This window comes from Chenggangzhangella methanolivorans, from assembly GCF_042648545.1.
Lineage (GTDB): Bacteria > Pseudomonadota > Alphaproteobacteria > Rhizobiales > Methylopilaceae > Methylopila > Methylopila methanolivorans.
Map to the genome: position 1 here is coordinate 194,322 of NZ_JBHRXS010000016.1, position 54,067 is coordinate 248,388.

59 protein-coding genes and 1 other RNA gene (1 of these 60 running past the window's edge) are annotated in these 54,067 nt (G+C 69.1%); 31 read left to right on the top strand and 29 right to left on the bottom strand.

What is annotated here, in order from left to right:
• Positions 1-444: 444 nt before the first annotated feature.
• The 4 genes from ACFOWB_RS22900 (at position 445) to ACFOWB_RS22915 (ending at position 2,208) form a co-directional block, all read left to right on the top strand.
• Positions 445-1,011, top strand: coding sequence for a GbsR/MarR family transcriptional regulator (locus ACFOWB_RS22900; RefSeq protein WP_378149588.1), 567 nt, complete (start codon positions 445-447; stop codon positions 1,009-1,011).
• Positions 1,008-1,406: a hypothetical protein gene (locus tag ACFOWB_RS22905; protein WP_261404639.1), complete on the top strand. Its 399-nt coding sequence runs from the start codon at positions 1,008-1,010 to the stop codon at positions 1,404-1,406. Before ACFOWB_RS22900 ends, ACFOWB_RS22905 begins: the two co-directional genes overlap by 4 nt.
• 163 nt (positions 1,407-1,569) lie before the next feature.
• Positions 1,570-1,899: a TM2 domain-containing protein gene (locus tag ACFOWB_RS22910; protein ID WP_261405682.1), complete on the top strand. Its 330-nt coding sequence runs from the start codon at positions 1,570-1,572 to the stop codon at positions 1,897-1,899.
• A 42-nt stretch (positions 1,900-1,941) separates the two neighbouring features.
• A complete protein-coding gene (locus ACFOWB_RS22915; protein ID WP_261404640.1) occupies positions 1,942-2,208 on the top strand; it encodes a hypothetical protein in 267 nt (88 codons plus the stop codon).
• 175 nt (positions 2,209-2,383) lie between these two features.
• Here the strand turns inward: ACFOWB_RS22915 and ACFOWB_RS22920 are convergent, their stop codons facing one another.
• On the bottom strand, positions 2,384-3,127 hold the full coding sequence (locus ACFOWB_RS22920; RefSeq protein ID WP_378149591.1) for a YebC/PmpR family DNA-binding transcriptional regulator: 744 nt from the start codon (positions 3,125-3,127) through the stop codon (positions 2,384-2,386).
• Positions 3,128-3,569: 442 nt separating this feature from the next.
• Here ACFOWB_RS22920 and ACFOWB_RS22925 point away from each other — a divergent pair, with 442 nt between their 5' ends.
• Positions 3,570-5,867: an FdhF/YdeP family oxidoreductase gene (locus ACFOWB_RS22925; RefSeq protein ID WP_261404641.1), complete on the top strand. Its 2,298-nt coding sequence runs from the start codon at positions 3,570-3,572 to the stop codon at positions 5,865-5,867.
• The gene (locus ACFOWB_RS22930) at positions 5,864-6,154 is read left to right on the top strand and encodes a hypothetical protein (RefSeq protein ID WP_261404642.1); all 291 of its coding nucleotides are present in this window, start codon (positions 5,864-5,866) and stop codon (positions 6,152-6,154) included. The genes ACFOWB_RS22925 and ACFOWB_RS22930 overlap by 4 nt, the downstream gene beginning before the upstream one ends.
• A gap of 8 nt (positions 6,155-6,162) precedes the next feature.
• On the opposite strand, the gene ACFOWB_RS22935 is transcribed toward ACFOWB_RS22930, so the two are convergent.
• The 8 genes from ACFOWB_RS22935 to ACFOWB_RS22970 all read right to left on the bottom strand — a co-directional run bounded on the left by ACFOWB_RS22935 (position 6,163) and on the right by ACFOWB_RS22970 (position 10,141).
• Positions 6,163-6,429 (bottom strand): YARHG domain-containing protein, encoded by a 267-nt coding sequence (locus ACFOWB_RS22935; RefSeq protein WP_261404643.1) that lies wholly within the window; start codon positions 6,427-6,429, stop codon positions 6,163-6,165.
• A 62-nt stretch (positions 6,430-6,491) separates the two neighbouring features.
• Positions 6,492-7,316: a TIGR00282 family metallophosphoesterase gene (locus tag ACFOWB_RS22940; RefSeq protein ID WP_261404644.1), complete on the bottom strand. Its 825-nt coding sequence runs from the start codon at positions 7,314-7,316 to the stop codon at positions 6,492-6,494.
• A 107-nt stretch (positions 7,317-7,423) separates the two neighbouring features.
• Positions 7,424-7,549, bottom strand: coding sequence for an EncA/B family entericidin (locus ACFOWB_RS22945; protein ID WP_261404645.1), 126 nt, complete (start codon positions 7,547-7,549; stop codon positions 7,424-7,426).
• An 86-nt stretch (positions 7,550-7,635) separates the two neighbouring features.
• A complete protein-coding gene (locus tag ACFOWB_RS22950) occupies positions 7,636-8,232 on the bottom strand; it encodes a 5-formyltetrahydrofolate cyclo-ligase (protein WP_378149595.1) in 597 nt (198 codons plus the stop codon).
• A gap of 14 nt (positions 8,233-8,246) precedes the next feature.
• Positions 8,247-8,408, bottom strand: a non-coding RNA gene (ssrS, locus tag ACFOWB_RS22955) — 6S RNA.
• A gap of 77 nt (positions 8,409-8,485) precedes the next feature.
• Positions 8,486-9,253 (bottom strand): hypothetical protein, encoded by a 768-nt coding sequence (locus ACFOWB_RS22960; protein ID WP_378149597.1) that lies wholly within the window; start codon positions 9,251-9,253, stop codon positions 8,486-8,488.
• 227 nt (positions 9,254-9,480) lie between these two features.
• On the bottom strand, positions 9,481-9,852 hold the full coding sequence (zapA, locus tag ACFOWB_RS22965; RefSeq protein WP_261404647.1) for a cell division protein ZapA: 372 nt from the start codon (positions 9,850-9,852) through the stop codon (positions 9,481-9,483).
• A gap of 4 nt (positions 9,853-9,856) precedes the next feature.
• Entirely contained in the window at positions 9,857-10,141 is a 285-nt protein-coding gene (locus tag ACFOWB_RS22970) for a DUF4164 family protein (protein ID WP_261404648.1), read from the bottom strand.
• Between the two features lie 310 nt (positions 10,142-10,451).
• Here ACFOWB_RS22970 and tkt point away from each other — a divergent pair, with 310 nt between their 5' ends.
• The 13 genes from tkt to ACFOWB_RS23035 all read left to right on the top strand — a co-directional run bounded on the left by tkt (position 10,452) and on the right by ACFOWB_RS23035 (position 24,185).
• Positions 10,452-12,443 (top strand): transketolase, encoded by a 1,992-nt coding sequence (gene tkt, locus ACFOWB_RS22975; RefSeq protein WP_378149601.1) that lies wholly within the window; start codon positions 10,452-10,454, stop codon positions 12,441-12,443.
• Positions 12,444-12,679: 236 nt separating this feature from the next.
• The gene (gene gap, locus ACFOWB_RS22980) at positions 12,680-13,690 is read left to right on the top strand and encodes a type I glyceraldehyde-3-phosphate dehydrogenase (RefSeq protein WP_378149603.1); all 1,011 of its coding nucleotides are present in this window, start codon (positions 12,680-12,682) and stop codon (positions 13,688-13,690) included.
• Positions 13,691-13,832: 142 nt separating this feature from the next.
• Entirely contained in the window at positions 13,833-14,405 is a 573-nt protein-coding gene (locus tag ACFOWB_RS22985; protein ID WP_261404651.1) for a putative glycolipid-binding domain-containing protein, read from the top strand.
• Complete coding sequence (locus ACFOWB_RS22990) at positions 14,405-15,601, top strand: phosphoglycerate kinase (RefSeq protein WP_261404652.1); 1,197 nt, start codon at positions 14,405-14,407, stop codon at positions 15,599-15,601. The genes ACFOWB_RS22985 and ACFOWB_RS22990 overlap by 1 nt, the downstream gene beginning before the upstream one ends.
• Positions 15,602-15,831: 230 nt before the next feature.
• On the top strand, positions 15,832-16,419 hold the full coding sequence (locus ACFOWB_RS22995; RefSeq protein WP_261404653.1) for a hypothetical protein: 588 nt from the start codon (positions 15,832-15,834) through the stop codon (positions 16,417-16,419).
• 102 nt (positions 16,420-16,521) lie between these two features.
• Positions 16,522-17,490 carry a class I fructose-bisphosphate aldolase gene (locus ACFOWB_RS23000; RefSeq protein ID WP_378149607.1) on the top strand — a complete coding sequence of 323 codons (969 nt, stop codon included), beginning with the start codon at positions 16,522-16,524 and terminating at the stop codon, positions 17,488-17,490.
• A 296-nt stretch (positions 17,491-17,786) separates the two neighbouring features.
• Positions 17,787-18,419, top strand: coding sequence for a thiamine phosphate synthase (locus ACFOWB_RS23005; RefSeq protein ID WP_261404654.1), 633 nt, complete (start codon positions 17,787-17,789; stop codon positions 18,417-18,419).
• Entirely contained in the window at positions 18,416-19,585 is a 1,170-nt protein-coding gene (locus tag ACFOWB_RS23010; protein WP_378149609.1) for a tetratricopeptide repeat protein, read from the top strand. Before ACFOWB_RS23005 ends, ACFOWB_RS23010 begins: the two co-directional genes overlap by 4 nt.
• An 88-nt stretch (positions 19,586-19,673) precedes the next feature.
• On the top strand, positions 19,674-20,237 hold the full coding sequence (gene efp / locus ACFOWB_RS23015; protein ID WP_261404656.1) for an elongation factor P: 564 nt from the start codon (positions 19,674-19,676) through the stop codon (positions 20,235-20,237).
• A 173-nt stretch (positions 20,238-20,410) separates the two neighbouring features.
• On the top strand, positions 20,411-20,986 hold the full coding sequence (locus ACFOWB_RS23020; RefSeq protein WP_261404657.1) for an NADPH-dependent FMN reductase: 576 nt from the start codon (positions 20,411-20,413) through the stop codon (positions 20,984-20,986).
• Positions 20,987-21,156: 170 nt separating this feature from the next.
• Entirely contained in the window at positions 21,157-21,942 is a 786-nt protein-coding gene (locus ACFOWB_RS23025) for an inositol monophosphatase family protein (RefSeq protein WP_261404658.1), read from the top strand.
• Between the two features lie 139 nt (positions 21,943-22,081).
• Entirely contained in the window at positions 22,082-23,101 is a 1,020-nt protein-coding gene (locus ACFOWB_RS23030) for a flagellar motor protein MotA (RefSeq protein ID WP_378149613.1), read from the top strand.
• Between the two features lie 61 nt (positions 23,102-23,162).
• Positions 23,163-24,185, top strand: a complete 1,023-nt coding sequence (locus tag ACFOWB_RS23035; protein WP_261404659.1) for a peptidoglycan -binding protein — start codon at positions 23,163-23,165, stop codon at positions 24,183-24,185.
• Between the two features lie 10 nt (positions 24,186-24,195).
• On the opposite strand, the gene ACFOWB_RS23040 is transcribed toward ACFOWB_RS23035, so the two are convergent.
• The 4 genes from ACFOWB_RS23040 to ACFOWB_RS23055 are packed head-to-tail and all read right to left on the bottom strand — an operon-like array spanning position 24,196 to position 26,999.
• Positions 24,196-24,453: a type II toxin-antitoxin system RelE/ParE family toxin gene (locus ACFOWB_RS23040; RefSeq protein ID WP_378149615.1), complete on the bottom strand. Its 258-nt coding sequence runs from the start codon at positions 24,451-24,453 to the stop codon at positions 24,196-24,198.
• Positions 24,454-24,487: 34 nt separating this feature from the next.
• Positions 24,488-24,721, bottom strand: coding sequence for a CopG family ribbon-helix-helix protein (locus ACFOWB_RS23045; RefSeq protein WP_261404661.1), 234 nt, complete (start codon positions 24,719-24,721; stop codon positions 24,488-24,490).
• Between the two features lie 36 nt (positions 24,722-24,757).
• Entirely contained in the window at positions 24,758-25,177 is a 420-nt protein-coding gene (locus ACFOWB_RS23050; protein ID WP_261404662.1) for a GNAT family N-acetyltransferase, read from the bottom strand.
• A gap of 4 nt (positions 25,178-25,181) precedes the next feature.
• On the bottom strand, positions 25,182-26,999 hold the full coding sequence (locus ACFOWB_RS23055) for an ABC transporter transmembrane domain-containing protein (RefSeq protein ID WP_261404663.1): 1,818 nt from the start codon (positions 26,997-26,999) through the stop codon (positions 25,182-25,184).
• Positions 27,000-27,217: 218 nt separating this feature from the next.
• On the opposite strand from ACFOWB_RS23055, the gene rpmE reads away from it, so the two are divergent.
• Positions 27,218-27,451 (top strand): 50S ribosomal protein L31, encoded by a 234-nt coding sequence (gene rpmE / locus ACFOWB_RS23060; RefSeq protein WP_261404664.1) that lies wholly within the window; start codon positions 27,218-27,220, stop codon positions 27,449-27,451.
• 78 nt (positions 27,452-27,529) lie between these two features.
• Positions 27,530-27,907, top strand: a complete 378-nt coding sequence (locus ACFOWB_RS23065) for a hypothetical protein (RefSeq protein ID WP_378149619.1) — start codon at positions 27,530-27,532, stop codon at positions 27,905-27,907.
• Positions 27,908-28,022: 115 nt separating this feature from the next.
• Here ACFOWB_RS23065 and rcdA read toward each other — a convergent pair whose 3' ends face one another.
• Positions 28,023-28,550: a protease adaptor protein RcdA gene (gene rcdA / locus ACFOWB_RS23070; protein WP_261404666.1), complete on the bottom strand. Its 528-nt coding sequence runs from the start codon at positions 28,548-28,550 to the stop codon at positions 28,023-28,025.
• Positions 28,551-28,864: 314 nt separating this feature from the next.
• Complete coding sequence (locus ACFOWB_RS23075) at positions 28,865-29,065, bottom strand: DUF1192 domain-containing protein (protein ID WP_261404667.1); 201 nt, start codon at positions 29,063-29,065, stop codon at positions 28,865-28,867.
• Between the two features lie 223 nt (positions 29,066-29,288).
• On the opposite strand from ACFOWB_RS23075, the gene ACFOWB_RS23080 reads away from it, so the two are divergent.
• Positions 29,289-29,996, top strand: a complete 708-nt coding sequence (locus ACFOWB_RS23080; protein WP_378149622.1) for a DUF1013 domain-containing protein — start codon at positions 29,289-29,291, stop codon at positions 29,994-29,996.
• Positions 29,997-30,051: 55 nt separating this feature from the next.
• Here ACFOWB_RS23080 and ACFOWB_RS23085 read toward each other — a convergent pair whose 3' ends face one another.
• A complete protein-coding gene (locus ACFOWB_RS23085) occupies positions 30,052-31,944 on the bottom strand; it encodes a propionyl-CoA synthetase (protein ID WP_378149624.1) in 1,893 nt (630 codons plus the stop codon).
• Positions 31,945-32,854: 910 nt separating this feature from the next.
• Between ACFOWB_RS23085 and ACFOWB_RS23090 the strand changes: the two genes are divergently transcribed.
• The 4 genes from ACFOWB_RS23090 (at position 32,855) to ACFOWB_RS23105 (ending at position 36,879) form a co-directional block, all read left to right on the top strand.
• Complete coding sequence (locus ACFOWB_RS23090; RefSeq protein WP_378149626.1) at positions 32,855-33,718, top strand: DUF1206 domain-containing protein; 864 nt, start codon at positions 32,855-32,857, stop codon at positions 33,716-33,718.
• 57 nt (positions 33,719-33,775) lie between these two features.
• Positions 33,776-35,314, top strand: coding sequence for an L-piperidine-6-carboxylate dehydrogenase (amaB, locus tag ACFOWB_RS23095; RefSeq protein WP_378149628.1), 1,539 nt, complete (start codon positions 33,776-33,778; stop codon positions 35,312-35,314).
• A gap of 150 nt (positions 35,315-35,464) precedes the next feature.
• Entirely contained in the window at positions 35,465-36,493 is a 1,029-nt protein-coding gene (locus tag ACFOWB_RS23100) for a DNA/RNA non-specific endonuclease (protein WP_378149631.1), read from the top strand.
• Between the two features lie 14 nt (positions 36,494-36,507).
• The gene (locus ACFOWB_RS23105; RefSeq protein WP_261404669.1) at positions 36,508-36,879 is read left to right on the top strand and encodes a hypothetical protein; all 372 of its coding nucleotides are present in this window, start codon (positions 36,508-36,510) and stop codon (positions 36,877-36,879) included.
• A 6-nt stretch (positions 36,880-36,885) separates the two neighbouring features.
• Here the strand turns inward: ACFOWB_RS23105 and ACFOWB_RS23110 are convergent, their stop codons facing one another.
• The 3 genes from ACFOWB_RS23110 to hemH form a co-directional block, all read right to left on the bottom strand.
• A complete protein-coding gene (locus ACFOWB_RS23110) occupies positions 36,886-37,338 on the bottom strand; it encodes an NfeD family protein (protein ID WP_378149633.1) in 453 nt (150 codons plus the stop codon).
• A 37-nt stretch (positions 37,339-37,375) separates the two neighbouring features.
• On the bottom strand, positions 37,376-38,383 hold the full coding sequence (locus tag ACFOWB_RS23115) for an SPFH domain-containing protein (RefSeq protein WP_261404670.1): 1,008 nt from the start codon (positions 38,381-38,383) through the stop codon (positions 37,376-37,378).
• Between the two features lie 64 nt (positions 38,384-38,447).
• Positions 38,448-39,506, bottom strand: a complete 1,059-nt coding sequence (hemH, locus tag ACFOWB_RS23120; protein WP_378149635.1) for a ferrochelatase — start codon at positions 39,504-39,506, stop codon at positions 38,448-38,450.
• Between the two features lie 215 nt (positions 39,507-39,721).
• On the opposite strand from hemH, the gene ACFOWB_RS23125 reads away from it, so the two are divergent.
• Positions 39,722-39,940: a hypothetical protein gene (locus tag ACFOWB_RS23125; RefSeq protein WP_261404671.1), complete on the top strand. Its 219-nt coding sequence runs from the start codon at positions 39,722-39,724 to the stop codon at positions 39,938-39,940.
• 1 nt (position 39,941) lies between these two features.
• Here the strand turns inward: ACFOWB_RS23125 and ACFOWB_RS23130 are convergent, their stop codons facing one another.
• The 7 genes from ACFOWB_RS23130 to ACFOWB_RS23160 form a co-directional block, all read right to left on the bottom strand.
• The gene (locus tag ACFOWB_RS23130) at positions 39,942-40,286 is read right to left on the bottom strand and encodes an antibiotic biosynthesis monooxygenase family protein (RefSeq protein ID WP_261404672.1); all 345 of its coding nucleotides are present in this window, start codon (positions 40,284-40,286) and stop codon (positions 39,942-39,944) included.
• A gap of 86 nt (positions 40,287-40,372) precedes the next feature.
• Entirely contained in the window at positions 40,373-41,350 is a 978-nt protein-coding gene (locus ACFOWB_RS23135) for a nickel/cobalt transporter (protein ID WP_261404673.1), read from the bottom strand.
• 8 nt (positions 41,351-41,358) lie between these two features.
• The gene (locus ACFOWB_RS23140) at positions 41,359-42,030 is read right to left on the bottom strand and encodes a DUF1007 family protein (protein WP_261404674.1); all 672 of its coding nucleotides are present in this window, start codon (positions 42,028-42,030) and stop codon (positions 41,359-41,361) included.
• A 78-nt stretch (positions 42,031-42,108) separates the two neighbouring features.
• Positions 42,109-42,915, bottom strand: a complete 807-nt coding sequence (locus ACFOWB_RS23145; RefSeq protein ID WP_261404675.1) for an ABC transporter permease — start codon at positions 42,913-42,915, stop codon at positions 42,109-42,111.
• Between the two features lie 94 nt (positions 42,916-43,009).
• Positions 43,010-44,338: a hypothetical protein gene (locus tag ACFOWB_RS23150; RefSeq protein ID WP_261404676.1), complete on the bottom strand. Its 1,329-nt coding sequence runs from the start codon at positions 44,336-44,338 to the stop codon at positions 43,010-43,012.
• 70 nt (positions 44,339-44,408) lie between these two features.
• Positions 44,409-45,668, bottom strand: coding sequence for a hypothetical protein (locus ACFOWB_RS23155; protein ID WP_261404677.1), 1,260 nt, complete (start codon positions 45,666-45,668; stop codon positions 44,409-44,411).
• Positions 45,665-46,768, bottom strand: coding sequence for a mitochondrial fission ELM1 family protein (locus ACFOWB_RS23160; RefSeq protein ID WP_261404678.1), 1,104 nt, complete (start codon positions 46,766-46,768; stop codon positions 45,665-45,667). Before ACFOWB_RS23160 ends, ACFOWB_RS23155 begins: the two co-directional genes overlap by 4 nt.
• 237 nt (positions 46,769-47,005) lie before the next feature.
• Here ACFOWB_RS23160 and ACFOWB_RS23165 point away from each other — a divergent pair, with 237 nt between their 5' ends.
• From ACFOWB_RS23165 to spt, 4 genes are all read left to right on the top strand, one after another.
• The gene (locus tag ACFOWB_RS23165) at positions 47,006-48,808 is read left to right on the top strand and encodes an ABC transporter ATP-binding protein (RefSeq protein WP_378149640.1); all 1,803 of its coding nucleotides are present in this window, start codon (positions 47,006-47,008) and stop codon (positions 48,806-48,808) included.
• A complete protein-coding gene (locus ACFOWB_RS23170) occupies positions 48,805-50,484 on the top strand; it encodes a fatty acyl-AMP ligase (RefSeq protein ID WP_261404681.1) in 1,680 nt (559 codons plus the stop codon). The genes ACFOWB_RS23165 and ACFOWB_RS23170 overlap by 4 nt, the downstream gene beginning before the upstream one ends.
• A gap of 559 nt (positions 50,485-51,043) precedes the next feature.
• Positions 51,044-51,319 (top strand): acyl carrier protein, encoded by a 276-nt coding sequence (locus ACFOWB_RS23175; protein WP_261404682.1) that lies wholly within the window; start codon positions 51,044-51,046, stop codon positions 51,317-51,319.
• Entirely contained in the window at positions 51,319-52,623 is a 1,305-nt protein-coding gene (gene spt, locus ACFOWB_RS23180) for a serine palmitoyltransferase (RefSeq protein ID WP_261404683.1), read from the top strand. Before ACFOWB_RS23175 ends, spt begins: the two co-directional genes overlap by 1 nt.
• Here the strand turns inward: spt and ACFOWB_RS23185 are convergent.
• The 3 genes in view from ACFOWB_RS23185 to ACFOWB_RS23195 are tightly spaced (each overlapping or abutting the next) and all read right to left on the bottom strand, a layout consistent with a single transcriptional unit that may run on beyond the window.
• Positions 52,541-53,482 carry a hypothetical protein gene (locus tag ACFOWB_RS23185; protein WP_261404684.1) on the bottom strand — a complete coding sequence of 314 codons (942 nt, stop codon included), beginning with the start codon at positions 53,480-53,482 and terminating at the stop codon, positions 52,541-52,543. The two genes, spt and ACFOWB_RS23185, sit on opposite strands and share 83 nt — an antisense overlap.
• Positions 53,479-53,628, bottom strand: a complete 150-nt coding sequence (locus ACFOWB_RS23190) for a hypothetical protein (RefSeq protein WP_378149643.1) — start codon at positions 53,626-53,628, stop codon at positions 53,479-53,481. Before ACFOWB_RS23190 ends, ACFOWB_RS23185 begins: the two co-directional genes overlap by 4 nt.
• Positions 53,625-54,067, bottom strand: partial view of a diacylglycerol kinase family protein gene (locus ACFOWB_RS23195; protein ID WP_261404686.1) — the final stretch only. It continues 493 nt past the right edge of the window; only the last 443 of its 936 coding nucleotides appear in the window; its start codon lies off the right edge, out of view; the stop codon is at positions 53,625-53,627. Before ACFOWB_RS23195 ends, ACFOWB_RS23190 begins: the two co-directional genes overlap by 4 nt.

The window sequence follows — 54,067 nt, forward strand, 5'->3', positions numbered from 1 at the left end:
TGATGGCGGCAGATCGAGCGCCCTCTCTGCGTCCACGGAACGCCCCCGGGCGGGCGGCCTGCGCCCGAACCTCGGCCCGTCATCCCGGGCCTGACCCGGGATCCAGACGCGGCGGCGGCGCAGGGCTGGAGCCGACGAGATGGTTCTGGATCCCGGCTCTCCGGCCGGGATGACGGCGGCGGATGGCGCGCCCTCTCTGCGTCCGCGGAGCGCGCCGGGCGGGCGGCCTGCGCCCGAACCTCGACCCGTCATCCCGGGCTTGACCCGGGATCCAGACGCGGCGGCGGCGCAGGGCTGGGGCCGACGAGATGGTTCTGGATCCCGGCTCTTCGGCCGGGATGACGCCGACGGATCGAGCCTTTCGAGCTGCATCGTCTCCCCGCCCCTTGACACCGCCCGTCATTTCAGTAATTTCAGTGTTGACTGAAATAACGGAAATTACAGATGACGCCGCTGATGGAACGCTTCGTCCTGCATTGGGGAGAGATGGGCGCGCGCTGGGGCGTGAACCGCTCGGTCGCGCAGATCCACGGCTATCTGTTCATCGTCGGCCGCCCGGTGGACGCCGACGAGCTGACCAGGGAGCTCGCGATCTCGCGCTCCAACGTCTCGGGCAGCCTCAAGGAGCTCCAGCAGCTCGGTCTCGCCCGCCTCGTCCACCGGGTCGGCGACCGCAAGGATCACTTCGAGACGCTGGGCGACCCGTGGGAGATGGCGATGCAGGTCGCCGAAGCCCGCCGCCAGCGGGAGATCCAGCCGACGCTCGACGCGCTGAAGGCGCTCTCGGAAGAGGCGAGCGGCGACAAGGAGACGCCGGAGATCACGAGGCGGCGCATCGTGGAGCTCTCGGCCTTCGGGCAGGAGCTCGACGTCTGGTACCGCGAAATCAAGCGCCTCCCCATCGGCACCCTCAGGGGCCTGATGCGGATGGGCGCGAAGATCGCCCGGTTCATCCCGGGCGCCCGGGCCGATGACCGGCCCAAGCCCAAGACCGATGGAGAGCAGTCATGACCTTCGCGACCGTCAATTATCTCGCCTACATCGCCATCAGCGCGGCGCTGACGATCTGGGTCGCGCACACGCTCTCGACCCGCGGCCGAGTGTTCCTGGTCGAGTTCCTGCGCGGCAACGAGACGCTCGCGGACTCGATCAACCATCTGCTGGTGGTGGGCTTCTATCTCGTGAACCTCGGCTACGCGATGCTGGCCATGAGCTACGGCGAGAAGCCCGAGACGGTCGATGGCGTGCTGGAGGCGCTGTCGTTCAAGGTGGGTCTCGTGATGCTGGTGCTCGGCGCGACCCACTTCTTCAACATGTCGATGATCGCGCAGTTGGGTAAGAAGCTCGACCGCTTCTTCCAGATGCAGCGGGGCGAAGGGGGCGCTCAGGCCGCGCCCGCAAAGTAAGCGGCGTCAGCCGGGCCCGGAGCGCAGGCTTCGGGCCCGGCTTCCTTACCGCGGCGCGCGCGGACGTGATCGCGGCCGCCGCCTTGGCGCTTGCATCTCTCGAAGGTCAGCGGGCAAGCCGAACGCCAAAGCCGCAGGGCGAAGGAGGCGAACCTTGGCGAGAGTGCCCCGCGTCACAAGCCACGACGCCCTGTCCGAAGAAGCCGCGCCAACGGCGCGGCAAACGCCGCCTGCGCGCAAGACCATGTGGGTCGCCTATGCGCTGCAGATCATGGGCGGGGGCGGCTTTCTGGGGCTCCACCGCTTCTATCTCGGCTACAAGCAATCCGGCTACGCGCAACTCGCGCTCGGCGTGACGACGCTCTTCCTGCCGCTCATCATAGGCGGCAACGACTTTCAGTATCTGCTGATCCCGCTCGCGCTCATCTGGTATCTCGTCGACCTCTTCCTGATCCCGGGCATGGTGCGCAGGGCGAACGGCGCGGAAAGCTGAAGCCCACTGGCGCATCGGAAGGCGAGCCACGATCATCAGCCGATGATCGAGGCTCTCGTCCGTTTCGTCGCCGGCGTGCTGTGGGAGTTCATCCTCTACGGCACGGGACGCCTCGCCCTCGCAGCCCTCAGCTTCGGCCGCGCGTGGGCCGAGGCGATGCAAGGGGAACGGACCGAGTTTCCGTGGCATGGCTTTGGCCGCGACGCCTCCGGCTTGCTCGTGATGTCGCAGACCTGGACCGGGCTTATTGGCGGCTCCGTCTGGATGTCGGCCCTCTTCGCGCTGCTCGTAGCGCTCGGCCGCATCTAGACCTGGGACGACGACTCCCTTCGTCAGCGCCCCCTCCACGAGAACAAACCGGCGCCTCACGATTCGTTCTCCCGTGACCGAACGGGGAACGGCGGGGCGACGCCCAAGTCCTAAGAAAATCTGAACATTTTGGCCGAGCGACGGAACGCTCGGCCACGGCGCGCAGCCCGGCCCGTCAGCCGAGCTTGGCCATCACCTCTTCGGAGATCTCGTAGTTCCCGTGCACGTTCTGCACGTCGTCGTCCTCGTCGAGGCTGTCCAGCAGCTTCATCAGGCTCGTCGCCTTCTCCTCGTCGAGCGCGGTCGTGACGTTCGGGCGGAACACCGCCTTCACGCTTTCGGGCTCGCCGAGCGAGGCCTCGAGCGCCTTCGACACCTCGTTGAGATCTTCGAACGCGCAGGTGACGACGTGGCTCTCTTCCGAGGACTCGCAGTCTTCCGCCCCGGCCTCGATCGCGGCCTCCAGCACCTTGTCGGCTGAGCCGGCCTTCGCCGGATAGACGATCTCGCCGACGCGGTTGAACATGAAGCCGACCGAGCCGGTTTCGCCGAGCGCGCCGCCGGACTTGGTGAAGTAGGAGCGCACGGCCGACGCCGTGCGGTTGCGGTTGTCGGTCAGCGCCTCGACGATGATGGCGACGCCGCCCGGGCCATACCCCTCGTAGCGCACCTCTTCGTAGTTCTCGGTGTCGCCGCCAGCCGCCTTGTTGATGGCGCGCTGGATGTTGTCCTTAGGCATCGACTGGGCCTTGGCGGCGGCCACCGCGAGGCGCAGGCGCGGATTCATGTCGGGATCGGGCAAGCCGGCCTTCGCCGCCACCGTGATCTCGCGGCCGAGCTTTGAGAAGAGCTTGGCGCGGACCGCGTCCTGGCGGCCCTTGCGGTGCATGATGTTCTTGAACTGCGAATGCCCGGCCAAGGGAGTCTCCGGCGGTTCGCGGACGCTCCGGGGCGCCGGTCGGGCGCGCGCGGCGGGCGGCCGCAGATTTTCAGGATGCGGGCTTATAGAGGCGCGCGGGCCCGAAAGGAAGCCGGGCGCGCGGACGACGGCCGGGAAGCCTTCCCAACGCGCCATGCGCCCGGCGCGGATGTGCCATGCTGCTACGCAACACAGGCGATCTCTTTTTCGTCGTGAGCCGATCGCGGGCGACATCGCCCCGCAGCCCCAGCGCCAAGAGATTGATCAGATCTGACAATCGACTTGGGTTGTGACGAGTTCCAGCCAGCGGGATTGAAAGGCGTCGCCGATCAAACCATCGACCGTGCGGATAATAGAAAATTATTGTTGAGTTAGGTGGTTGCACTTAGCTTCCGACCGCACGAAGCCAGCGGTCGAGCCGCTTGATTGATAGACGTTTCAAATGACAGACGCTGCTCCCGCACTGAAGAAATCGAAGGCAGCCGGCGGTTGGGGAGCCCTTCGCAGTTGCGGTAAGCATCTGCTCGCGAGCGGCTCCGCGCTCGCTGGCGCGAAGGCCATGCTGAAGGCCAACCAGCCCGACGGTTTTGATTGTCCCGGCTGCGCCTGGGGCGACCCGGAGCACGGCTCGTCGTTCGAATTCTGCGAGAACGGCGTGAAGGCGGTCGCCTGGGAATCGACCGAGCGGCGTGCGACGCCGGCGTTCTTCGCCAGGCACACGGTGAGCGAGCTCCGCGGCTGGAGCGACTACGACCTCGAAAATGTCGGCCGCCTCACCCATCCCATGCGCTACGACGCCGCGACCGACCGCTACGTCGCGGTCGACTGGGCGGACGCCTTCGCCGAGATCGGCGCCGAACTGCGCAAGCTGAACTCCCCGAACGAGGCCGAGTTCTACACCTCGGGCCGCGCCTCCAACGAGGCCGCGTTCCTCTACCAGCTGTTCGCGCGAAGCTTCGGCACCAACAATTTCCCCGACTGCTCCAACATGTGCCACGAGGCGAGCGGCGTCGGACTGATCGCCTCCATCGGCATCGGCAAGGGCACGGTGCTGCTTGAGGACTTCCACCACGCCGACGCCATCTTCGTGATCGGGCAGAACCCGGCCACCAACCATCCCCGCATGCTCGGCGACCTGCGCAAGGCCTCGATGCGCGGCGCGCGCGTGGCGGTGCTGAACCCGATCCGCGAGCGCGGACTCGAGAAGTTCGCCGACCCGCAGGACAAGATCGAGATGCTGCGCGGCGGCGCGACCTCGATCGCGACCCACTACTTCCAGCCCAAGCTCGGCGGCGACATGGCGGCGATCCGCGGCGTCGCCAAGATCGTGTTCGCGCGCGACGACCTCGAAAAGGCCGCCGGCCGCCCGAGCCTGCTGGACGAAGAGTTCATCGCCCGGCACACGCACGGCATCGAAACCTGGCGCGCCGAGGTGATCGCCACTCCCTGGGGCCACATCGAGGATCAGTCGGGTCTCACCTACGACGAGATCGAGACGCTCGCCGACGTCTATCTCGGGGCCGAGCGCGTCATCGCCACCTGGGCGATGGGCGTGACCCAGCACAAGCATTCCGTCGCCACCGTCCGCGAGATCGCCAACCTCCTGTTCCTGCGCGGCCATGTGGGGCGCGAGGGCGCGGGCCTCTGCCCCGTGCGCGGCCACTCCAACGTGCAGGGCGACCGTACGGTCGGCATCAACGAGAACGCGCCAGGCTGGTTCCTGGACAATCTCGACAAGGAGTTCGGCATCGCCTCGCCGCGGACGCCGGGCCACAACGTGCTGCACGCGATCCACGCGATGGTGGAGGGTCGGTCCAAGGCCTTCATCGGGCTTGGCGGCAACTTCGCCCGCGCGACGCCCGACACGCCGGTCGTCGAGGCGGCGCTGCGCGCCTGCAGGCTCACCGTCCAGATCGCCACCAAGCCGAACCTCGGCCACATGGCGGTGGGCGAGGTCGCCTATCTGCTCCCCTGCCTCGGACGCACCGAGATCGAGCGCAATTCCAAGGGCAAGGTCCAGATCGTCACCGTCGAGGATTCGATGTCGATGGTCCACGGCTCGGGCGGCATCAACAAGCCCGCGTCGCCGCATCTCAAATCCGAGGTCGCGATCATCGCTGGCATGGCGGCCGAGGCCGTCGGCTCGCAGGTCATCGACTGGGCCGCGATGGCGGACGACAACGATCTCATCCGCGATCGCCTGTCGCGCGTCATTCCGGGCTTCGAGGACTACAACGTCCGCGTCCGCAAGCCGCGCGGCTTCTGGCTGCGCAACTCGGCGACCGAGCGCGAATGGCGGACGCCGTCCGGCCGGGCGGAGTTTTCCGCCGCGCCGCTCCCCGTCGAGGTGGAGCACCAGAGCGCCCGCAAGACCGAGGGCCAGTTCGTGCTGCAGACCTTCCGCAGCCACGACCAGTACAACACCACGGTCTATGGCCTCGACGACCGCTATCGCGGCGTCTACGGCGAGCGCCGTGTCGTGTTCATCAATCCGCAGGACATCGCCGCGATGGGCGCCGAGCCGAACGCGCGCGTCGACGTTCTGGGGTCCTCCGAAGACGGCCGCGCGCGTGTCGCCGAAGACTTCCGCATCGTGGCCTACGACATCCCCAGGGGCTGCGTAGCCGGCTACTATCCGGAGCTGAACGCCGTCGTGCCGTTCAACAAGGCCGGCGAGGGATCGGACACCCCGCTCTCGAAGTCGACGCTCGTGACCTTCCGCCAGCGGAGCGGCGCATGAGCGAGGCCGACGCTTTCCTCGCCCGCGTCGAGGCGATCGCCGAGAGCCAGAACCTTCAGCCGCTCGAGGCCGCTCTGGTGGTCTCCGTCGGCGAAGGCGTCGCGCGCGACACGATGAGTTTCGGGCGCGTCTTCGGCGTCGGCCATGCGCTGGCGCTGCGCGCCGCCGCAGCGCTCGAGGGCGGGCTGCTGCGCGCCACCTCGACCAGCGCGAAAAGCCGCCGCATGCGGCTGGAGCTCACCGAGGCCGGCGCCGCGCTGTTCGGCGGGACCGCGCAGGCGGCCTGAACCGCCGCTTAGCGCGGACAGGCGTTCTCGCGCTCCTGCCTCTGGATATCGGCGACGTCGGCGCGCTGGCGGGCCGACAGCGGCACGTCCGCAATGTCGTCATATTGGCAGCCGGCGTTCCCAAAAGCCTTGATCGCCTTGGCCGTCTTGAAGCAGTAGCCCGCGTCCTTGTAGATCGCGTTGCGCTCGCCCCAGAGCTCGTCGCAGGGGAACCGGGCAAAAGCCGGCGTCGCGAACAGGACGAAGCCGAAACAGGCGGCTGCGGCGATCTTCATGTCGTCTTCCCCCGAAAATGGTCGCCCGCAGGCTACGATGCGGCGCGCAGACGCGACAGCCCTTAGATTTCCCAGAACTCCGGGCGGGCCTCGCTGAGGCAGCCGCCGATCCGCACGGGCGCGACCCTGGTCGCGAGCCCGCGTCCGTCGAGCTCCACCGCGATGCCCGACAGCGTCCCCTCGCCCTCCGCCGGCTCGAAGCGCCCGGACGGAAGCTTGCGCAGGAAACGGTGCACCGGCTCGTCCTTTTTCATGCCCAGAACGCTGTCATAGTCGCCGCACATGCCGGCGTCCGACATGTAGGCGGTGCCGCCCGGAAGGATGCGGTGGTCCGAGGTCGGCGTGTGGGTGTGGGTGCCGACCACGAGGCTCGCGCGGCCGTCGGCGAAATGTCCGAACCCCTGTTTCTCGCTCGTCGCCTCGGCGTGGAAGTCGACGATCACGGCGTCCGCCCCCTCGCCGAGCGGACAGGCGGCGAGCTCGGCCTCGACGGCCCGGAACGGATCGTCGAGCGCCGGCGCCATGAACACCTGCCCCATGACGTTGACGACGAGCACGCGCGCCCCGTTCCTCGCCTCCACGAGCGCCGCGCCGCGGCCGGGCGTGCCCTTCGGGAAGTTCACCGGGCGGATCAAGCGCTCGGCGCGCTCGATGAAGACCAGCGCCTCGCGCTGGTCGAAGGAATGGTTGCCGAGCGTGACGGCGTCGCAGCCGGCGGCCAGAAGATCCTCGTAGATCGCCTCGGTGATGCCGAAGCCGCCGGCGGCGTTCTCGCCGTTGATCACCACAAGGTCGAGCGACCAGCGCTCGCGCAAGGCCGGCAGGCGCTCCGCCACCACGGCCCGGCCGGGACGCCCGACGACGTCGCCGAGGAAGAGAAGTCGCATGACGAGATCCTGAAACGAAAACGCGCCGCCGCCTTCAGGCGACGACGCGTTTCCTAAACGAGGCGCGCAGCCTCGTCATGATCTGATTGCGGCGAGGTCTTTTCGCCTCAGCGGCCGGTCGCGGCCCGCCCGGTCGCCGCGACGTCGTTGCGCACGCCGCGCACTGTGTTGGCGCAAGCCGAAAGCGCGACGGTCGTAAGGATGAGCGAGGAGACGATGAAGAGGCGGGTCATGGCGCAGTTTCCCGATTTCGACCGCGCGGGCGCGCGGCATGTGACGTCAGCGTGAAACAACGCTCGAACGCCGGCTTGGTTCGCGGTCAGCGTCCCAAAATACCGTTCTCGGTGAGCACGAAATCGATCCGCTGGTCATGTTCGGCCACAGGAACGTCTTCGACCTCTTGCGCTGCGAACGCGACGCCGATCGCGAGCGCCGCTCCCTTGGCCCTCAGTTTTTCGAGCGTCCGGTCATAGAAGCCGCCGCCATAGCCGATACGCCCGCCCTGCCGGTCGAAAGCGGAGAGCGGGGCGAACAGCAGGTCGGGCTCGACCTCGGCCGCGCTGTCCGGAGGCTCCTTCAGGCCGAACGGCCTGTCTTCGAGAACGTCGCCCGGCCGCCAGCGGCGGAAGACGAGCGGCTCGCCCTTGGCGACGATCACCGGAAGGCAGAGCGGCACGCCGGCGGCGCTCAGCTTCCTCGCCAGCGGCAGCATGTCGATCTCGCCCTTCACGGGGAAGAACAGCGAGACGCAGGCCGGTCGTTCGTCCGCGACGATCTCGCCGCCGAGCGCCGCGATCGCCCGTCCCGCGGCCGCCCGCTCGGCCTCGCCGATCGCGGCCCGCGCGGCGAGCGCGGCCTTGCGCACCACGGCCTTCCGGGCGGCGACGTCGTCAGGCTGTTGCGGGGCTTCAATCATGTCGGAAGGAAAAGCGCGGAGCCACGATGGCCGTTGGACGGTAAGATCCCGGGACACCTACAGAGTAGGTGGGCGCCGTAAATGGCCAAGACCACGGTCGAGGCCAGGGACAGCTCCCGTTCGGAATCGTAAGGGCCCGGGGATTCAAGTTGTCCTGACGCACCCCGCAGCACCGCCGGACAAAGATAGGCGAGCCGGATGCGCCGCGCTAGTGGCGACGTCGACCCTTGATGAGGTCAAGTCATCGGCCGCGTCAGTCGACGTCGCAGCCCTCGGCCATCTGGCGCCTCAGCGGCGCGCAATTCTTCGCAAGCTGCGCGATCGCCCGGCTCGCGCCCGCGAGGGGAACCTCTGTCGGGCTGTCGAGCCTTGCAAGATCGCCGGCGGTCTCGACGACCAGGGGACCGCCGGCGCCATCGAGCGCCAGGCGCGTGACGCCGTCATCGGATGACAGCGAGCGCATCGGCTCCTTCAGGAGCAGGAGCGTTCCGGACGACCTGATCCGTGCAATGTCAGAACCGCAGTAGTCGCTCTCGATTTCGAACAGGTCCCCGGCCGCCGGATAGGGACCGCCGCCGCCGACCGCAAAGGGCGCGTTCCAGATGGACACGAACCATCCGGGCCCTGCGCGCGAGGGCGACAGCCCTCGGGTGAAGCGCGTCGCGACCGCATAGCCGTGCGGCTCGCCATTCGCCCGCGGCGCCGGACAAGCGAGCCCGAAAGCCTCGCTCCCGACCTCGACATAGGCCGAGAGCCCGAGCCTCCGATGCTCCCCGTAGGTCCAACGGCCGGGCTCGGGCGCCTCCGAGCGACGCTCAGGCTTCGCGCGCTGCTTGCGCTCCGGCTTTCCGGAGCAGCGACGCTCGGCGCAGCGCATATAGGCGGGATCGTCAGCGCCCTTCGAGTCCGCGAGGCATCGCCAGATGCAGCGCTGGGCCTCCATCGGATAGTCCTCGGCCGCCGCCGGCCAGACCACCACCATCAGCCCAAACGCGATCATCGCCGCGAAACCCGCTTTCATCGCCGCCCCCTCAGCGCCTTCGCCTCCAACAAGGCCGAGGAGATGCTAAGGGGAGAGGCGTCGGCGAGAGATCACAAGGTTGTGCGAAAACGATGCGGCAACCGACATCACTCCCCACCAGAGAAAGCGCCACAACCGGAGCGAAACAGGTTTGTTGAGGGAGCGACGGCTCGGCGATCGGTCAAGCGGCGCGCACGGCTGGCTATAGGCTCGTCGGCCGTCCGATCTCAGTCCCGCCGTGCGCCCTCGCCGAGTTCGTTCGCCAGCCGCTCCAGCCGTTCGGCTGCGGCGGCGAGCTGCTCGGCGACGTCGGCGTGGCGCGCGTCGAACTGCTTGGCGACGTCGTCGCCCGCAAGCCTCAGGCTCGCGATCTCGGTCTCGAGCGCCTCGTGGCGGCGCTTCGCCTCGGAAAGCTCGTCCGCCATCATGATGGCGGTCATCACGGAAAGGCGGATGTCGCCCACCTCGCCGAACTGGCCGCGCAGCTGGCCGAAACGCTCGTCGACCATGCGGCCGAGCGAGAGCAGGTGCTCCTCCTCGCCCTCGCCGCAGGCCATCTTGTAGTCGCGCCCGCCGATCTGGACCGTCACCTGCGCCATCGCTTCAGGCTCCGGCTTCGGAGAGGACGCTCTCGACGGCCCCGATCGCCGCGTCGAGACGACGGCCGACCTCCTGCTCGAGCGTGCGATGCCTGGCTTCGGAGGCTTCGGCCTTGGCGGCCGACAGGTCGAGCAGATCGGCGAGGCGCTGACGGTCGTCGGCGAAGGCCTGCAGCTCCTCCTCGCGGGCGCGGGCGGCGTCGACCGTGTCGAGCGCGCGCGTCGCCGCGGCCTCCGCGGCCTCCAGCGCCGCGTTGAGCCGCCTCAGCGCCTGGTCGAGATCGCCCACTCTGTCCGATGTCCCCGTGGCCGGCGGCCGAAAACACTTACGGCCGCAACGTCTTGCCGCGCGACTTTAGGGGGCCGCGCCAAAAGCCGTCAATCGCCGGCTGCGCTCCGTCCACCGGCGAACGGCGCCGGCGCAGCCGGGGGAACGAAGTCTGACTTTCGCGCCTTGCACGGTTGATAGGGGCGTCGCGCGAGTTGACTCGCGGCGCCGCCGTCCTAAACGTCCCGCGCGACATCGACGGGGCGCACGCCCCACCCTACGACCTACCGGGCGCAGCCTCTTAGCGCCTCGAACCGATCGGACCAGCCCCATGAGCGACGCCGCGACCCAACGCCGGATGGCGAACGCGATCCGCTTCCTTTCGATGGACGCAGTCGAGAAGGCCAATTCCGGCCATCCCGGAATGCCCATGGGCATGGCGGACGTGGCGACCGTGCTCTTCACCAAGATCCTGAAATATGACGCGACCGACCCGTATTGGGTCGACCGCGACCGGTTCGTGCTCTCGGCCGGCCACGGCTCGATGCTGCTCTATTCGCTGCTCCACCTGACGGGCTCGAAGGAGATGACCATCGAGCAGCTCAAGAACTTCCGGCAGGTCGGCTCCAAGACCCCCGGGCACCCTGAGCGCGGCCACACCGAGAGCGTCGAGACCACCACGGGCCCGCTCGGCGCCGGCATCTCGAACGCCGTCGGCATGGCGCTCGCGGAACGCATCCTCGCGGCCGAATACCCGACCGTGTTCGGCCACCGCACCTTCGCCTTGTGTTCCGACGGCGACCTGATGGAGGGCATCTCCCAGGAGGCGATCGCGATCGCGGGGCACTACCGGCTGTCGAAGCTCGTCTTCCTCTATGACGACAACGGCATCTCGATCGACGGCCACACCTCGCTCTCGGACTCGGTCGACCAGGTCGCCCGCTTCAAGGCCTGCGGCTGGAACGCCGTCCATGTCGACGGCCACGACGCCGACGCCGTCGAGGCGGCGATCAAGGCGACGGAAGGCTCCGACAAGCCGACGCTGATCGCCTGCAAGACCGTCATCGGCTTCGGCGCGCCCAACAAGGGCGGCACCGAGAAGGTCCACGGCTCCGCGCTCGGCGCCGACGAGATCGCGGCGGCCCGCAAGCATCTCGGCTGGGACTACGAGCCCTTCGTGGTGCCCGACGACCTGAAGTCGCTCTGGCTCGAGGCCGGCAAGCGCGGCCAGGGCGCCCGCAAGGAGTGGGAGAAGCGCTTCGAGGCGCTCGAGACGGGCGTCCGCAACGATCTCGAACGCCGCCTCCACGGCGACCTGCCGGAGACCTTCGCCAAGGCGATGGCCGACTACAAGGCCAAGCTCTACGCCGAGCCGAAGGAGCTCGCGACCCGCAAGGCCGGCGAAGCCGCGCTCACCGTGGTGAAGGGCGAACTGCCGGAGCTCGTTTCGGGCTCGGCCGACCTCACCCCGTCCAACAACACGCTCACCAAGAACATGACGGTGATCTCGCCCGAAGGCGGCGGCGGCTCCTTCATGCATTGGGGCATCCGCGAGCACGGCATGGCGGGCGCGGTGAACGGCATGGCGATCCATGGCGGCATCCTGCCGGTCGGATCGACCTTCCTGGTGTTCTCCGACTACTGCCGCCCGTCGCTGCGGCTTGCGGCGCTGATGGGCATCCGCGTCGTGCAGGTCTTCACTCATGACTCGATCGGCGTCGGCGAGGACGGCCCGACCCACCAGCCGGTCGAGCATGTCGCGGCGCTGCGCGCGATCCCGAACCTCAACGTCTTCCGCCCCTGCGACGGCATCGAGACGGCGGAGGCCTGGGAAGTGGCGGTCGCCTCGAAGACGCGGCCGAGCATCTTCGCGCTCACCCGCCAGAACCTGCCGCAGCTCCGCCTGAAAGACGCCGGAGAGAACCTCACGGCCAAGGGCGCGTATGAGCTGCAGGCCGCCGAGGGCGCGCCGATGGTCAGCCTGTTCGCCTCGGGCTCGGAAGTCAGCCTCGCGGCCGAGGCCAAGATCGCGCTCGACGCCGCCGGCGTCCCGACCCGCGTGGTGTCGGTGCCTTGCATGGACCTCTTCAACGACCAGAGCGGCGCCTATCGCGCGGAAGTGATCGGCACGGCGCCGGTCAAGATCGCGATCGAGGCGGCGATCCGGATGGGCTGGGACTCGATCGTCGGCTCGGACGGCGGCTTCGTCGGAATGTCGAGCTTCGGCGAAAGCGGGCCGTACAAGGAGGTCTACAAAAAGTTCGGCATCACGACCGAGGCGGTCGTGGCGCTCGCAAAGGACATGAGCGCTTCAGCGGCGTGAATGGCCTTCACGACGAAAAGTCATAGCGCTTCTACGGCTTTTCGCTCTATAGGACGGCCAGCCGGCTGTCATGCCCGAGCTTGTCTCGGGTATCCACGACTTGATCGTAGGGCGTCGCGCCGAACGAAGTCGTGGATACCCGGCTTTGCCGGGCATGACGCCGCGGATGAGTCTTGCGGCCGGCCGACGGATGGATAAGTGCGCCGAACAGGCGCCGACGAGAGGATGGGACGAAAATGACGGTGAAGGTCGCGATCAACGGTTTCGGGCGCATCGGCCGACTGGTGCTCCGGGCGATCGTGGAGTCCGGGCGCAAGGACATCCAGGTCGTGGCCATCAACGACCTCGGCCCGGTCGAGACCAACGCCCACCTTCTGCGCTACGACAGCGTCCACGGCCGCTTCCCGGCCGAAGTCACCGTCAACGGCGACGTCATCACGGTGGCGGGCCACGGCGACATCAAGGCGACCGCGATCCGCAACCCGGCGGAGCTGCCGCATGGCGAGCTCGGCGTCGACATCGCGCTCGAATGTACCGGCCTCTTCACCGCCAAGGACAAGGCTGCGGCGCATCTGACCGCCGGCGCCAAGCGCGTGATCGTCTCGGCCCCGGGCGACGGCGTGGATCTCACCGTCGTGTTCGGCGTGAACCAGGACAAGCTCACCAAGGACCACCTGATCGTCTCGAACGCCTCCTGCACGACCAACTGCCTCGCGCCGGTCGCCAAGGTGCTGAACGACGCGATCGGCATCGACCATGGCTTCATGACGACGATCCACTCCTACACGGGCGACCAGCCGACGCTCGACACCATGCACAAGGATCTCTATCGCGGCCGCGCCGCCGCGCTTTCGATGATCCCGACCTCGACCGGCGCCGCCAAGGCCGTCGGCCTCGTGCTGCCGGAGCTCAAGGGCAAGCTTGACGGCACCGCGATCCGCGTGCCGACCCCGAACGTCTCGGTGGTGGACTTCAAGTTCGTGGCCAAGCGTCCGACCTCGGTGCAGGAAGTCAACGACGCCATCAAGGCGGCGGCGGCGGGCCCGATGAAGGGAATCCTCGACGTCGTGGACGCGCCGCTCGTCTCCAGCGACTTCAACCACAACCCGCATTCCTCGTCCTTCGCGCTCGACCAGACCAAGGTGCTCGAAGGAAACTTCGTGCGCGTGCTGAGCTGGTACGACAACGAGTGGGGCTTCTCGTCCCGCATGTCCGACACCGCGGTGGCGATGGCGAAGCTCATCTGACGGACAATGCGTGCTTCGAGACGCGCGTCTTGCGACGCGCTCCTCGAGCCATGAGGAGCGTTGAGGCAAACCTCGACCTCCCTCATGCCGAGGAGGCCGCGCCAGCGGCCGTCTCGAAGCGCGCAGTTCGTTCCCGCCGCCCATGACCTCCTTTCCCCCTCCCCGCCCCATCACCGCCCGCTGGCGCTCGCTCGACTGCGGCGGGCTCGACCATGCGGTGATCGCGCCCGAGGAGGGCCGCATCGTCGTGCGCGGCACGATCGTGGGCGCGCGCGGCGGGGCGGCTCCTTACGGCGTCTACTACCGGCTCGACCTCGACGAGGCCTGGCGCGTGCGCGAGCTCGCGCTTGGCACGGCGGACGGGCGCGGCCTGCACCTGCTCTCCGACGGCGCAGGCCATTGGGCGAACGGCACGGGCGAGCATCTCCCCCACTTCGACGGCTGCCACGACGTCGATCTCGCGGGCACGGCCCTCACCAACACGCTGCCGATCCGCCGCCGCCCGTGGGAAGCGGGCATGCGATCGGAGCTCAAGATGGTCTATGTGCCGTTCGACAGTTTCGAACCGGTCGTCGACCTTCAAATCTACACATGCGTTGAGGCCGGCCGCCGCTTCCTCTACGAAGCCGCGGACCGCAGCTTCTCGGCCGAACTGTCGATCGACGCGGACGGTCTCGTGACTGACTATCCCAGCCTCTTTGAACGGGTGCTCTGATGGCCGCCTTCAAGACCCTCGACGACGTCGACGTCGCCGGCAAGCGCGTGCTCGTGCGCGTGGACCTCAACGTGCCGATGGACGGCGACCGGGTCACCGACGACACGCGCCTGCGCGCCATCGAGCCCACGCTTCGCGAGCTCGCGCAGAAGGGCGCCCGGACCATCCTGCTCGCCCATTTCGGCCGCCCGAAGGGCAAGCGCGACGAGAGCCAATCGCTGAAGGTGGTGGTGCCGGCGCTCGAAAAGACGCTGATGCAGGACGTCCAGTTCGCCGACGATTGCGTGGGCGAAGCAGCCGAGGCCGCGGTCGCGAAGCTCGCGCCCGGCGACGTGCTGCTGCTCGAGAACACCCGTTTTCATGCCGGCGAGGAGAAGAACGAGCCGGACTTCGCCGCCTCGATCGCCAAGCTCGGAGACATCTATGTCAACGACGCCTTCTCGGCCGCGCACCGCGCCCACGCCTCGACCGAAGGCGTCGCCAGGCTCCTGCCGTCCTATGCCGGCCGCGCCATGCAGGCCGAACTCGAGGCCCTCGCCAAGGCGCTATCGTCTCCTGAGCGCCCCGTGGTGGCGGTCGTCGGCGGCGCGAAGGTCTCGACCAAGCTCGACCTCCTCGGCAACCTCGTGTCGAAGGTCGACTATCTCGTCATCGGCGGCGGCATGGCCAACACGTTTCTGGCGGCTCATGGCGTCGACGTCGGCAAGTCGCTCTGCGAGAAGGATCTGGTCGGCACCGCGCTGGAGATCGAGCAGAAGGCCAAGGCCGCCGGCTGCACGATCGTGCTGCCGAGCGACGGCCGGCTCGCCAAGGAGTTCAAGGCCAACGCCGAGAACCGCGTCGCCCCAGTGACCGAAGTCGGCGCCGACGAGATGATCCTCGACGTCGGCCCGAAGGCTTCGGCGGAGGTCGGCGAGGTGTTCGCCAAGGCCAAGACGCTCGTGTGGAACGGCCCGTTCGGCGCCTTCGAGATCGAGCCCTTCGACGCGGGCACCAACGCGGCGGCGCAAAAGGCGGCGGAGCTCACCGAAGCCGGAAAGCTGCTGTCGGTCGCGGGCGGCGGCGACACCGTCGCGGCGCTCAACCATGCGGGCGTCGCGGACAAGTTTTCCTATGTGTCGACCGCCGGCGGCGCCTTCCTCGAATGGCTCGAGGGCAAGGAGCTCCCGGGCGTCGCGGCCCTCAGCCGGGGCTGAGAGCGCGGGACGTGTGTCCAGCCGTCATGCCCGGCGAAGCCGGCCATCACGACTTCGGTCGACATCGCGCTTTACGATAAAGTCGTGGATGCCCGCGCAAAAGCGCGGGAATGACGATGTCGTCGCCTCTTCACGAACCGCCGCTTACGTAATTTTACCGACTGGCCGCTTGGCGGACGCCGGCTTATCGTCGCTCGATTAGCGACCCGCCGTCTCGGGGATTGTCGGCGATGCGTGTCTTGCGTCCGCTCGGACGGGCTCTTGTGATCGCGGCGGCGCTCGCCGCGGCGCCGGGCGTCCATGCGCAGCAGGGGCCGCGGCAGAAGCCCACCGCCAAAGCTCCCGAGACCAAGGCGCCTGAACCCGGCTCCATCAAAGGCTTCTGGAAGTTCGGCTCGACGGTGATCGCGGTCGCCGAAAAGCCCGATCCTGCGCTCGGCTCCTGCTATGTCGGCATGCCGGTCGGGGCTTCTTATGTCGATTTCGACGACGAGGGGCGGCTCGCGATCCAGTTCACCTCCGAGATGATCGCCCAGCGCAACGGGGCCCCGACCGAGCTCGGCAAGGCGAGTTTTTCGGGCGCGGCGCTGCTGCGTTACGGGCCGAACGGCGAGGGCCGCCTCGAATTCGTGGCCAAGGGCGCAGGGTTTTCGGGCGGCGCCGAACACTTCTTCGACAGCGCCTTTCCGGTGAAGGATTTTTCCGCGACGCTCAACGGCGGCCTGCTGAACGTCCAGTTCAAGTTCGCGGTCGACGCCTTCCCGGGCCGCTGTGTTTTCAGCGTCACCGGCGTTTACTACAAGGGCGTGTATCGCTAGTCGTCCGTCCTGACGCGCCGCGTCGCCCGCGACAAGCGCGCCGACGCGCCCTATAAAGGCCGCGCGACATCTGGAACCGTTTGAAGAGCTTCCGAGAGGACGATGAACGTCTCGACCCCGATCACCGGCGGAACCCGCCTCGCCATCACGCCGCGCGTCCGCGAGATCCTGTCCTGGTACGAAAGCGACAATCCCGGGACGAAGGGAAACCTCGTCCGCCTGCTGATGACCGGCAAGCTGGCCGGCACCGGCAAGCTCGTCATCCTGCCGGTCGACCAGGGCTTTGAGCACGGCCCGGCGCGCTCGTTCTCCGTGAACCCGGCGGCCTACGACCCGCACTACCACTTCCAGCTCGCGATCGACGCAGGTCTCAACGCCTACGCCGCGCCTCTCGGCATGCTGGAGGCCGGCGCCGACACCTTCGCGGGCCAGATCCCGACCATCCTGAAGATGAACAGCGCCAACTCGCTGTCGCGTCTCAACGAGGACGCCGACCAGGCGGTGACGGCGTCGGTGGCGGATGCTGTCCGCCTTGGCTGCTCGGCCATCGGCTTCACCATCTATCCGGGCTCCGACCAGGCCTATGACCAGATGGAGGAGATCCGCGAGCTGGCGGCGGAGGCCAAGTCCGTGGGCCTTGCGGTCGTGGTGTGGTCCTACGCGCGCGGCGGCGAGCTCGACAAGGCCGGCGAGACCTCGGCCGACGTCATCGCCTACGCCGCCCACATCGCGGCGCTACTCGGCGCGCACATCATCAAGGTGAAGCCGCCGACCGAGAAGATCGCGCTCGCCCCGGCCCAGAAGGCCTACGAGAAGGGCAAGATCCCGCTCGGCACGCTGGAGGACCGCATCCGCGACGTCGTGAAGAGCTGCTTCAACGGCCGCCGCATCGTGATCTTCTCCGGCGGCGAGGCCAAGGCCGACGCCAACGCCGTGCTCGACGAGATCCGCCAGATCGCCGCCGGCGGCGCCTTCGGCTCGATCATGGGCCGCAACGCCTTCCAGCGCCCGCGCGAGGAAGCCATCAAGCTGCTCGACGACATCATGGACATCTACGCCAAGGCGGGATGAGCCGATCGAACTGCGTCATCCCGGGCGGCCCGTTTGGCGTTGTCCGGGATCGCTTTCCTGAATGAACGCCGGCTTTGCCGTCATGCCCGCGCGGCCGCGCGGGCATCCACGACTTTCTGGGATCGTAGAGCCCGACGCCGAAGTCGTGGATACCCGAGCAAAGCGCGGGCATGACGGGAGTGTTTCTCACGCTCCGTCTGCTGGGTCTGCAGACCGGCGTCGATACGACCTTCCGCCCCGCTTTCGCCATTTCCCGGCGTGACACAGCGCGTCCCGGACCGCTATTGATCGCGCCCATGACCGACGCGCCCGCTCCCCGCCTTCTGCTGATCACGCCCGTGCTCGCCGAGATCGACGCCTTCGAGGCGACGCTCGAAAGCGCGGTGCTGGCCGGCGACGTGGCCGCCGTCGTCATCCGCCTCGCGCCGGCCGACGAACGCACCCTTCTCGCCCGCGCCAAGGCGCTGGTCTCCGCCGTGCAATCGGAGGGCGCCGCGGCCCTGCTCGCGGGCGACGGCGTCGAGGAGATCGTGGGCCGCTCCGGCGCCGACGGCGTCCATGTCGCGACCGCCGTCGAGGCGATCGAGGCGATCGAGCGTTTCGCGCCCGAGAAGATCGTGGGATGCGGGCCGCTGGTCTCGCGCGACGAAGCGATGTCGGTCGGAGAGGCGGGCGCGGACTATGTGCTGTTCGGCGCCGACGACGCCGATTTCGAGCAGACGCTCGAGCGCGTCGGCTGGTGGGTCCCGATCTTCCAGACGCCCTGCGTCGGCGTCGCTGCGACCATCGACGACGTGTCGGCGCTCGCGCGGGAAAACGTCGAGTTCGTCGGGCTCGGCGACGCCGTCTGGCGCAACGAGGCGGGCCCCGCCGCCGCGGTCGCCGCCGCCGAGGCCATGCTGTCGCTCGCGCGGGCTCCCGGCTCGTGAGGCCGCTCGGCGCGAGGAGGATCGGCGCGACGCTGCTCGCCCTGCTCGCGGCCTCGCCGGCGCTCGCCGCGGAGCCGGCGAAGCGGCCGGCGCCGCCGCGCGAGAAGGCCCAGGCCGCCGCCCCCGAAATCGTCAGTCCCGAGCTGCCGATCCCGAGCTTCCGCGAGATGATGCAGCTGACGCCCGGCCCGAGCGCGCCGCAGGCCCAGCCGGCGCCCGAAGGACCGGTCGACCCCAACGCCGACGTCGCCTTCGGCGCCTATCAGCGCGGCTTCTATCGCCAGGCCTTCGAGGAGGCGACCCGCCGCGCCGCCGCCAACCCGCCCGACCCCGCCGCCATGACGCTGCTCGGCGAGCTCTACGCCAACGGCTACTTCGTGCCGCGCGCGCCCAAGCTCTCGCTCGACTGGTACGGCCGCGCGGCGCAGGCCGGCGACCCCAAGGCGATGACGGCGCTCGCGCTCGCCCATCTCCAGGGGAACGGCGGCGCGAAAGACGAGACCGCCGCGATGGCGCTGTTTGAGCGCGCGAGCGAGAAGAACGAGCCCGAGGCGCTCTACAACCTCGCGGTGCTGCGGCTGGAGCGCGGCGGCTCGCCCCAGCAGACCGCCGCCGCCGCGCGGCTGATGAAGCGCGCGGCTGAACTCGGCGAGGCGGCGGCGCAATACGCCTACGCCGCGCTGCTGAAGGAAGGGCGCGGCGTCGAGCGCGACCAGTCGGCCGCGGCCGAATGGATGCGCCGCGCCGCCGAGCAGGACGACGTGGCGGCGCTCGTCGAGTACGGGATCATGGTGTTCAACGGCGCCGGCGTCGTGAAGAACGAGGCGGAGGCGGCGCGCCTCTTCCGCCGCGCCGCAGACCAGGGCAACCCGATCGGCCAGAACCGGCTCGCGCGGCTCTACGCCTATGGCCGCGGCGTCGAGCGCGACGCGGCCAAGGCCGCCGCCTGGCACAAACTCGCGAGTCGACAGGGCCTTCGCGACCCCTGGCTCGAAGGCTTCGCCGAGACCTTGCAGCCGGAGGATCGGGCCGCGGCCGACGCGCTCGTCGAGCGTTGGAGCGAGGGTTTCGGACCGGTGGCGCGGGTGGCGGCGGCTCCCGCGGCCTCCGCCGCCACGTCGCCTCAACCGACCGCCGCGCAGGCGCCGACCTCCGCCAAGCCTTGACGCGGGCGCCTCGCGCGGGCAAACGACGCCCGACCGCGCGGGTTGAAACGCGCGCGGGCCCCAATCGAGCGCCCGAAAGCCAAGTCCCATGAAGATCAACGGCAACCAGATCACGCCCGGCATGGTCATCCAGCACGACGGCGGCCTCTGGGCCGCGGTCAAGACCAACGCCGTCAAGCCCGGCAAGGGCGGCGCCTTCAACCAGGTCGAGCTCAAGAACCTGATCGACGGCCGCAAGCTCAACGAGCGCTTCCGGGCCGACGAGACCGTCGAGCGCGTCCGCCTCGAGCAGAAGGACTTCCAGTTCCTCTACGCCGAGGGCGACGACCTCGTCTTCATGGACACCGCCACCTACGACCAGATCACGATCGCGACCGACTTCATCGGCGAGCGCGCGGCCTTCCTGCAGGACGGCATGACGGTCACGGTCGAGATGCACGAGGAGCGCCCGATCGGCGTCAAGCTACCCGATCATGTCGTCCTCGAGATCGTCGAGGCCGACCCCGTCGTGAAGGGCCAGACCGCGGCCTCCTCCTACAAGCCCGCCAAGCTCGAGAACGGCCTGCGCGTGATGGTGCCGCCCTTCATCGGCACCGGCGAGCGCATCGTGGTCGACACCAACGAAGTCACCTATCTGCGCCGCGCCGACTGACCCACGAGCGCGACGTCTCCACGCCCCTCCCCACTTGCGGGAGAGCGCAAGGGTGATGGGCGCCGGCGGCGCCGGTTCCGGAAGAGGCGTCGCCCACGCCCCTCATCCGACCTCCGCCTTCGGCTCCGGCCGCCTTCTCCCGCAAGGGGAGAAGGACGAAAGAAGGAGACGGCATGTCCCTCACCCTCCCCGTCCTCTACGGCTCGGTCCGCAGCGAGCGGCAGGGGATCACGCTCGCCCGCCACGTGACGGAGGCGCTGCGCGCGCGCGGCCATGACGCGCCGCTGATCGACCCGATCGAATTCCGCCTGCCGCTGCTCGACAAGATGTACAAGGAGTACAAAGGCGACGCGCCGCCCGTGCTCGCGGAGCTCGCCGGGATCTACGCCAGGGCCGACGGCTTCGTGATCGTCTCGGGCGAGTACAATCACGGCGTTCCGCCGGCGCTGAAGAACCTGCTCGACCACTTCCTCGAGGAGTATTTCTGGCGTCCGTCGGCGATCGTGAGCTATTCGGCCGGAAGCTTCGGCGGCGTCCGCGCCGCGATGCAGCTGCGAATGACGCTCGGCGAACTCGGGATGCCCTCCATCCCCTCGACCTTTCCGGTGCCGGCGATCGGCAAGGCGTTCGGCGAGGACGGCAAGCCCGCCGACGAGAAATTCGAACGGCGCTTCGACAAGTTCGCCCGCGAGCTCGAATGGTACGCCGAAGCGCTGAAAGCCAAGCGCGCCGAGGGCGTGCCGTACTAAGGGGATTGCTCTCCGACGAACTGCGTGCTTCGAGACGCGCCTTCGGCGCTCCTCAGCATGAGGGGCGTTGGTGGAACGCGAAATGACCCTTCATGGCTGAAGGAGGCCCGGCAGGGCCGTCTCGAAGCACCCAGTTCGCTGATCCAACGCCTCAAGATCGAAAGTCCCAAATGCCCCGCTCCCCCGTCATGCAGGTCATGGTCCAGGCCGTCACCAAGGCCGGCCGCGCGCTCCGCCGCGATTTCGGCGAAGTCGAGCAGCTCCAGGTCTCGATGAAGGGGCCGGGCGACTTCGTCTCGGCCGCCGACCGCAAGACCGAAGAGCTGCTGCGCGCCGAGCTCACGCGCGCCCGGCCCGGCTACGGCTTCCTGATGGAGGAGAGCGGAACGATCGCGGGCACCGACCCCGACCACCGCTGGATCGTCGACCCGCTCGACGGCACCACCAACTTCCTCCACGGCATCCCGGTGTTCTCGATCTCGGTGGCGCTGGAACGCTCCGGCGTGCTGGTGGCGGGCGTGGTGTTCAATCCCGTCACCGACGAACTCTACACCGCCGAGCGCGGCGCCGGCGCCTTCCTCAACGACCGTCGCATCCGCGTCGCCGCACGCCGCGACTTCACCGACGCGGTGATCGCGACCGGCATCCCCCATCTCGGCAAGCCCGCGCATGACCGCTTCCGCGAGGAGCTCGCGCTCGTTCAGTCGAAGGTTTCGGGCGTCCGTCGCTTCGGCTCGGCGGCGCTCGATCTCGCCATGGTGGCGGCCGGCCGGTTCGACGGCTTCTGGGAGCGCCACCTGCAGGCCTGGGACGTGGCGGCGGGAATCGTGCTCGTGCGCGAGGCCGGCGGCTTCGTCACCGACGCCGACGGCTTCGACAACATGCTGGCGCGGGGCACGATCGTCGCCGGCAACGAGACGATGCACGACTCGCTGCTGAAGCTCGTGAAGCAGTAACGGACACGCGGCCCGCCCGCGTCCGCCGACAGGAGCGGACGCAGCCGAAACCTCCTGCGGACCGTGTCCTGCGCGCGCTATCGTGCGCGCCCAAACCGTGTTCTATGGGCGGTGGTATCCTTGGGGCCGCCCGCGCACGATGTCCTTTTCCGACCTCGATCCCTACAAGCTGTCGTCGCCTCGGGTGTTCCTGCTGCGGATGGTGATCTTCCTCGCTCTGGCGGGGTTCGTCGCGCTCATCCTGAACCAGCAGATCTCCAAGGCGTTCCTCGCCAATCCCGGGCTGAACGGGCTGATCTTCGCCGTGCTCGTCATCGGCGTGCTGCTCACCTTCCGGCAGGTCATCCGCCTCTTCCCCGAGGTGCGCTGGGTCAACGACTTCCGCATGTCCGAGCCGGGGCTGGCGCTGCGCGAGCAGCCGAAGCTGCTCGCCCCGATGGCCTCGCTGCTCGGCGACCGGATCTCGAGCGGCGCCCCGATCGGCGCGCCGCTGATGCGCTCGATCCTCGACTCGATCGGCACCCGCCTCGACGAGGCGCGCGAGATCGGCCGCTACCTCACGGGCCTGCTCGTCTTCCTCGGCCTGCTCGGCACCTTCTGGGGCCTGCTCGAGACCGTCGGGTCGATCTCGGGCGTGATCTCCTCGCTCGGCGGCGGCGGCACGCAGGACACCGGCGTCCTGTTCGAGGAGCTGAAGTCCGGCCTCGCGGGGCCGCTCGCCGGCATGGGGACCTCGTTCTCGGCCTCGCTCTTCGGCCTCGCGGGCTCGCTGATCCTCGGCTTCCTCGACCTCCAGGCCGGCCAGGCGCAGAACCGCTTCCACAACGAGCTCGAGGACTGGCTCGCGGCCGCCGTTTCGGCCGCCGACGCGGACGCGCGCGACGCGACGGCGTTCGCGCCCGCCAAGTCCGCCGGGGCCTCGCCCGAGATCGCCGCGGCGCTCGAAAAGCTCAACAAGAGCCTCGCCGAGGGCGGCTCCTCCAAGGCTGCGAGCCAGGCGACCGCGCATCTCGCGGAAGGCATCCAGGGCCTCGTCAAGCACATGCGCTCCGAGCAGCAGATGATCCGCGACTGGGTGGAGGCGCAGTCGACCCAGCAGCAGGACATCAAGGCCCTGCTGGAGCGCCTCCTCGCCGAGCGCGAGAGGGCGGCGGAGTGAGACGCGGGAGCGACGGGCCTGCGTGCTTCGAGACGCCGATCTATGACCGGCGGCCGCTCCTATGGCGCTGAGCTCGCGCCGGCGCTACCGGCCGGTCGACTACTGGCCGGGCTTCGTCGACGCGCTGTCGACGCTGCTGCTCGTCATCATCTTCCTGCTCACCGTGTTCATGGTCGCGCAGTTCCTGCTCGGCCGGGAAGTGACGGGCAAGGACACCGCGCTCCAGCGCCTCAACGCCCAGATCGCCGAGCTCACCGAACTGCTCGCGCTTGAGCGCTCTGGCGCGCGCACCGCCAAGGACGACCTCTCCAGCATGCAGGCGAGCCTCGCGGCGATCGAGGCCGAGCGCGACCGGCTGAAGGCCGACGCGGCGAGCGGCGCCGACCGCGCGAAGACCGAAGGCGGCCGGGCGAACGAGCTTTCGGGCGCGCTCGACAAGGAGCGCGAGCTGTCGGCGCAGGCGCGCAGCCAGGTCGACCTGCTCAACCAGCAGATCTCGGCGCTCCGCCGCCAGATCGCCGCGCTCGAGGACGCGCTCAACGCCTCCGAAAGCCGCGACCGCGAGAGCCAGGCCAAGATCGCCGACCTCGGCTCGCGCTTGAACGTGGCGCTCGCCCAGCGGGTCCAGGAGCTCAACCGCTACCGCTCCGACTTCTTCGGGCGGCTGCGCCAGATCCTCGCCGATCGCCCGGGCGTGACGATCGTCGGCGACCGCTTCGTGTTCCAGTCCGAGCTCTTGTTCGACACCGGGCAGGCCGAACTCAGCGACGCCGCCAAGCCCGAGCTCGACAAGCTCGCGACGGCGCTTCTGGAGCTCACCAAGGACATTCCGCCGGACATCAACTGGGTGATGCGCGTCGACGGCCACACCGACGTGCGCCCGACGCGCGGCGCGTTCCCGTCGAACTGGGCGCTGTCGTCGGCGCGCGCGATCGCGGTGGTGCAGTATCTCGTCTCGAAGGGCGTGCCGCCGCAGCGCCTCGTCGCCGCAGGCTTCGGCGAGTTCCAGCCGCTCGACACCGCCGAGAACGAAGACGCCTACCGCAAGAACCGCAGGATCGAGCTGAAGCTCACGGAGCGGTAAGGCCGCGTCGTCAAATGCTTGGCGGCCATTCCCGCGCGCCGTGCTGCACGAAGAGCAGTTCGACACGCTCCTCCGTCACACGGTACGCCACGATGTAGGGCGCGCCCGAAACGACCAACTCGCGCGTGCCTGGAATTTCGCCGATACGGCCGACGAACGGATTTCGTGACAGCAGTCGCGCGGCCGAGCCGTCGATGTCATTGACGATGCGGAATGCAGCCCGCGGACTCTGCTCGGCGAGATAGTCTCCGATCGCCGCCAATTCCATCAGATATCGGCGTGTCCGGAAGACCCGCACCCGATCAGCGGGACGCGTGCCGGTTCAGGACTGCAGCAAGCTCCTCGTCGGACGCGAACGCCCCATCCTCGGCGTCCTTGAGCCCTGCCTCGACCCCCGAAATCCAGCGCTCCTGCCACGCCAACGAACGACCGTGGGAGAGCGCGTCTTCGATGATCTGCTCGCGCGTCAGCGAAGAGCGCTCCGACAAAGCGTCGATGCGCCGGCTGAGATCGTCTGGAAGCGCGTCTTTCTCCATGCGGACAGCCTCTCACGGCCGCGGCGATCGCGCCAGTCACAGCGCCTTCTTCAGGAAATATCGCGTCTCGCCCGGGGGCATGCCCGGAAGCGCGCCGAAGACCTCGTAGCCGCAGCGGACATAGACGTCGCGGTTCACCTGCCCGAAGCAATCGATCCAGGCGTTCGTCGCCCCGCGCTCCGCCGCCGCGCGTTCGGCCTCGGCCAGAAGCCGCGCGCCCAGCCCTCGCCCTCTTAGACCTTCGGGCACGAACAGCAGTTCGACATAGAGCCAGCCATAGGTCGTGCGCCCCCACAGGCCCCCGATGGTCTCGCCGGCCTCGTCGCGCAGCAGCACGGCGAGCGGGCGGATGTCGGACGGCCCGAACCGTTCGTCGTTGAAGGCCACCAGCCCGCGCAGGATGGCGGCGCGGTCATCGGGGGACGGATCGTCGACGAGAGCGACCTCGGCCGCCACCGCCCTACTCCGCCGCGGCCTCGGCCCGGCGGAGGTCGCCGGCGCCGAACTGGAGCTCGGCGAGACGCGCATAGAGCCCGCGGCGGGCCACGAGCTCGGCGTGGCTGCCCTGCTCGACGATGCGGCCGGCGTCCATCACCACGATGCGGTCGGCGGCGAGAACGGTCGCGAGGCGGTGGGCGATGACGACCGTGGCGCGACCCTGCCGCGTGGCGCCGAGCGCCTCCTGCACCAGCGTCTCGCTTTCCGCGTCGAGCGCGGAGGTGGCCTCGTCGAGCAGAAGGACGGGAGCGTCCTTCAACAGCGCGCGGGCGAGCGCCACGCGCTGGCGCTGGCCGCCCGACAGCGTCACGCCGCGCTCGCCGATCTGGGCGTCGTAGCCGCCCGGCAGGTCCGCCACAAAACGGTCGGCGCCGGCGAGCCGCGCCGCGGCCTCGACCTCGGCGTCGCTCGCCCCGGCGCGGCCGAGGCGGATGTTCTCGCGCAGGCTGGTGGCGAACACCACGGGATCCTGCGGCACGAGCGCGAGACGGTCGCGGACCTCTTCGAGCCGGGCCTCGCGCAGGTCCACGCCGTCGATCGTCACGCGGCCGGCGGCGGGGTCGTAGAAACGCAGCGCGAGATGGAACAGCGTCGACTTGCCCGCGCCCGACGGACCGACGATCGCCACGGTTTCGCCGGGCGCGACGCCGAGCGAGAATCCTTTGAGCGCAGGCGCCTCGGCGCCCGGATAGGAAAAGTCCACCGCCTCGAAGGCGAGCGCGCCGCGCGCAGGCGCCGGCAGCGGACGCGGGTTTTTCGGGTCGCGCACCTCGGGTTCGGTCGCGAGCAGCTCGCCGAGCCGCTCGGCGGAGCCTGCGGCTTGCGTGGCCTCGCCCCAGACGTTGGAGAGCTCGCCGATCGCGCCGGCGGCAAACACGGCGTAGAGCACGAACTGGCCGAGCGCGCCGGCCGACATCTGGCCTGCGAGCACCAGCGTCGCGCCGTACCACAGCACGCCGAGCACGCTGACGAAGACGAGGAAGATGCCGACGCCGGTCAAGAGCGCGCGCGCCGTGGTGGCGCTCTGGGCGGCGTAATAGGCGTCCTCGACGGCGAGCGAGAAGCGGTCGATGAGCCGCCGCTCGGCGTTGTAGGCCTGCACGCCCCGCATCGCGCCGATGGCCTCGCCTGCGACCGCGGAGGCGTCGGCGAGGCGGTCCTGCGCGGCGCGCGAGCGGCGGCGCACCGAGCGCCCGAAGGCCGCGAGCGGCAGCACGATGATCGGGATCGCGCCGAGCACCAGCGCGGAGAGCCACGGGCTCGTCACCACCATCATGACGGCGGCGCCCAGGAACAGGAACAGGTTACGCAGCGCCTGGCTCGCGGTCGCGCCGAACGCCGACTTGATCTGCGTGGTGTCGGCGGTGAGCCGCGAGATGATCTCGCCGGAGCGCTGGCGGTCGTAGAACGCAGGGGTGAGCCGCGTCAGGCGCTCGAACACTGCGGCGCGCACGTCCGACACCACACGCTCGCCGAGCGTCGTCACGAACCAGTAGCGGGCGGCCGACGCCACCGCGAGAACGGCCACCACCGCGAGCATCGCGCCGAAATACTGGTCCACCATGCCTGGATGGTCGGACGAGAAGCCGTGGTCGATCAGCCGCCGGACCGCCACGGGGATCGCAAGCGTCGCGCCGGCCGAGGCGACGAGCGCGACGAAGGCCCCGAGGATGCGACCCTTGTGCGCGGTCGCGAAGGGCATGATGGCGGCGAGCGGCTTCAGCGACCGCGAGGGGGCTGCGGGGTTTGCGGTCGTCTCTGCGGCCTTGCGGCGGGCCATTGCGGTCCCTTGCTTAAACACGTTCCAAAGGCGGGAGGGTTATGGAGCGGAGGGCGCGAGAAGCACAACCCCGACTTACGCGGCCGAAGGGCGCGGAAGCGCGGCCTCGCCCGGTTGTCGCTCGCCCGCGTTTGCGTTATAGGGGTGCCACCTCACGTCATTCTCGAAATGCTCGCGGGCGCCCTGAGCGGCCGCGCATCGCCGAACGGAACATCGCCATGAAGGCCGACATCCACCCGAACTACCACACGATCAAGGTCGTCATGACGGACGGCACCGAGTACGAGACCCGCTCCACCTGGGGCAAGGAGGGCGACACCCTCCAGCTCGACATCGACCCGAACACCCATCCGGCCTGGACCGGTGGCGCGGCGCAGCTGACCGACCGCGGCGGCCGTCTCTCGCGCTTCAACAAGAAGTTCGCGAACTTCGGCGTCGCCACCAAGACGTGACCCGCGGCGCCTCTTTCGCGCCCTTATGACCCCGGTCCTTGCGGCCGGGGTTTTGTTTTGTGCGGACGGTGAAGCGACGTGACGGCGCAGCGCATTCTTCTCGGCGTTCTGGCGGTGGCGGCGATCGCGCTCGGGGTCGCGATCTGGCGGTTCAACATGGCGGGCGAGGCCGGCGCGCCGCTTGCGGGCCAGACGCGCGCGGACTTCGTGCGCTCGGCCGTCGAGGCCTGCACGGCGCGCCAGAAGGCCGCGCCGGTCGATCCCGACGTGACGCCGGAGACGATCGGCAGGTTCTGCGACTGCTACGGCGAGACGCTGGCGCGACGCGTCACCACCGCAGACCTCGCGCGGCTCACCGGCCGGCCGGCGGCCGAGATCCAGGCGACGATGCGCGAGAAAACGCAGGACATCGACGCGGTGTGCCTCGCGCGGCTGGATGAGCCGGCTGGGCGGTAGCGCTACGCTGCTTGCTGATCGTGGAGCGCCAGAACCTCGGTCCGTCATCCTGGCCGAAAAGCCTGCATGACGCCTGCGCCAGTCAGCGCATGTCCTTGGGCCGTCCTGAGCCTGCTCAGCGACGTCCGCCGAAGGCCTGGCGCAGCAGCTCCATCTGGCCCTCGAGCGGGTTGCCGGAGCGGTCTTCCGGCGTCGCGCGGCCGTCGAGCTGGGCGTCGAGCACCTGCACGCGCTCCTGCAGCCGCGCGGTGCGGGTGACGAGGTCGCGAAGGCGCTCGGGCAGCCGGTCGAACACCTCGGGGGCGAGCGTGGAGGAGATCGGCGTCAGCTTCACCTTGCGCTTCTCGTCGAGCGCCTGGTCGGGCGACATCTCGCCTTCGTTGACGGCGCGCTGGACCAGCAGCCAGGAGGCGACCTGCATCAGCCGCGTGGTGAGCCGCATGCTTTCGGTCGCGTAGGCGATCGATTCGGGCCGTCCGAGCTTGCGCGATTCGGAGCGTCCGTCGCCGTCGAGATAGGCCGCGGTCTCCTCGACCAGCGCCATGCCCTCGCGGAACAGCGCCCCGAATCCGGCCGAGCCCACGAGCTTCGCGCCGAACGAGACCGTCGCGACCTTCTCCGAGCGTCCGAAACCATCCGTCATCCAACGCCTCTCCGACCGGGCCATAGCCTCGTGAGCGACATACATAGACGCCCCAGCATCGCATCAACCAAGGCGTCAGGGCAATCGGCGGACCAGAGCGCAGGTTTTCCCCAGGCGGCCCGGCGCGATGGTTAACGCAAAGCGTAAAAAAACGGCCGCACGAGGCGGCCGAGAAAGTCGATGACAGGGAGGCGTCAAACAGAGTGGACAGGAACCACTCGCAATCCAGAAACTGGACCGACTTCGGGTATAATCTGGAAAGGTTAACGCCAAGTTACCGCCATGGTGTCGCACAGCGAAAACACCTGCGAACCTCAGCGCTTGAAGAACAGGTCGGCGGCGTCGCGCTGCGCGGCCTTCGCGGTCGCGGCGGCCTCGATGCGCGCGATCTCCTCCTTCAGGAGCGCAACGCGGGCCTGAAGCTCGTCGACGGACAGCCGCGACAGATCCTCGCCCATCACATGTTCTGCCTTGCGCGCAGGCGGCGCGCCCGGTTCGTCGTCGAAAACCGCCATCGGCTCCTCCTCGCTTCCCGCCGCTCAAACCGTTCGCCGTCGTGCCGCGTCGGGACGGCGCGGGGCAAGCCGTCCGTCCCGCGGCGGGACAGGCGGCCGGATCCGCCTTCGCGTTGCGCCTTGGCGGCGAAAGGCCTATATCGGACGCCAACCCCAGTCATCGAGATATCGGTCAGGGCCCCGCCGCTTCCACCGGCGGCGGGAGCGAGAGGAGATTTGCACCATGTCGAACGCGCCGCTGATGCCGAAGGCGACCGCGGTCTGGCTCGTGGAGAACACCGCGCTGTCGTTCGCGCAGATCGCCGACTTCTGCAAGCTGCACGAGCTCGAGGTGAAGGCGGTGGCGGACGGCGACGCGGCGCAGGGCATCCGCGGCCTCGACCCGATCACCAACGGGCAGCTGACCCGCGAGGAGATCGAGAAGGGCCAGAAGAACCCGGACTACCGGCTCCAGCTCTCCGTCTCCAAGGTCCGCCTGCCCCCGATGAAGCCCCGCAAGGGCCCGCGCTACACGCCCGTCTCGCGCCGCCAGGACCGGCCGAACGCGATCCTCTGGCTGGTGCGCAACCATCCGGAGCTTCGCGACGCGCAGATCATGCGTCTCGTCGGCACCACCAAGACGACGCTCGCGGCCATCCGCGACCGCACGCACTGGAACTCGCAGAATCTGAGCCCGATGGATCCGGTGACGCTCGGCCTCTGCTCGCAGATCGACCTCGACTTCGAGACCGCCAAGGCGGCCAAGGAGAACCCGGACGCGGTGCTGCGCAAGGAGGCTCCGGAGCCCGAGGAGACCCTGCTGTCCGCCGAGGTCACGACCGCGCGCGACGGCGACGGCGAGCTCGACGTCCAGAGCGTCTTCGCCAAGCTCAAGCAGCTGAAGCGCGACGAGACCGAGGAAGACGACGAGGACGACTACCGCCGGCGCTGAGTCGATGGGACGAACGCGTCATCCCGGCCAGGCGAAACGGCGGCCGGGATGACGTCTATCCGAGACGCGCCTTCAGCGCCTCGCCGATCTCGTCGAGCGCGACCGGATCCTCGATGGTCGCGGGCATCGCCCACTCCTCGCCGTCGGCGATCTTCTGGATCGTGCCTCGCAGGATCTTGCCCGACCGGGTCTTCGGCAGCCGCTTCACCGCAAGCGCGGTCTTGAAGGCCGCCACCGGCCCGACCTTGTCGCGCACCCTGGCCACGATCTCGCGCTCGATGTCGGCGAGATCCCGCTCGACGCCGGCTTTCAGCACCACGAAGCCGACCGGCGCCTGGCCTTTCAGCGCGTCCGCCATGCCCACCACCGCGCATTCGGCGACGTCCGGGTGGCTGGCGATGGCCTCCTCCATGCTGCCGGTGGAGAGCCGGTGGCCCGCGACGTTGATGATGTCGTCGGTGCGGGACATGAAGAACACGTAGCCGTCCTCGTCTACGAAGCCGGCGTCCGCGGTGCGGTAATAGCCCGGGAAGGTCGTGAGATAGGCCTCGCGGAAGCGCTTCTCGTCATTCCAGAGCGTCGGCAGGCATCCCGGGGGCAGCGGCAGCCTCAGCACGATGTTGCCGAGCTTGCCAACCGGCGCCTCGGCGCCCTCGTCGTCCAGCACCTTCAGGTCGTAGCCCGGCATCGGCACGGTCGGCGAGCCGTGCTTGATCGGCAGCCTCTCCACCCCGATCGGGTTGCCGACGATCGCCCAGCCGGTCTCGGTCTGCCAGCAATTGTCGATCACCGGAACGCCGAGCTTCTCCTCCGCCCACTGGATCGTCGCCGGATCGGCGCGCTCGCCCGCGAGATAGAGCGCCCGGAAGCCGGAAAGGTCGTAGCCGGCGAGCAGCTTTGCGTCCGGATCCTCCTTGCGGATGGCGCGGAAGGCGGTCGGCGCTGTGAACAGCGCGACGACCTTGTGCTCCTCGATCACACGCCAGAACGCGCCGGCGTCGGGCGTGCCCACGGGCTTGCCCTCATAGAGCACCGTGGTCGCGCCGATGCTGAGCGGCGCATAGACGATGTAGGAGTGGCCGACGACCCAGCCGATGTCGGAGGCGCAGAAGAAGGTCTCGCCGGGCTCGGTTCCGTAGAGCCCGCCCATGCTCCAGGCGAGCGCGACCAGATAGCCGCCGCAGTCGCGCACCACGCCCTTGGGAACGCCGGTCGTGCCGGAGGTGTAAAGGATGTAGAGCGGGTCGGTCGCGGCCATGCGCGCGCATTCGCTGACCCTGCCGGAAGCCGCGTCGCGGAGCGCCTCCCAGTCGTGGTCGCGGCCCTCCGTCATCTCGGCGGCGAGCTCCGGACGCTGGAGCAGGATGACGCTTTCGGGCGCATGCGCCGACAGCCGGATGGCCTCGTCCAGGAGCGGCTTGTACGCGACCTTGCGGGTCGGTTCGACACCGCAGGAGGCGGTGAGAATCACCTTGGGCTTGGCGTCGTCGATGCGCTTGGCGAGCTCGCCGGCCGAAAATCCGCCGAACACCACGGAGTGGATCGCGCCGAGCCGCGCGCAGGCCAGCATCCCGACGACGGCCTCGGGGACCATCGGCATATAGATGATGACGCGGTCGCCCTTGCCGACGCCGAAGTCTTCGAGCACGGCGCCGAAGCGCGAGACCTGTTCGGTGAGATCCCCATAGCTGTAGGTGCGCTTCACGCCGGTGACGGGGCTGTCATAGATCAGCGCCGTCTGTTCGCCGCGGCCGCCCGCCACGTGACGGTCGAGCAGGTTGTGGCAGACGTTGAGGATCCCGTCCGGGAACCAGCGGCCATAGACGCCAAGCGATGGATCGAAGGCTTTGCTGGGTTTCTCGATCCAGTCGATCGCTTCCGCGGCCTCGAGCCAGAACCCATCCGGATCGGCGAGCGAGCGGGCGTGGAGATCGGCGTAGGACGTCATCGGGGCTCCCGGAGCGGACGGTTCTGGGCGTCTCTTCGTTCGCTCGGGATTTTAGCGGTAGGCTGCCACTCGCGCCATGTCTCTGCAGAGCGAACGGGCCTAGGGTTCCTCCGCGTAGAGCCTAAACCCATGACAAAGGCGGCGTGACAATGTTTTTCCCGTCCGAGATATTCGAACACTGAAAGAGCTATCACGACCAAATAGATGGGAGGCCACAGTCATTACGAATGCCGAAATCATCGACAGAATCCTTGCGGTGATCGACCGGTACCGCCAAGGTCAAGGTTCGCTTTCACATATCGAGTCGGCGCTTGATATTTACGAACCACTCCTTGAAAACGTTGACTACCACAAGCGGTCTGAGCTCCGCAGATACATGCCCAGAATATATATAGAAGACCTCACTCCGATTGAGGAAGAACAATTGGGGTGGAAATCCAGCCAAAACGCGCTTGATGCGCTCGTAGAAGCCTTGAAAGCCTTTAGAACGTAGCAAAAAAGACGGAGGGGCCGCGGCCCTCCCGGGCGGCGACCCCTCCCATTGCAGATCGCGGCTATCGATGAACCGTCGACCCGTCCTGATCGGTGAAGATCAGGCGAGACCCCCGCACCGGGAGATCCAGGTCGCAGCCCTCATCGAGCGCTGATCGTGACAATGAGACACTGGATCACCTCCTTTCATAGGCCCGTCCACGTCGGGCGGTTGATGCTTTGGCTTCGCCGACCTGCCGGTCGTGTCGCCGCGCGGCTCGTGGCAGCGCAACGGCGACAGCGGGCCGACAGATGAAAACATGGGTCGCATCGCGCTGCGTCGCAACCTTCGCGCTCGGGCGCAGCGAAATTGTCCACACGCGAAACGCTTTCGCGGCTTGCAAAATCTCTTCGGCTTGAAGGCGCCCGCGCGCGCCCGATGATCTCTCTGATGCGCGCGCTCGCCGACCTCAGCCTCGAACATGTCGCCCGCGGCGGGCTCGCGGCGCGGGGCCTCGTCTACATGATGGTGGGCGGGCTCGCGGTGCTGGCCGCGATCGGCTCGGGCGGCGGCGTCGGAGGCGGCGGCAGCGCGCTGCGCTGGCTGCTCGGCCAGCCGCTCGGCGTCTTGCCGCTGGCGCTCATCGGCGTCGGGCTGGCGTGCTTCTCGGGCTGGCGTCTCGTCAGCGCCGCGCTCGACCCCGACCGCCACGGCGCCTCGCCCAAGGGATTGGGGACGCGGGCCGTTCACGCCCTGTCGGGAATCGTGAACGGCGGCCTCGCGCTGACGGCCTTCGGCCTTGCGGCGGGCGCGGGATCGGGCGGCGGCGACGACGCCGCGGCGCAGGATTGGACCGCCTGGCTCCTGACCCAGCCGTTCGGGCGATGGCTCGTCGCGGCGGTCGGCGTCGGAGTGATCGGCGCCGGCGCGTTCCATCTCTGGAAGGCGTGGCGCGGCGACATGCTGAAACGCCTCTCGGTCCCGGCCGACAAGCGCAAGGCGGCACTCGCGCTCGGCCGTCTCGGCTATGCGGCCCGCGGCGTGGTGTTCGGCGTCATCGGCGCCTTCCTCGTCGTCGCCGCGCTCCACAGCGACTCCGACGAGGCCAAGGGTCTCGGCGGCGCGCTGGAGACGTTGCGCGAACAGCCCTTCGGCTGGGCGCTGCTCGCCTTCGTGGCCGCGGGGCTTGCGGCCTTCGGCGCCTTCGGCCTGGCGCAGGCCCGCTGGCGGCGCATCGAGGCGCCCGATCTTTCCGGGGCGAAGTCAGCGATCGACGCGCTCGCGCGGAAGGCGGGGGCTTAGCGGGCCGACGCCCGCCCCGGCATCGCAACCGTTCGCCCGCCTGCTATGCTCGCCGCCATGCGCCTCCCCTCCCCCTCCCCCGCCGACGACGCCCGTCTCCTGCTTGACGCCCTCGGGGTTTCCGATGACCGGCTTCACGGCGGCCTTTTCGCCCGCTCGCCAATTGACGGCGCGGAGATCGCGCGCGTCGCCGAAACCTCCCCCGCAGACGTCGCCTTGATGATCGAGGCGGCGCACTCGGCCTTCCTCGATTGGCGCTCCGTCCCGGCGCCTCGCCGCGGCGAGCTCGTGCGGCTGTTCGGCGAGGAGCTGCGCGCCGCCAAGGACGCGCTCGGGCGCCTCGTGACCATCGAGGCCGGCAAGGTGCTCTCCGAAGGCCTCGGCGAGGTCCAGGAGATGATCGACGTCTGCGACTTCGCGGTCGGTCTCTCGCGTCAGCTGCACGGGCTCGACATCGCCAGCGAGCGCCCGGACCACCGCATGGCCGAGCTCTGGCGGCCGCTCGGCGTGGTCGGGATCATTTCGGCGTTCAACTTCCCAGTCGCGGTCTGGGCCTGGAACGCGGCGCTGGCGCTCGTCTGCGGAAACCCGGTGGTCTGGAAGCCGTCGGAAAAGACGCCGCTCACCGCGCTCGCGGCCCAGGCCCTGTTCGAGCGGGCCGTCGCGCGCTTCCGGAACGCCGGCGGAAAGGCGCCCGACGGGCTGTCGCAGGTCGCGCCCGGCGGCGCGGACGTCGGCGAGGCGCTGGTCGACAGCCCGCTCGTCGCCCTGGTGTCCGCCACCGGCTCCACCGCCATGGGCCGGCGGGTCGCGCCGCGCCTCGCCGCCCGCTTCGCCCGCGCGCTGCTGGAGCTCGGCGGCAACAACGCCGCGATCGTGCGCCCCTCGGCCGACCTCGAGCTGACCCTTCGCGCCGTCGCCTTCTCGGCCATGGGAACCGCTGGCCAGCGCTGCACGACGTTGCGCCGCCTCATCGTCCATGACGACGTCTATGACGCGCTGATCCCACGGCTGAAACAGGCGTTCGCGAACGCCGCGGTCGGCGATCCGCGACGCGACGGCGTGCTGGTCGGCCCGCTGATCGACGCTCGAGCCTGCGACGCCATGATGGCGGCGCTCGACGCCGCCCGCGCGCTGGGCGCAAGGGTTTCTGGCGGGGAGGCGGTCGACGTCCCGGGACTCGACGGCGGCGTCTATGTCCGCCCGGCGCTGGTCGAGATGCCGGCGCAGCGGGGCCCGATGCTCGCCGAGACCTTCGCGCCGATCCTCTATGTGGCGCGCGAATCCGATCTCGGCGCCGCGATCGGGCTGAACAACGCCGTCGCGCAGGGGCTGTCGTCCTCGATCTTCACCAACGACCTTCGCGAGGCCGAGGCCTTCGCGTCGGCCCGCGGCTCCGACTGCGGGATCGCCAACGTCAACATCGGCCCCTCGGGCGCCGAGATCGGCGGCGCGTTCGGCGGCGAGAAGGAGACCGGCGGCGGCCGGGAGTCCGGCTCCGACAGCTGGAAGGCCTATATGCGCCGCGTCACGCAAACCGTGAATTACGGGGCGGACCTGCCGCTCTCCCAAGGCGTGAAATTCGATCTTTCCTGAGTGACGCGAAGAGTTTCCGGCCGTCTTGCGCCGGCAAAACTTTCTCTCGCCATCTTGCCGGCAAGATATATTTCGCCTCAATTGTCATCTGATCATTAAATCTTCGCCCTACCCCTTCGGATCTCGACGAGGGACCTGAGGGAGCGAAGCATGGGCCTCAATCTCAATCCGCTCGACATGGCGAAAGGCGCGGCCGACGCCGTCGGCGACGTCGCCTCGGGCGGCGCGGACGCGTTCGGCGAGGCGCTCAACGCCGCGCGGACGGCAGCGGCCGGGATGTCGGCCGCCGACATCGGCCATCTCGTCCTCGACGGCGCCGGCATGGTTCCGGTGGTGGGCGAGGTCGCGGATCTCGCCAACGGCGCCTGGTGTGCGGCCGAAGGCGATTGGGCGAACGCCGCGCTGTCGGCCGGCGCCGCCATTCCGTTTGCGGGCAACGTCGCCACCGGCGCCAAATGGGTGAAGCGCGGCGTGGACGTCGCCGACACGCTTTCGGACGGCGCGAGGGCCGCCGACAAGGCCGCGGACGGGGCCAAGCTCGCCAAGGCCGCGAACGACGGAAAGATCCCCGGAGACGGGAAGGTTCCCGGAGACGGCAAGGCGCCGGGATACGGCAAGATCCCGGCCGACGCCAAAATCTCGGCCGACGCCAGGACCTCGAAGGTCGCGCCGAACGCCACGGTCAGCCGCACCGAAGGCAAGAACGAGTTTACCTGGACCACAGACTCGGAAGGCCGCTTCGCCTCCGGCGAGGCCAGGCTCAAGGAGGACTTCGGCGGCGGCAAGCGGCCGAAGTCGGAGACCGACGCCCAGAAGGACGCCGCCGCCAAGGGCAAGGACGGCGATCAGGGCGGGCACATGTTCGCCTACCGCTTCACCAAGGGCCAGGGCGAGATCAACCTCGTGCCCCAGGACGCCAACCTCAATGTCGGCGCCTGGAAGAAGATGGAGAACGAGTTCGCCGACTGGGTGAACAACGGCAAGGAGGTCAATGTCGAGGTCGTGGCCAAGCGCTCGTCCGGCGACCGGCCCGACACGTTCCGCGCGAGCTACGAGGTGACCGATCCTTCGAGCGGCAAGGTCATCTACGAGAACTCCAAGCGCTTCGAAAACGCGCCCGGCGAGACGTTTGACCGGGTGTCATCGAAGGATATTAAGAACTGGGGCGACGCGGGATGACGACGGGAGAGCTCGTGACCAAGGACGACCGCATCGTCGAGATCGCCAAGGGCCTCGGCGCCATGCCGCGGCTTGATCCCGCCTGGCGTTCGCTCGCCATGGTGTTCACCTTCGACGGCAAATATCCGTCGAATTTCGGCTACTGCTTCACGGGCGACGGCGCGGACGACTGGAAGCCGGTGTCGAACCGCGAGGATGAGCTCGACGACGAGGTGACGGGCCTGCGCGAGACGCTCGCGGAAGAGACCGGCTCGGCCTTCTCGCAGGTACTGTTTCGCCTCGAGCGCGAGACCGGCAGAATCGCCTTCGACTTCGCCTATGAGGGCAAGCGCTGGGAGGTGACGCCGCGCAACGTCGCCGAGGTGATCGCGGCGATCCGGCCCTAAAGGGCTTCAGAGCTCCGGCGCGACCGAAAGGTTCGCGCCGTCGGCGGCCGTGACCTTCACGCGCGTACCCGAGGGCATGTCGGGGCCCTGCACGCGCCAGATCGTGTCGTCGATGCGGATGCGGCCCTCGCCGTTGAGGATCGGCGCTTCGAGCGTAAAGACGCGGCCGACATGGCGCTCGGCCCGGCGGTTCAGCATCGGTCGATCGGTCGAGGCGGCGTTGTCGGGACGGCCGAGGAACCACCAGCCGACCGCCGCCGCGAGCCCGAGCATGGCGAAGCCCACGACCTCGATCTGCCAGCCCGGATCGAACAGAAGCGCAAGTCCACCCACCACGATCGCCGCCATGCCGAGCCAGAGCAGCAGCGTGCCCGGCGCGATGAGCTCGAGGGCGAGCAGCACGAGGCCGAGCACGACCCACCGCCAGGCGCCGAGCGCGATCACGAAGCTCTCGATCATGGAAGGCTCCTGACGAGCCGATCGGAACTGCGCGTCATCAGGCCCCTCCGCCGGGAGGCGTCTGCTGGCCGGTGAAGACCACGCCGCCGCTCGGCGGAACGCTCGTCGTCCGCGGAGCGGTGGAGCGGGCTGCCGGCGTCGCGGCCGCGGCGCCGCCGAAGGAGTCGCGCGCGATCTCCGCGACGCCCGCAAGCGAGCCCAGCAGCGCCGTCGCCTCGTAGGGCAGCACCATGGTCTTCTGGTTGGGCGAGGTCGCCATCGCCTTGAGCGCCTCGACGTATTTCTGCGCGATGAAGTAGTTGAGCGCCGCCATGTCGCCGCGCGAGACCGCCTCGCTCACCATCGTGGTCGCGCTCGCCTCGGCCTGCGCGGAGCGCTCGCGCGCCTCGGCGTCGCGATAGGCGGCCTCCTTGCGGCCTTCGGCCTCCAGGATCTGCGCCTGCTTGGCGCCTTCGGCGACGAGGATCGACGCGCGCTTCTCGCGCTCGGCCTTCATCTGCCGGCCCATCGCGGTGACGATGTCGGAGGGCGGGGTGATGTCCTTGATCTCGATGCGCGTGACCTTGACGCCCCAGGGCGAGGCCGCGGCGTCCACCACATGGAGCAGGCGCGAGTTGATCTCGTCACGCTGGCTCAGCATGTGGTCGAGGTCCATGGAGCCCAGAACCGAGCGGATGTTGGTCATGGTGAGCGCGAGGATGGCGCGTTCGAGGTTCGTCACCTCGTAGGACGCCTGGGCCGCGTCGATCACCTGGAAGAACGCCACGCCGTCGACCTGCACGATGGCGTTGTCCTTGGAGATCACGTCCTGCCGCGGGATCTCGAGCACCTGCTCCATCATGTTCATCTTCCGCCCGATCTGGTCGATGAACGGCACGATGAGGGTGAGGCCCGGATGCAGCGTGCGGGTGTATTTCTGGAAGCGCTCGACCGTGTAGTTATAGCCTTGCGGCACGGTCTTCACGCCGGCGAAGATCACGAAGATGACCAGCGCCGCGACGACCAGCGCCGCGATGTCGAAGCCAGAAAGATCGCCCGAAAACATGTCGCCCCCTACCGCGCGTTGACGCGCATTGGGCCCGACCGGGCGGCGGAAGGCAACCGCCGCGTCAGACCCAGCCCATCAGTTCGCGCCGCGCGACGTGCTCGATCACGCGCATGCCCTCGACGCTGTCGTTGAGGCAGGGGATCGCCGCGAACTTCTCGCCGCCGTTGTGATGGAAGATCTCTGCGTTCTCGCCCGCGATCTCCTCGAGCGTCTCCAGACAGTCGGCGGTGAAGCCCGGCATGCAGATCGCGAGGCGCTTCACGCCCTGCTTCGCCAGCGCCTCGACGGTCTTGTCGGTGTAGGGCTGGAGCCACTCCTCCGGCCCGAAACGCGACTGGAAGGTGATGCGGAACCGCTCCTCGTCGAGCCCGAGCGCCTCGCGCATCAACCGCGCGGTCTTCTGGCACTCGCAATGATAGGGGTCGCCCTTGGCGAGATAGGACTGCGGCACGCCGTGGAACGAGGCCAGGATCACCTCAGGCTCGAAGTCGAGCTTCGCAAGCTCGCCCCTGAGCGAGGTCGTCAGCGCCTCGATGTAGACCGGATCGTCGGCCCAGGCCGGCGCGACGCGCAGCGCCGGCTGCCAGCGCATCGTCTTCAGCGCGTCGAAGGCCTTGTCGCAGACCGTCGCCGAGGTCGCGGCGGCGTATTGCGGGTAGAGCGGGACCAGCAGAATGCGGTCGCAGCCCTGCGCCTGCAGCGCCTCGATCCGCGAGGCGATCGACGGATTGCCGTAGCGCATGGCCCAGTCGACCACGACGGTCGGGGCCTTGTCGGCGAGGCAGGCGGCGAGCTTCTCGGACTGGCTGCGCGTGATGGTCCTGAGCGGGCTCTCGTCCCGCTCCTTGTTCCAGATCGACGCGTAGTCCTTGCCCTTGCGGCCCGGCCGCGTCGACAGGATCACGAGATTGAGCAGCGGCCACCAGATGAGGCGCGGCGTCTCGATGACCCTGCGGTCTGAAAGAAACTCCTTCAGATAGCGGCGCATCGACCAGTAGTCGATGCCGTCGGGCGTGCCGAGATTGACCAGCAGCACGCCGACGCGCCCGCTGCGGACTTGCGGGTGGCCGGCCGGAAGGCGGGAGGCCTCGACGTCCGCCGGTGAGAAAGGCGCGTTCATATGCTCAGGCTGCGCTCCGCTGTCGTCGGACCGCCTAGATAGAGAGGCGACGCGGCGAAGTCATCCCGCGACGCCCTCGGCCGACGCGGCCGGCCGGCGACGCCATGGCTTAACGTTTTGGAAATAAGTTAACGCGGCCTTAACTTTTCGATCCGAGTCTCCACCCGTGGAGGTTACGCGGAGCCGGACTCTCAACCCCATGGTGGACGGTCTCGATGCCCTACTACCGCGTCTACCACGTCAACGAGGCGGACCGCGTCCGCTCCGTCGACGACGCCGAGTGCCGGGACGATCGCGAAGCGATCGCGTTCGCGCGCGAACGACTGAAGGGCATGCCGGTGGAGCTGTGGAACCTCGCCCGCCGGGTGGCCCGGCTGGACGCGCAGGGCGTCGAGCGGGCGTTCCAGGGCGCTCCCGAAGGGCTGGCGCGCTGAGCTATCCGTGGAGCGCGACCGCGTCCTCCGGGGCCTCGCCGCGCTCGAACATGCCGTAGTCGCGGACGACGCTCGCGACCCTCAGCCGATAGTCCGCGAACACCCCGCCGCGCCCTGCCTTCTGCATCGTCTGGTGCCGGCCGTGTTTGCGCCAGTTCAGCAGCGCCGCCTCGTCGCGCCAGAACGACAGCGACACGAACTTGCCCGGCTGCGTCACGCTCTCGAACCGCTCGACCGAGATGAAGCCGTCCGCCTGTTCGACGTCGGCCTTGAGCTGCATCGCCATCGAGAAGTAGTCCGCCGCGCGGCCCTCCGCCGGCTCGACCTCGAAGATGACGGCGATCATGGCGCAGCTCCCGTGTCTGGAACGATTCTTGTTCCGTCCATGGTCGGGCGCGGCGCGCAAAATGCAAGGCCGGCTCCTGGCTGCGGTCAGCCAGCGCAACCCGTCCCAGACGCCAGCAATCCTGCGAGAAGCAGCGCGCCGAGCCCGACGATGAGCGCCGCGGCCAGAGCCTCGAGCCCGGCGACGACCGCGGACCCGATCCCCGGACGCGCCGAGGCGATGCGCAAGGCTGTCGCCTTGGCGCCGACGGCGAGCGCCGCGATCGCCGCGACGGTCGCGGCGGTGCCGATCGCCATCGCGAAGGTCGCGGCGACGCCGGCCCAGAAGATCCCCTGCCCGAGCGCGAACACCAGCGTCACGATCGCGCCGGTGCAGGGCCGAAGTCCGATCGCGAGCACCGCGCCGCCGGCCTGGCGCCAGTCGATGCGCCCCTCGGCGATCTGCGGATCGACGCCATGGCCGTGGGCGCAGTCCGGTCCGTGGACATGGGCCGGCTCGCCGCGCAGCACGCGCAGGAAACCTCCGCCCTTGCGCCAGAGCAGCATGAGCCCAACGACGAGCACCGCGGCGTAGCTTCCGGCCTCCAGCCACCATGTCGCGCCGGCCATCGCCATGCTGGTGGCTTTGAGCGCGATCGCGAACAGGCCGACAAGCGCGATCGCCGCGACCGCCTGCGCGAGAGCAGCCACCGCCGACAGCGCGACGCCGCGTCGGAACCCGTCGCCGGTCGCGACCAGATAGGACGAGATCACCGCCTTGCCGTGGCCCGGCCCCGCGGCGTGAAAGACGCCATAGGCGACCGACAGCCCGCAGAGCAGCCAGAGTCCCGACCAGTCCTGCTTCACCGCCCGGATCGCCCCGGAAAGCTGAAGGTAGAAGCCGGACTGAAACGCCGAGATCCAGCCGAGCAGACCGCCCGCGCCGCAGGACGGCGGCGCGTCCGGCCGCCCGACGCCGAACGGCCCCGCCGGCGCGAGCTGCGCGACGGCGTCCGCGCCGAGCCAGAGCGTCGCGGCGACGGCGCACAGAACGAAAAAGATTCGAGGCGTCGCTCGCCGGTTCACGCGCAAGCTCACTTGCAGGCGACGAGCAGCGTGTTCGAGAATTGCGCGCCGAAATTCGCGCCGGGCGACAGCCCTGAGAAGAACGACTCCGAAAGCCGCTTCTGCTGGCCGGCGTCCGGCTCCGGCGGCCGCTCCAGCTCCACGCCGCAGCCGGCGGGCGCCTGCACCAGTCTGGCCGGATCGTCCTTGGCGAACTCGAACGCGACGAAATAGGTCGGATCATAGACCTCGACGCGGAAGGGCGCGCCCCTTTCCGCCGCGCCGTCCTTCACCGGCAAGGTGAAGTTCAGCACCAGCCGCCCGTCGGGCAACCGGTCGAGCCAGTAGTCGCGCGGCTTGTCGAACGTCACGCGCTTGTCCCCGACCTTGCCGAAGGTGAAGAACTTGAACTCGTCGAGCGACGTCACGTTGATCTCGGCGAGCGGCGCGAGCTCTTCGCGCGAATACTGGCCGTCGCCGTTGGCGTCGAGGCCCTGAACGGCCATCGAGGAGAACATGTCGTCGAAGGTCCAGGCGTGCCGCACCGCGGCCATCCGCCCGTCGGAGCCGTAGACGATCTCGCTTTTCGCCGTGACGAACACGTGGGGATGGGCGGACGCCGGCGACGCCGCCAGACATGCGGCGAGCGCGCCGCAGATCAGCGAGGCGCGACGTCTCGGGGCAGCGGGCCGGACGGACATGATGTCACCTGCTGGAAAACACGCGACGCTTGTCGCGAGCGATCGCGGCCGAAACGGGGCGGGAGGCCGGCGTTCCAATCACACTTCCTGAGCGTCCTCGTAGACTTCCTGGCGCCCAGCGTGACGGCGGAAGATGCGCTCTCCGGTGAGCCCGATCAGCAGACAGCAGATCGTCACCACGAAGGCGTAGCTGAGATCGAGCGACCGGCACTCGTAGCCCGCGTAGAACCCCATCCGGATCCACTCGATGAAATGAACGAGAGGGTTCCACAGCACGATCTGCTTTGTGGCGAGCGGCATGCGGTCCACGACGAAGGCGAAGCCGGACGTAAAAAACATCACCATGTAGAACATGCCGATGAAGTGCTGGAGCCCGGGCGCGAGAATGAGAACGACACCGACCGTAAGTCCAAAAGCAATGCCAAAGGCCGTGATCGCCAAAAACGCGATCACGAAATGGAGGATATCTCCGGGCACCGCATGGAAGCCAAAGACCTGAAGAATGAACAAGGCGATGATCATCACGACGAAGCCCGTGATCGCCTCGAGAACTCCGTTGGCGTAGCATAGATCAAGACGCAGCAATCCAGGAAGCCGCGCCGACCGCCCCGAGTTCATGACTGAGGATACGCCTTGGGCGATCATCCGCCACATGCGCGCAGGGATGACGCCGACAGCGAAGAAGACCTCGTAGCTGTCGCCGACCGGCGGCAGCTGGTCGCCGTTGTGCCGGATCGCCATCTTGAGCACGAACACCCAGGCGAGCGGCTCCACGATCGCCCAGACATAGCCGGCGCGCGAGCCGATGTAGCGCGCGCGCATGCGGCTCACGAGCAGCGCGACGATCGAGCGGGCCTGAAGCTTGGCCGAGGCGCTGAGGTTCATGTCGCACTCGCTGGTGACGCGGACATTCGCTTCGTCGGCGCGACGCTAGCGCGGCGCGCGCCCGAAGTCGACGAGGCTGGAAGGGCGCGCCCGCTCAGGCCGCGGCTGCGACGCTCGGCGCGCCGCCATGGACCTGGATGCTTGAAAGCCCCGAGCCGTCGGCGGTGAGCAGCGTCCAGCGCAGGCCCGGATTGCGGTTCGCCGCGAGCTCCATCTGGAGGCGCCACCATTCCGGCGGAAGCGGCGCCGCGCCGCCCGTCATGCGGGCCGCGTCGATCGCCACGGCGACGTAGACGAAGCGGCGCGCGGCGCCAAACAGTTCGTCGAGCGCCCAGGGAACGTCCTCCTCGGGCACGCCCGAAAGCGCGTCGATCGCCGCGACGCCGTCGAAGGAGCCAGAGACCGGCTTGGCGAAAAGCGCGCCCGCGGGGCGCGCCGACGTTTCGGCGCCCCGGAAGCTGCGCGCCGCCCCGTCGGGCGCGACGGCGGAATAGTCCAGAACGGTCTTGGCGCCGGTCCCGGCGATGAGCTTTGCGACCTCCGACTGATGCCGCCGTTCCGACCCGGCGGCCGCCGGCGCGCCGTTCGACGCCCGCGCGATGGCGGCGGCGAAACCGGAGCCGGGACGCTCGCGCGTGAAGCTGTTGAACCGCGCCGCGTCCGCCTCGCGCTCCAGCGCATACCAGACCTCGCCATCGGGGTGCGGCTCGTAACGCAACTGGTCGCGGAACGGCTGCCACGGCTGCGTGCGCAAGGTGGTGAAGTGGAAGCACTTCGAGCGATCGGCCGTGAACTCGTTGTCGCGGGAGTTCCATTCGGGGCCCATCAGCCCCAGAAGTCCGCGGCCGTTCATGATCTCGAGGAAGAAGTCGCGCTTCATGCCGCCCTGGGCGTCCTGAACGCGCCAGTGCGGGGCCATTCTAGGCGCGTCGATCAGCGCCACCGAGGTCTCGCCGGGCTCGATGCACAGAACCGAGGCGTCCCCCATGTCGAGGTCGAAGAGTTCGGACGGGTCGGCGAGATAGATCTGGTCGACGTCGTTGTAGATGCCGCGCCCCTTCGAATGGGCGAGCGCGGGAATCGCGAAACGATAGTTGGTGAAGCCCGTCGTCCAGCCGGTGCGGTCGAAGCCGATGAGATCCTTCATGAGGTGGATCTCATAGGCGCGCGCGGGATCGCGATGCTTGCGCACCGACCACACGAAGACGCGCTCGGCGCGGGCCTGAAGCGGCTCGGTTCCGAGGAAGATGCGGACCGGCGGCTTGTCCGAGGGCGTGACGCCGGGCTCGGGATCGAGACGGACCACCTCGGGCGCGCTGCGATGGCCGGCCGGACGCACCCGATCTTTGCGGAACCAGTATTTCGGATGCCGATGGTACCACCGGGTCTTGAACTTCTTGCGTGTGTCAGCAGGCTTGCCCACGGCGTCCACGCTCTACTTTAGAGCGCCTCTCGTTTGTCTATGGCGTCGCGCCCGGCGCGGCGCGCGGACCCTACGCCGCGTCGTCGCCGGAGGGCAAGCGGCCCAGGCGTCCGCCCCGCGCCTCGAAGGCGGCCCGCAGCGTGTCGCCGACGATTACGAGCTCGCCCGCATAGCTCTCGAGACGCTGCAGCAGGAACTCTCGCTCGGTCTCCGCGTCATGGGCGGGCGCGAAGGCGTTCGGCGTCGCGGCGTCTCCGGGATAGGCCCCGTCGGGATGGCTGTACATGTCGATGCCGGCGACGATGAGGCGTTTCGGCGCAAGCGCCACCGACACCGCCAGCATCGCCGCGCCGTTGGTCGGACGGAACGCGCCCCAGTCGTAGTCGACGAGCGCCGGCGCGATCAGATCGGCGCGCGCGAACGCCGAGCGCCCGCGGCGGGGGTCGAAGGCGCGGGTGCGCATCAGCCGCACCTCCGAGGCGTGCGAGCGCACGCCGAAGACGGCTCCCTCGGTCGCGACCATCACAGACTGCCGCGCCGTGAACACCATGTCGGGCTTGGTGAAGTGGCTGCGCCCCGCCCATTTGCGGTTCACGCGGAAGAGCACGTCATAGGCCATGGTCCGCAGGATCGGATCCTCGGAGGACGGCCCGGTGCCGAGGCAGAACACCGTTTCGGGACGGCCGAGTTCGGCGAACAGCTCCTGCGGCGTGACGAGCCGCTTCAGCCGCCAGTCCACAAGCGCCCGCGATTTCGCCCCCGTGGCGGCCGCAAGCGCCAGCGCCGAGGGCGTAAAGCGGCGACGGTCGGTCGCCCGCAGCAGCTTGTGGTCGCGCGCGATCGCCTTGCCGAGTTCGGCCACGGCTTCGTCCATGGAGCCGCGCGACAGGTCGAGCTTCAGCAGCGCCTCCCCGGCGATGTCCGGCTTCGCCGCGGCGGCGCCGGGGCTCGTCCGGAGCGACACGAGCGCGAGGCCGTATCCCAGCACGCCCGACAGGGTCGCGGCCGGCACGTCGACGTCGTCGAGCGCGATCACGCAGCGCATGCGCGTGGCGGCGAGGAAGCGGCGGACGAGAAGCCCGAAGGCCGGCGGCGCGTCGCGCACGACGTAGCGCGGGAAGCGACGCGTTAGCGCCTCCGCGGCGGCCTTCGGCCCGGTGACATAGATCTTGAGCCGCGGCTGCGCGACGAGCGCAGCCTCGATCAGCGGGGCGGCCGCCTCGAACGCTTCGGCCGAGCCTCCCAGCACCCAGACGCCGTAGTCGCGCACGAAGGGCTTCGGCGCCGCGTCGGCGCGCGAAGGCAGCAATTTGCTCAGGAGCCCGGTCACGCGGCTTTCTCCGAAACGGGCGTCGCGAACAGCGCCTCGGTGCGCTCGCGAACGAGACTGTCCTCCTCGCGCGGAGCCGGCGGGTCAAGATTGAGCCGGCCGTCGAAGACGCGGCCCCAGCCGCGCGACACGATCACCGCGTGGAGGTCGGCGAGCGATCGGCGCGGCGAGACCCAGCCGTCGCGCATGGCGCGCGCGCAGACCCTCGCCACGGGACCGGACCCTTGCGCGGCGGCGGCGATCCGGTCGCGCAGGCGCTGTTTCCAGCCCGCCGGCTTTTCGCGCAGCGGAACGATGGTGAGCGGCTTTCCGGCCGCCGCCGCCTCGGCGAGCATCGATTCGCTCTCTCCGGTGACGACCAGCAGGTCGGCGAAAGCGAGCAGCGCCGCCACCGGATCGGGGCCGCCGCCGGGACGCCATTCGCGGATGTCAGCCGTGGGCGCGTTTCGGCGCATCTCGGCGATCGCGGAAGGTGGCGTGCGGCGGCTGGTCACCATCGCGAGCGAAGCCCCCGCGGCGGTCGCGGCTGCGGCGAGTTCCTGCGCCATGCGCCCGGCGAATGCGTCGGAGAACAGATGCCGGCCCGTCGGTCCGCCGACGAGCGCCACAGCGCGCGGATGCGGCAGACCGTCCAGCGGATCGGGGCCCGTCGCCGCGGCGGCGAGCGCGGCGGCGTCGATCTTGGTCGGCGGCAGCGAGAGTTCGAGCAGCGTCGGGTCCGGCGCCTGGCGGAAGTAGGAGCAGCGGATCGTCAGGTCGGCGAAGCCGCCGGGCGCGCGCCGCCCGACCAGAACCACCTTGGCGCGGCCCCCGCTCCGCTCCTTCACATAGCGGGCGATGGGCGCGACGCGGCGGCCGGCGCCCATCACGAGATCCGGCCAGGGCGGCGCGATCGACGCCTGCGAGACATCGTCCAGCGTCTCGAGCGTCGCGCCGAGGCGCGGCGTCGCGCGCTTGGCCTTTTCGTTGAACGCGAGGCGCTTCTCCTCGAACGGCCGGCCGAGCGCGCGCGCAGCGCCGATCGCCTGGCTGCGGTTGCCGGGCCGGTCGTCGGTCAGGAGCCAGACGGTGGGTCCGGCGGCGCCCTCGGGCTCGCTCATGGCAGATGGGTTCTGGATCGCGCGACGCTTAAAATCCGCGCGTTCATGGGCGCTTTGAAGGCCGTCCGTCAACGTCGCCGAGGGCGCTGAGCGGCCGCACATCGCGCGACGCGCCGCCCAGCCTTGCGCCCGTGCGCTTGAGGCGGCGTCCGATTGCCCTTAGAAAGCCGCCCTCACGCAAGGCGCCGCGCGGACCGCGCCGCGTTCGCTCGCCTCGCGCCGAAACCGAAGAGCCTCATGGCCCCGCAGCCTTCAGACCCCGTTTTGGCCGCCGCTCAGTCGACCGCGCCCCGCAAGTCGACGCTGATGCGCATCGCGACCGTGATCCCGCTTCGCCGCACGATGGGGACCATGTGCCTGCTCGCGCTGGCGGGCGTCGCCGAAGGCCTCGGCATCGCGAGCCTGCTGCCGCTCGCCGCGCTCATGAGCCCCCAGGGCGCGGAGGCCGGCAAGGGCCTCAGCGGCAAGATCGCCGAGACCATCCGCGACATCGGGCTCGAACCCTCGCTCGGCCTGTTCGTCTTCATCCTGATCGCCGGCATGACGCTCAAGGCCGCGCTGACGATCGTCGCCATGAACCGCGTCGGGCGCGCCGGCGCGGACGTCCAGACCAAGCTGCGGCTAGACCTCATCGACGCGCTGCTCGCGGCGCGCTGGTCCTATTACGTCCGCCAGCCGGTCGGGCGGTTCTCGGCCTCGCTTTCGGTCGAGGCCATCCAGGCGGGCGAGGCCTACAACGCGCTCGCGAAGTTCCTCGCCGAGCTCATCCAGGTCGTCACCTATTCGCTGGTGGTGTTCCTGTTCTCGTGGAAGCTCGGCCTGCTGTCGCTCGGCGTCGGCCTGCTGATGATCCTGACGCTCAACCGCTTCATCACCTCGGGCAAGCGCGCCGCGCGCAAGCAGAAGAAGCGCATCAGCGCGATGGTAGGCGGGCTCACCGACCTTCTCGTCGGCATCAAGCCCATGAAGGCGATGGGTCGGCACGCGCGCTTCCAGGCGCTGTTCGAGCGAGACGCGGAGAAAATCCGGCAGGCGCAGCAGAAGCAGTCGTTCGCGCGCGAGACCAACAAGGCGCTGCAGGAGCCGATCCTCGCGATCTGCCTTGCGGGCGGCCTCTATTTCTCGATCGGCGTGATGCAGCAGTCGCCCGGCCAGGTGGTGGTGATGGCGCTGCTGCTCGCCCGCACCGTCTCGACCATCGGCAAGGCCCAGCAGGCGTTCCAGAACGTGCGGCTGACCCAGTCCGGCTTCAACGCCATCTACAATTCGGTCGAGCTCGCCCGGTCGATGCGCGAGCCCTCGCATGGCGGCGAAACGCCGACCTTCGAGATGGGCGTGGAGTTCCGCGAGGTGAACTTCGCCTTCGGAGCGATCCCGGTGATCCGCGGCGCGAGCTTCCAGGCGCCCAAGGGCTGGGTCACGACGATCACCGGCTCGTCCGGCGCAGGCAAGACCACCATGGTGGACCTGCTGCTCGGCCTACACGAGCCGACCGGCGGCCAGATCCTGATCGACGGCAAGCCCCTGCCCACGCTCGATCTCGGGGCGTGGCGGCGGATGACCGGCTACGTGCCGCAGGAGCTGATGCTGTTCCACGACACGCTGCGCGCCAACGTCACGCTCGGCCAGCCGGAATTCACCGACGCCGACGTGATGCTCGCGCTCGAGCAGGCCGGCGCCTCCCAGTTCGTGGCGGAGCTGCCCGAGGGTGTCGAGACCGTGGTCGGCGAGCGCGGCACGCGGCTTTCCGGCGGCCAGCGCCAGCGCATCTCGATCGCGCGCGCGCTCATCCAGCGGCCGAAGCTCCTGATCCTCGACGAGGCCACGACCGCGCTCGACCCCGGCACCGAGGCCGCGATCGTCGAGAACGTCGTCGAGCTCACCCGCTCGACCGGCCTCACCGTCATCGCGATCTCGCATCAGCCCGCCTGGGCGGCGGCCTCCGACGAGGTGGTGCGCCTTTCTGAGGGCCGCATCACCGGCATCGAGCGCCGCGAGGCCTCCGCCCCGCTCGCCGAGGCGCTGGGGCCGGCGGCGTGACCGAAGCGAACCCGACCATCCTTCACGCGCTCGAGGCCGCGGGGCGCGGCCCCGAGGGCTTCAACTTCCATTCCGGCAAGGGCGTCCTCGTCGAGACCGCGTCCTACGCCGGCCTGGCGCACGACGCGCGCGCGCTCGCCGCGAAGCTTCTCGGCGCGGGCGTCGCTCCCGGCGACCGCGTCGCGCTCATCGCCGACACCGAGGGCGACTTCGTCCGCCTGTTCTTCGCCTGCGCCTACGCCGGGGCCGTGCCCGCCCCGATGCCGCTCCCGATGGCGTTCGGCGGCCGCGAGACCTATCTCGCCCACACCCGAAAGATGATGGAGTGCGCCGACGCTTCCGCGGCCTTCGCCCCGGCCGCGATGAAGGACTGGCTGATCGAGGGCGCCGAAGGACTGCCGCTGCGGCTCGTCGGCGTGATCGGCGACCTCGAGGCGGTGGAGCCCGATCCGCGCCCGCTGCCGACGCCCGATCCTGACGCCCTCGCCTATCTGCAGTTCTCGTCGGGCTCCACGCGGTTCCCGAAGGGCGTCTCGGTCACCCACCGCGCGCTGATGGCGAACGCGACGGGGATCAGCCGCGACGGCCTCAAGACGCGCGCCGGCGACCGCTGCGTCTCCTGGCTGCCGTTCTACCACGACATGGGACTGGTCGGCTTCATGCTGTCGCCGATCGTCGCCGGGCTCTCGGTCGATTATCTCGCGACCCGCGACTTCGCCCGCCGTCCGCTGCTCTGGCTCGACATGATCGCCCGGGCCAGGGCCACGATCTCCTACAGCCCGAGCTTCGGCTTCGAGCTCGCGGCCCAGCGCGCGCAGACCGTCGATCTCGGAGCGCTCGACCTCTCCTCCTGGCGCTGCGCCGGCATCGGCGGCGACATGATCCGCCCGCATGTGCTGCGCCGCTTCGCCGAGCGCTTCAGGCCCAACGGCTTCGACGCCCGCGCCTATGTGGCGAGCTACGGCATGGCCGAGGCGACGCTTGCGCTCTCCTTCGCGCCGCTCGACCAGGGGCTGAAGACCGAGACCGTCGACCTCGACCGGCTGGAGAGCGAGAACCTCGCGGCCGCGCCCACGGCCGGGACGGAGCGCGAACGGGAGTTCGTGCTCTGCGGACCCGCCCTGCCCGACCACGAGATCGAGTGCCGCTCGCCGGACGGCGCCGCGCTTCCCGAACGCCGGGTCGGGCGCGTCTTCGCCAGGGGCCCGAGCCTGCTGCGCGACTATTTTCGCGAGCCCGAGGCGACCGCCGAGACGATCACGCCCGACGGCTGGCTCGACACCGGCGACCTCGGCTACCTGACCGGCGGCGAGCTCGTGATCACCGGCCGCGCCAAGGACCTGATCCTCGTCAACGGCCGCAACGTCTGGCCGCAAGACCTCGAATGGACCGTCGAGGCCGAGGTCGCGGGCATGCGCTCGGGCGACGTCGCGGTGTTCTCCGTCGACCGCGACGAAAACGAGGAGGTGGTGGCGCTCGTCCAGTGCCGCACCAAGGACGAAACCGCCCGCGATGCGCTCGCGGAGGAGATTTCGAAGGTGCTGCGGCTGAAGTTCGGGACGCCCGTGACGGTGCGCCTCGTCGGCGCCCACGCTCTGCCCGTCACCTCGTCGGGCAAGCTCAGCCGCGCCCGCGCCCGGGAAATGTATCTGGCGATGGTCTCGACGGCCGCCTGACGACTCGCGCGGCGGACGCCGCCCGGTTCACGAACCGTTACGGGCGGCGGCGACGAAACGGCCGCCCGGATCGCTCCCGCGCCCTCTGATCCGAGCCTGTTCGCCCCGTCGCGCCGTACACATTCGGCGCCGAATTATTTCAGTTCCGCCCGCTTTCGACCGCGTTCAGGACGTCGATCACGGGCCTGACGACGCGCAACGCGCTCTCAGGCCGCCAAGCGGACAGGAAAGACAGATGACCGAACCGTTCGGTCATCCCCCGCCAAAGCCTTGCAAGCGTTTGAAAATCCTCACTCCGGTCACGGCCGCGTCAGCGCGTCCGCCCTGGCCGCTGACCGATCGCGAGCCCGTCGGAACGGGTCGTCGGGCATTTGCGCAACACCCCGGATCGATCCGTCGGCGCCTGTCTATCGAAGGACCGTCGACTCGTGGTTTTTGAAGTGAACAGCGACGGTTACGACTGTGTAACAAGCTGCATTGATTAGTGTTTTCGATGCGTCTTCGCGAACTTTACAGGGTGGCGGCGGATACCTAGTTTCCCGTTCGACCAAAGTTTGCGTTGGCGTTTCGCCAAGGCGAAAAGATGAGTGAAGATCAAGCGGCGTTGCTTTCCGAAGTTTCGGAAGTCCTCGAGAGCGTGCTGAACCGGAAAGTCGAGCTGAAGCCTGAGATGAATATCGTTAATGATCTTGGCCTCGACTCGATCGCCGTGATGAATTTCACCATGGCGCTGGAAGACAAGTTCGACATCTCGATCCCGCTGCATGACATGGCCAGCGTCGTGACTGTTCAGGACCTGCTGAACACGCTCTCGGCGCTGCGGAGTGACGCGTAATGTCCATTCTTTCGAAGTTCTCGCCGCTCGCCGAGCGTTACGGCCGGATGCGCGACAGCGGCGCCGACCCGTTCTCGATCAAGTTCGACGACGTCCTGTCCTCGGTCGAAGCCGTGGTGAACGGCCGCAAGACCGTGCTGTTCGGCACCAACAACTATCTCGGCCTGACGTTCGATCCCCACTCGGTTGAGCGGTCCGTCGAGGCCATCCGCATGCACGGCACCGGCACCACCGGCTCGCGCATCGCGAACGGCTCGTACAAGGGCCATGAGGAGCTCGAGGCCGCGCTCGCCGACTTTTACGGCCGCAAGCACTGCATGGTGTTCTCGACGGGCTATCAGGCGAACCTCGCCATGATCTCGACGCTCGTCGGCCAGAACGACCACCTGTTCCTCGACGCCGACAGCCACGCCTCGATCTACGACGCCTCGCGGCTCGGCCACGCGCCGGTCGTGCGCTTCCGTCACAACAATCCCGACGACCTCGCCAAGCGCCTCAACCGGCTGAAGGACCAGCCGGGCGACAAGCTGATCGTGGTCGAGGGCATCTATTCGATGCTCGGCGACACCGCCCCACTGAAGGAGTTCGTCGACGTCAAGCGCGAGTTCGGCGCCTATCTGCTCGTCGACGAGGCGCATTCGATGGGCGTGCTCGGCGAAAAGGGCCGCGGCCTCGCCGAGCGCGAGGGCGTGGAGGACGACGTCGACTTCGTGGTCGGCACCTTCTCCAAGAGCCTTGCGAGCGTCGGCGGCTACTGCGTCTCGAGCCTCGATGGCTTCGAAATTCTGCGCATCGCCGCGCGCCCCTACATGTTCACGGCGTCGCTGCCGCCGGCGATCGTCGCCTCGACGACGGCCGCCCTCGAGACCCTGCGCGCCGAGCCGCAGCGCCGCGAGAAGCTGACGGCGAACGCCGAGCGCTTCTACACGGGGCTGAGGTCGGCCGGCTTCCAGGTCGGCCCCGAGGCCAACCCGATCGTCGCCGTCATCCTCGACAAGGTCGACGTCGCGGTCGCGTTCTGGAAGCGGCTCGTCGACGAGGGCATGTATCTCAACCTCGCGCTGCCGCCCGCGACGCCGAGCCACCAGGCGTTCCTGCGGTCCTCGGTGAGCGCCGCGCACACGTTCGAGCACATCGACTTCGCGGTCGAGCTGATGACCCGCGTCGGCCGCGAGTTCGGCCTTCTGCCCGACAACGTCACGCCGTTCCCGGCGCGGCCCGTCAGCGCAGAACGCCTTTCCGCCAGAGCCGCCACAAGACCGGCCCTGCGGCCAGCAGCGGATGTCGGCGCTGGAATGGCGTGACGACTTCCTTGTGGCCCGAATGCCGCTCGATCTTCCAGGCGATGTAATCCGCGCCGCCTGAGAAGGTGAAGGCGGCCTTGGCGAGCCGAAGCAGATTGAGGGGCTTGGCGAGGCGCTTGCGCGTCTTCCAGGCCCCTTCGGCTTTCTGGCGGTCATCCTCGGAGATCGCCGGCGCGAGCTCGTTCAGGTCTTCGCGGAACGCGAGGCCTTCGGCCGCCCAGCCGAGCCGCAGCGCCGCGCCGTAGCGCTCCGGCGCCGCCTCGACGATCGAGCCCGGCCGCGAGCCGCTCTCGACGCGCAGCTCCGACGAATAGGTGCGCGCGAACAGCGCGAGCCAGAAGTCGGCGGCGGAGCCGCGGGCAGGTCCGAGATGCGCCGCCCACCAGCTTGCGCCGCGGATCGCGATCGAGACCGCCTCGGCGACCCGCTCGGCCGCGAAGGCGTCGCGCGACCACACGAGCGCGCAGGGCTGCGCGAAGCGCGCCCAGATGGTGGTGTCGCGGCTCTCGTGGCGGGCGTGGCGGCGGAACTGGTCAAGCGTCATCACCGCCAGCTTCGAGCGCAGCGTCATGCCGGCCGCGGTGGTCTCGGCGTATTCCACGTTGGGCGGCAGCCGCGCGCCAGCCTTGGCGATCAGCGGGCGCGCCTCCCAGGCGTCGAACCGGTCGAGCAGCACGTAGAAGTCCAGCAGCCCGTCGGTCGCGCCGGTCCTGAGCGCCGACCCGTAGAACAGCACGCCCACGACCCCCTGCCCGCCTCGCGCCGCAAGCTCTGCCGCGAAGGTCGCGACGGCGGGCGGGACCGGCCGGGCGAGCTCCTCGGCGACGAAGCGGGTCAGGGCGGCTTGCGCGGCGGTCATCGGCTGAACTCGGCTGCGTGCGTCGAGACGCCGACGAACCGCCGGCTCTTCAGCATGAGGCCGGTTTCGGCGACCTCGCCAGCCCTCATGCCGAGGAGGCCCGCGGGGCCGTCGCGAAGCACGCGGCCGATCTCTGCTCGCCTCACAGCCGAACGAACCTGATCTGCGGCCCCGCGACGAGCTCCACGCGCCCGTCGGCGCCCGGCGCGAATGTGTCGCCGTCGAAAATGAAGGGCTCGGAAAGCGTCAGCGACACCCGCTCGGCGCGGAAGCTGCGATAGCCCGCCTCGTCGGCGAAGCTCGGCTTCCGCCGCGCCGCGATCGCCGCGAGACCGCGTGCGAGCCGGCGCGGCGGCGCGGAGATCTCGGTCATGCGGATCGCGCCATCGCCCTCGCCCCAGAACGGCCAGAGGCCGAGGATCAGCCGATCGAGCGAGGTCGCCAGAGCGACGAAGCTCGCGCCCTCGCGCGGCTGCCCGCCGTCGACCGCGATCGAGAGCGGGACGCCCTCGCGCCAGACCTCGCGGTCCTTGCCGAAGGCGGCGGCGACTGAGCCCACGACGCCGAGCGCGACGCCGAGCTGCT

Coding starts and splice junctions, on each gene's coding strand:
- tkt (WP_378149601.1), top strand. CDS start 10,452: ATGAGCGACGCCGCGACCCAACGCCGGATGGCGAACGCGATCCGCTTC.
- ACFOWB_RS23100 (WP_378149631.1), top strand. CDS start 35,465: ATGGGCCTCAATCTCAATCCGCTCGACATGGCGAAAGGCGCGGCCGAC.
- ACFOWB_RS23090 (WP_378149626.1), top strand. CDS start 32,855: ATGATCTCTCTGATGCGCGCGCTCGCCGACCTCAGCCTCGAACATGTC.
- ACFOWB_RS23125 (WP_261404671.1), top strand. CDS start 39,722: ATGCCCTACTACCGCGTCTACCACGTCAACGAGGCGGACCGCGTCCGC.
- ACFOWB_RS23160 (WP_261404678.1), bottom strand. CDS start 46,768: ATGAGCGAGCCCGAGGGCGCCGCCGGACCCACCGTCTGGCTCCTGACC.
- ACFOWB_RS23140 (WP_261404674.1), bottom strand. CDS start 42,030: ATGTCCGTCCGGCCCGCTGCCCCGAGACGTCGCGCCTCGCTGATCTGC.
- ACFOWB_RS23145 (WP_261404675.1), bottom strand. CDS start 42,915: ATGAACCTCAGCGCCTCGGCCAAGCTTCAGGCCCGCTCGATCGTCGCG.
- ACFOWB_RS23035 (WP_261404659.1), top strand. CDS start 23,163: ATGGCGCTGAGCTCGCGCCGGCGCTACCGGCCGGTCGACTACTGGCCG.
- ACFOWB_RS23055 (WP_261404663.1), bottom strand. CDS start 26,999: ATGGCCCGCCGCAAGGCCGCAGAGACGACCGCAAACCCCGCAGCCCCC.
- amaB (WP_378149628.1), top strand. CDS start 33,776: ATGCGCCTCCCCTCCCCCTCCCCCGCCGACGACGCCCGTCTCCTGCTT.
- ACFOWB_RS22925 (WP_261404641.1), top strand. CDS start 3,570: ATGACAGACGCTGCTCCCGCACTGAAGAAATCGAAGGCAGCCGGCGGT.
- ACFOWB_RS22930 (WP_261404642.1), top strand. CDS start 5,864: ATGAGCGAGGCCGACGCTTTCCTCGCCCGCGTCGAGGCGATCGCCGAG.
- ACFOWB_RS22940 (WP_261404644.1), bottom strand. CDS start 7,316: ATGCGACTTCTCTTCCTCGGCGACGTCGTCGGGCGTCCCGGCCGGGCC.
- ACFOWB_RS23005 (WP_261404654.1), top strand. CDS start 17,787: ATGACCGACGCGCCCGCTCCCCGCCTTCTGCTGATCACGCCCGTGCTC.
- ACFOWB_RS22905 (WP_261404639.1), top strand. CDS start 1,008: ATGACCTTCGCGACCGTCAATTATCTCGCCTACATCGCCATCAGCGCG.
- ACFOWB_RS23030 (WP_378149613.1), top strand. CDS start 22,082: ATGTCCTTTTCCGACCTCGATCCCTACAAGCTGTCGTCGCCTCGGGTG.
- ACFOWB_RS22950 (WP_378149595.1), bottom strand. CDS start 8,232: ATGATTGAAGCCCCGCAACAGCCTGACGACGTCGCCGCCCGGAAGGCC.
- hemH (WP_378149635.1), bottom strand. CDS start 39,506: ATGAACGCGCCTTTCTCACCGGCGGACGTCGAGGCCTCCCGCCTTCCG.
- ACFOWB_RS22990 (WP_261404652.1), top strand. CDS start 14,405: ATGGCCGCCTTCAAGACCCTCGACGACGTCGACGTCGCCGGCAAGCGC.
- ACFOWB_RS23185 (WP_261404684.1), bottom strand. CDS start 53,482: ATGACCGCCGCGCAAGCCGCCCTGACCCGCTTCGTCGCCGAGGAGCTC.
- ACFOWB_RS22900 (WP_378149588.1), top strand. CDS start 445: ATGACGCCGCTGATGGAACGCTTCGTCCTGCATTGGGGAGAGATGGGC.
- rpmE (WP_261404664.1), top strand. CDS start 27,218: ATGAAGGCCGACATCCACCCGAACTACCACACGATCAAGGTCGTCATG.
- ACFOWB_RS23115 (WP_261404670.1), bottom strand. CDS start 38,383: ATGTTTTCGGGCGATCTTTCTGGCTTCGACATCGCGGCGCTGGTCGTC.
- ACFOWB_RS23045 (WP_261404661.1), bottom strand. CDS start 24,721: ATGGAGAAAGACGCGCTTCCAGACGATCTCAGCCGGCGCATCGACGCT.
- ACFOWB_RS23025 (WP_261404658.1), top strand. CDS start 21,157: ATGCCCCGCTCCCCCGTCATGCAGGTCATGGTCCAGGCCGTCACCAAG.
- ACFOWB_RS23110 (WP_378149633.1), bottom strand. CDS start 37,338: ATGATCGAGAGCTTCGTGATCGCGCTCGGCGCCTGGCGGTGGGTCGTG.
- ACFOWB_RS23000 (WP_378149607.1), top strand. CDS start 16,522: ATGAACGTCTCGACCCCGATCACCGGCGGAACCCGCCTCGCCATCACG.
- rcdA (WP_261404666.1), bottom strand. CDS start 28,550: ATGACGGATGGTTTCGGACGCTCGGAGAAGGTCGCGACGGTCTCGTTC.
- ACFOWB_RS22985 (WP_261404651.1), top strand. CDS start 13,833: ATGACCTCCTTTCCCCCTCCCCGCCCCATCACCGCCCGCTGGCGCTCG.
- ACFOWB_RS23130 (WP_261404672.1), bottom strand. CDS start 40,286: ATGATCGCCGTCATCTTCGAGGTCGAGCCGGCGGAGGGCCGCGCGGCG.
- gap (WP_378149603.1), top strand. CDS start 12,680: ATGACGGTGAAGGTCGCGATCAACGGTTTCGGGCGCATCGGCCGACTG.
- ACFOWB_RS23080 (WP_378149622.1), top strand. CDS start 29,289: ATGTCGAACGCGCCGCTGATGCCGAAGGCGACCGCGGTCTGGCTCGTG.
- ACFOWB_RS23165 (WP_378149640.1), top strand. CDS start 47,006: ATGGCCCCGCAGCCTTCAGACCCCGTTTTGGCCGCCGCTCAGTCGACC.
- ACFOWB_RS23040 (WP_378149615.1), bottom strand. CDS start 24,453: ATGGAATTGGCGGCGATCGGAGACTATCTCGCCGAGCAGAGTCCGCGG.
- ACFOWB_RS22935 (WP_261404643.1), bottom strand. CDS start 6,429: ATGAAGATCGCCGCAGCCGCCTGTTTCGGCTTCGTCCTGTTCGCGACG.
- ACFOWB_RS22915 (WP_261404640.1), top strand. CDS start 1,942: ATGATCGAGGCTCTCGTCCGTTTCGTCGCCGGCGTGCTGTGGGAGTTC.
- zapA (WP_261404647.1), bottom strand. CDS start 9,852: ATGGCGCAGGTGACGGTCCAGATCGGCGGGCGCGACTACAAGATGGCC.
- ACFOWB_RS23020 (WP_261404657.1), top strand. CDS start 20,411: ATGTCCCTCACCCTCCCCGTCCTCTACGGCTCGGTCCGCAGCGAGCGG.
- ACFOWB_RS22960 (WP_378149597.1), bottom strand. CDS start 9,253: ATGAAAGCGGGTTTCGCGGCGATGATCGCGTTTGGGCTGATGGTGGTG.
- ACFOWB_RS23085 (WP_378149624.1), bottom strand. CDS start 31,944: ATGACGTCCTACGCCGATCTCCACGCCCGCTCGCTCGCCGATCCGGAT.
- spt (WP_261404683.1), top strand. CDS start 51,319: ATGTCCATTCTTTCGAAGTTCTCGCCGCTCGCCGAGCGTTACGGCCGG.
- ACFOWB_RS22945 (WP_261404645.1), bottom strand. CDS start 7,549: ATGACCCGCCTCTTCATCGTCTCCTCGCTCATCCTTACGACCGTCGCG.
- ACFOWB_RS22995 (WP_261404653.1), top strand. CDS start 15,832: ATGCGTGTCTTGCGTCCGCTCGGACGGGCTCTTGTGATCGCGGCGGCG.
- efp (WP_261404656.1), top strand. CDS start 19,674: ATGAAGATCAACGGCAACCAGATCACGCCCGGCATGGTCATCCAGCAC.
- ACFOWB_RS23075 (WP_261404667.1), bottom strand. CDS start 29,065: ATGGCGGTTTTCGACGACGAACCGGGCGCGCCGCCTGCGCGCAAGGCA.